Annotated in this window: 42 protein-coding genes; 16 read left to right on the plus strand and 26 right to left on the minus strand. The window is 67.6% G+C overall.

All coding sequences use genetic code 11. The features are described from left to right. The 12 genes from AX709_RS13340 to AX709_RS13395 form a co-directional block, all read right to left on the minus strand. Positions 1 to 896, minus strand: an 896-nt coding sequence (locus tag AX709_RS13340; RefSeq protein ID WP_156454273.1) for an FHA domain-containing protein, incomplete at its 3' end; no start/stop codon positions are given. Between the two features lie 9 nt (positions 897 to 905). After that, on the minus strand, positions 906 to 1,514 hold the full coding sequence (locus tag AX709_RS13345; RefSeq protein ID WP_066550007.1) for a DUF6931 family protein: 609 nt from the start codon (positions 1,512 to 1,514) through the stop codon (positions 906 to 908). 1 nt (position 1,515) lies between these two features. Beyond that, complete coding sequence (locus tag AX709_RS13350) at positions 1,516 to 3,399, minus strand: type VI secretion system Vgr family protein (RefSeq protein WP_066550010.1); 1,884 nt, start codon at positions 3,397 to 3,399, stop codon at positions 1,516 to 1,518. 83 nt (positions 3,400 to 3,482) lie between these two features. Then, a complete protein-coding gene (locus AX709_RS13355) occupies positions 3,483 to 3,953 on the minus strand; it encodes an Hcp family type VI secretion system effector (RefSeq protein WP_066477515.1) in 471 nt (156 codons plus the stop codon). A 98-nt stretch (positions 3,954 to 4,051) separates the two neighbouring features. After that, positions 4,052 to 6,706, minus strand: a complete 2,655-nt coding sequence (gene tssH / locus AX709_RS13360) for a type VI secretion system ATPase TssH (RefSeq protein WP_066550015.1) — start codon at positions 6,704 to 6,706, stop codon at positions 4,052 to 4,054. Positions 6,707 to 6,890: 184 nt separating this feature from the next. After that, on the minus strand, positions 6,891 to 8,033 hold the full coding sequence (gene tssG, locus AX709_RS13365) for a type VI secretion system baseplate subunit TssG (protein ID WP_066550023.1): 1,143 nt from the start codon (positions 8,031 to 8,033) through the stop codon (positions 6,891 to 6,893). Continuing rightward, complete coding sequence (gene tssF, locus AX709_RS13370; protein WP_066477520.1) at positions 8,030 to 9,844, minus strand: type VI secretion system baseplate subunit TssF; 1,815 nt, start codon at positions 9,842 to 9,844, stop codon at positions 8,030 to 8,032. Before tssF ends, tssG begins: the two co-directional genes overlap by 4 nt. 5 nt (positions 9,845 to 9,849) lie before the next feature. After that, positions 9,850 to 10,320, minus strand: coding sequence for a type VI secretion system baseplate subunit TssE (gene tssE / locus AX709_RS13375; RefSeq protein WP_066477522.1), 471 nt, complete (start codon positions 10,318 to 10,320; stop codon positions 9,850 to 9,852). Next, the gene (tssC, locus tag AX709_RS13380) at positions 10,320 to 11,822 is read right to left on the minus strand and encodes a type VI secretion system contractile sheath large subunit (RefSeq protein WP_066550025.1); all 1,503 of its coding nucleotides are present in this window, start codon (positions 11,820 to 11,822) and stop codon (positions 10,320 to 10,322) included. Before tssC (AX709_RS13380) ends, tssE begins: the two co-directional genes overlap by 1 nt. Positions 11,823 to 11,845: 23 nt before the next feature. After that, positions 11,846 to 13,342 (minus strand): type VI secretion system contractile sheath large subunit, encoded by a 1,497-nt coding sequence (gene tssC / locus AX709_RS13385; RefSeq protein WP_066477524.1) that lies wholly within the window; start codon positions 13,340 to 13,342, stop codon positions 11,846 to 11,848. Positions 13,343 to 13,349: 7 nt separating this feature from the next. Continuing rightward, entirely contained in the window at positions 13,350 to 13,862 is a 513-nt protein-coding gene (tssB, locus tag AX709_RS13390) for a type VI secretion system contractile sheath small subunit (RefSeq protein WP_066477528.1), read from the minus strand. A 77-nt stretch (positions 13,863 to 13,939) separates the two neighbouring features. Next, complete coding sequence (locus tag AX709_RS13395; protein ID WP_066550027.1) at positions 13,940 to 15,076, minus strand: type VI secretion system protein TssA; 1,137 nt, start codon at positions 15,074 to 15,076, stop codon at positions 13,940 to 13,942. 133 nt (positions 15,077 to 15,209) lie between these two features. Here AX709_RS13395 and AX709_RS13400 point away from each other — a divergent pair, with 133 nt between their 5' ends. Next, positions 15,210 to 15,503 (plus strand): PAAR domain-containing protein, encoded by a 294-nt coding sequence (locus tag AX709_RS13400; protein ID WP_066550029.1) that lies wholly within the window; start codon positions 15,210 to 15,212, stop codon positions 15,501 to 15,503. A 42-nt stretch (positions 15,504 to 15,545) separates the two neighbouring features. Here the strand turns inward: AX709_RS13400 and AX709_RS13405 are convergent, their stop codons facing one another. After that, positions 15,546 to 18,071, minus strand: coding sequence for an ABC transporter permease (locus AX709_RS13405; protein WP_066550031.1), 2,526 nt, complete (start codon positions 18,069 to 18,071; stop codon positions 15,546 to 15,548). Then, on the minus strand, positions 18,068 to 18,769 hold the full coding sequence (locus AX709_RS13410; protein ID WP_066550033.1) for an ABC transporter ATP-binding protein: 702 nt from the start codon (positions 18,767 to 18,769) through the stop codon (positions 18,068 to 18,070). Before AX709_RS13410 ends, AX709_RS13405 begins: the two co-directional genes overlap by 4 nt. Before the next feature lie 18 nt (positions 18,770 to 18,787). Between AX709_RS13410 and AX709_RS13415 the strand changes: the two genes are divergently transcribed. From AX709_RS13415 to AX709_RS13425, 3 genes are all read left to right on the plus strand, one after another. Continuing rightward, positions 18,788 to 19,498, plus strand: a complete 711-nt coding sequence (locus AX709_RS13415; protein WP_066550035.1) for an arylesterase — start codon at positions 18,788 to 18,790, stop codon at positions 19,496 to 19,498. Positions 19,499 to 19,751: 253 nt separating this feature from the next. Then, positions 19,752 to 20,654: an ABC transporter ATP-binding protein gene (locus tag AX709_RS13420; RefSeq protein WP_066550038.1), complete on the plus strand. Its 903-nt coding sequence runs from the start codon at positions 19,752 to 19,754 to the stop codon at positions 20,652 to 20,654. Between the two features lie 21 nt (positions 20,655 to 20,675). After that, a complete protein-coding gene (locus AX709_RS13425) occupies positions 20,676 to 24,263 on the plus strand; it encodes an ABC transporter permease/M1 family aminopeptidase (protein WP_066550044.1) in 3,588 nt (1,195 codons plus the stop codon). A 346-nt stretch (positions 24,264 to 24,609) separates the two neighbouring features. On the opposite strand, the gene AX709_RS13430 is transcribed toward AX709_RS13425, so the two are convergent. Next, a complete protein-coding gene (locus AX709_RS13430; protein ID WP_066550047.1) occupies positions 24,610 to 27,216 on the minus strand; it encodes a TonB-dependent receptor in 2,607 nt (868 codons plus the stop codon). Positions 27,217 to 27,435: 219 nt separating this feature from the next. Here AX709_RS13430 and folE point away from each other — a divergent pair, with 219 nt between their 5' ends. Then, positions 27,436 to 28,062, plus strand: a complete 627-nt coding sequence (gene folE / locus AX709_RS13435) for a GTP cyclohydrolase I FolE (protein ID WP_066550050.1) — start codon at positions 27,436 to 27,438, stop codon at positions 28,060 to 28,062. Between the two features lie 185 nt (positions 28,063 to 28,247). On the opposite strand, the gene leuA is transcribed toward folE, so the two are convergent. From leuA to miaA, 6 genes are all read right to left on the minus strand, one after another. Further along, positions 28,248 to 29,915 carry a 2-isopropylmalate synthase gene (gene leuA, locus AX709_RS13440; RefSeq protein WP_066550053.1) on the minus strand — a complete coding sequence of 556 codons (1,668 nt, stop codon included), beginning with the start codon at positions 29,913 to 29,915 and terminating at the stop codon, positions 28,248 to 28,250. A gap of 432 nt (positions 29,916 to 30,347) precedes the next feature. Further along, positions 30,348 to 30,977 (minus strand): YceI family protein, encoded by a 630-nt coding sequence (locus AX709_RS13445; protein ID WP_066550056.1) that lies wholly within the window; start codon positions 30,975 to 30,977, stop codon positions 30,348 to 30,350. Between the two features lie 688 nt (positions 30,978 to 31,665). Next, entirely contained in the window at positions 31,666 to 32,685 is a 1,020-nt protein-coding gene (gene ilvC / locus AX709_RS13450) for a ketol-acid reductoisomerase (protein ID WP_066550059.1), read from the minus strand. Positions 32,686 to 32,805: 120 nt separating this feature from the next. Continuing rightward, the gene (gene ilvN, locus AX709_RS13455) at positions 32,806 to 33,321 is read right to left on the minus strand and encodes an acetolactate synthase small subunit (protein ID WP_066477563.1); all 516 of its coding nucleotides are present in this window, start codon (positions 33,319 to 33,321) and stop codon (positions 32,806 to 32,808) included. Positions 33,322 to 33,489: 168 nt separating this feature from the next. Continuing rightward, a complete protein-coding gene (locus tag AX709_RS13460) occupies positions 33,490 to 35,235 on the minus strand; it encodes an acetolactate synthase 3 large subunit (protein WP_066550061.1) in 1,746 nt (581 codons plus the stop codon). Between the two features lie 96 nt (positions 35,236 to 35,331). Next, complete coding sequence (gene miaA / locus AX709_RS13465) at positions 35,332 to 36,270, minus strand: tRNA (adenosine(37)-N6)-dimethylallyltransferase MiaA (RefSeq protein WP_066550062.1); 939 nt, start codon at positions 36,268 to 36,270, stop codon at positions 35,332 to 35,334. On the opposite strand from miaA, the gene serB reads away from it, so the two are divergent. Continuing rightward, positions 36,263 to 37,141 (plus strand): phosphoserine phosphatase SerB, encoded by an 879-nt coding sequence (serB, locus tag AX709_RS13470; protein ID WP_066477573.1) that lies wholly within the window; start codon positions 36,263 to 36,265, stop codon positions 37,139 to 37,141. The two genes, miaA and serB, sit on opposite strands and share 8 nt — an antisense overlap. Positions 37,142 to 37,148: 7 nt before the next feature. Here serB and AX709_RS13475 read toward each other — a convergent pair whose 3' ends face one another. Then, the gene (locus AX709_RS13475) at positions 37,149 to 38,108 is read right to left on the minus strand and encodes an SPOR domain-containing protein (protein ID WP_066550063.1); all 960 of its coding nucleotides are present in this window, start codon (positions 38,106 to 38,108) and stop codon (positions 37,149 to 37,151) included. Between the two features lie 122 nt (positions 38,109 to 38,230). On the opposite strand from AX709_RS13475, the gene AX709_RS13480 reads away from it, so the two are divergent. Genes AX709_RS13480 through AX709_RS13490 form a run of 3 tightly spaced genes read left to right on the plus strand, consistent with a single transcriptional unit; the run spans position 38,231 to position 40,986 of the window. Beyond that, positions 38,231 to 38,947: a ParA family protein gene (locus AX709_RS13480; RefSeq protein WP_066477579.1), complete on the plus strand. Its 717-nt coding sequence runs from the start codon at positions 38,231 to 38,233 to the stop codon at positions 38,945 to 38,947. A 12-nt stretch (positions 38,948 to 38,959) separates the two neighbouring features. Then, positions 38,960 to 39,619, plus strand: coding sequence for a hypothetical protein (locus AX709_RS13485; protein ID WP_066477614.1), 660 nt, complete (start codon positions 38,960 to 38,962; stop codon positions 39,617 to 39,619). Then, positions 39,616 to 40,986, plus strand: a complete 1,371-nt coding sequence (locus AX709_RS13490) for an SPOR domain-containing protein (protein ID WP_066550065.1) — start codon at positions 39,616 to 39,618, stop codon at positions 40,984 to 40,986. The genes AX709_RS13485 and AX709_RS13490 overlap by 4 nt, the downstream gene beginning before the upstream one ends. 57 nt (positions 40,987 to 41,043) lie before the next feature. Here AX709_RS13490 and AX709_RS13495 read toward each other — a convergent pair whose 3' ends face one another. From AX709_RS13495 to AX709_RS13510, 4 genes are all read right to left on the minus strand, one after another. Then, complete coding sequence (locus AX709_RS13495; RefSeq protein ID WP_082731783.1) at positions 41,044 to 42,216, minus strand: dihydroorotase; 1,173 nt, start codon at positions 42,214 to 42,216, stop codon at positions 41,044 to 41,046. Positions 42,217 to 42,392: 176 nt separating this feature from the next. Next, positions 42,393 to 43,382: an aspartate carbamoyltransferase catalytic subunit gene (locus AX709_RS13500; RefSeq protein ID WP_066477615.1), complete on the minus strand. Its 990-nt coding sequence runs from the start codon at positions 43,380 to 43,382 to the stop codon at positions 42,393 to 42,395. Positions 43,383 to 43,556: 174 nt separating this feature from the next. Then, complete coding sequence (ruvX, locus tag AX709_RS13505; RefSeq protein ID WP_066477585.1) at positions 43,557 to 44,033, minus strand: Holliday junction resolvase RuvX; 477 nt, start codon at positions 44,031 to 44,033, stop codon at positions 43,557 to 43,559. Beyond that, positions 44,030 to 45,133 (minus strand): DUF3089 domain-containing protein, encoded by a 1,104-nt coding sequence (locus AX709_RS13510; protein ID WP_066477619.1) that lies wholly within the window; start codon positions 45,131 to 45,133, stop codon positions 44,030 to 44,032. The genes ruvX and AX709_RS13510 overlap by 4 nt, the downstream gene beginning before the upstream one ends. A gap of 136 nt (positions 45,134 to 45,269) precedes the next feature. Between AX709_RS13510 and AX709_RS13515 the strand changes: the two genes are divergently transcribed. The 7 genes from AX709_RS13515 (at position 45,270) to AX709_RS13545 (ending at position 51,972) form a co-directional block, all read left to right on the plus strand. After that, positions 45,270 to 47,006, plus strand: a complete 1,737-nt coding sequence (locus tag AX709_RS13515; RefSeq protein ID WP_066550071.1) for a DUF4153 domain-containing protein — start codon at positions 45,270 to 45,272, stop codon at positions 47,004 to 47,006. A 48-nt stretch (positions 47,007 to 47,054) separates the two neighbouring features. Beyond that, complete coding sequence (gene gatC / locus AX709_RS13520; protein ID WP_066550074.1) at positions 47,055 to 47,342, plus strand: Asp-tRNA(Asn)/Glu-tRNA(Gln) amidotransferase subunit GatC; 288 nt, start codon at positions 47,055 to 47,057, stop codon at positions 47,340 to 47,342. Further along, positions 47,339 to 48,823 (plus strand): Asp-tRNA(Asn)/Glu-tRNA(Gln) amidotransferase subunit GatA, encoded by a 1,485-nt coding sequence (gatA, locus tag AX709_RS13525; RefSeq protein ID WP_066550076.1) that lies wholly within the window; start codon positions 47,339 to 47,341, stop codon positions 48,821 to 48,823. The genes gatC and gatA overlap by 4 nt, the downstream gene beginning before the upstream one ends. A 33-nt stretch (positions 48,824 to 48,856) precedes the next feature. Next, positions 48,857 to 49,141 (plus strand): AbrB/MazE/SpoVT family DNA-binding domain-containing protein, encoded by a 285-nt coding sequence (locus AX709_RS19210; RefSeq protein WP_066550078.1) that lies wholly within the window; start codon positions 48,857 to 48,859, stop codon positions 49,139 to 49,141. Then, positions 49,138 to 49,542, plus strand: coding sequence for a type II toxin-antitoxin system VapC family toxin (locus AX709_RS13535; RefSeq protein WP_066550079.1), 405 nt, complete (start codon positions 49,138 to 49,140; stop codon positions 49,540 to 49,542). The genes AX709_RS19210 and AX709_RS13535 overlap by 4 nt, the downstream gene beginning before the upstream one ends. Next, positions 49,539 to 51,032, plus strand: coding sequence for an Asp-tRNA(Asn)/Glu-tRNA(Gln) amidotransferase subunit GatB (gene gatB / locus AX709_RS13540; protein ID WP_066550085.1), 1,494 nt, complete (start codon positions 49,539 to 49,541; stop codon positions 51,030 to 51,032). The genes AX709_RS13535 and gatB overlap by 4 nt, the downstream gene beginning before the upstream one ends. Before the next feature lie 259 nt (positions 51,033 to 51,291). After that, positions 51,292 to 51,972, plus strand: a complete 681-nt coding sequence (locus AX709_RS13545; RefSeq protein ID WP_082731785.1) for a peptidylprolyl isomerase — start codon at positions 51,292 to 51,294, stop codon at positions 51,970 to 51,972. Positions 51,973 to 52,054: the final 82 nt, after the last annotated feature.

Here is a 52,054-nt window from a genome sequence, read left to right on the forward strand (position 1 = left end):
GCACGGCGAAGCCGACGACCCCTTTGCGCTGCCCGCCCCGGATCGGGCGCGGGCAGCGCAAAGGGGTCGTCGGCTTCGCCGTGCAGCGGCGCGGGGGTGAACGGCTCGGCCGGGAAAGGCGCCTCGGCAAAGACATCGCTCTCGGGCGGCGGCAGCGGGGCGGGCGCGAACGGGTCGCCCGCGGGCAGCGGCATCGGCGCGAACGGGTCCGCGCCGCTTGCAGCAGCTCCGCCGGGCGGCGCGATCGCCCAGTCCTCCGGAATGCCGAAATCGGTCGGCGGCGGAAGCGGATCGGCCATGATCGGCCGGGCGAAGGCGTTGCCGAGCGGACCGGCAAAGCCGAAATCCTCGGGCGGCGGCGCGGACTGCGCCGCGCCGGCCAGCGGCGTGGGCGAAAAGCCCAGGAAATCGTCCATCGCGTTGCCGAGGAACTCGTGCACCTCTGCCTGGCGCTGCGCACTGCCCCACACCGGATCGACCGGGGTGTCGAACCACGCGTCGGGCTGGCCCAGGCCCGACGGACTCGCGGGCAGCGGCGGGGGTGGAGCGGGCATCAATGCCATGCCGGCACCGGCGGCTTCGGTCGCGACGGTGATGACGAAATCGCCGATCAGTAGGCGGTCGTTGGCGCGGATCGCCACGGGCAGTTGCGGCGCGATCCGTCCGTCGGGGCGGTTGAGCGCGACGCCATTGGTGCTGGTGTCGATGACGAACAGGTCGAGGCCGAGCGCCGAGATCGTGCAATGTTCGCGCGAGATATGACCGTGTTCGTCGGGCAGCACCCAGTCGCACGTCTTCGCGCTGCGCCCGACCTTGATCTGGCCGGCGTCGAGCTGGCGCCGGTCGATAAAGGTTCCGGGCGGGTCGGTCGCCCTGGCAAGCAACAACGTCCACATGATGACGGATCAGCCCCCCGCCAGCCGCGCGCGGACCGACGCCTGGGCGGTTCGACCAACGTCCCCCTTCATCAACGCCAGCCCGATTTCGAGGAAATCGCCCAGCGACACGCGGCCGCTGAGCGCCGGCTCGAGCGTCAGCAGCAGCAGCGCGGTCCGCGTCGCGACTCCGGGCAGATGCGGTGCAGGCGGTACCGGTTGCTGCCCGCGCGGCGCGATCGATGCGCCGCTCCAATAGGCCGCCATCGCGGCCCAGCCGGGCGCGAGGTCGAGGTTGCAGCGATCGGCCGCCTCGCCCGCGCGCTCGGCATCGACCGGCGCGGTGCTCTGGACCCAGTGTTCGGCGACCTCGACCGCAGCGAGATCCTCCGCACGCGCCGCCAGATCGGGCAGCAGCCGGACCGCGAGGCATGCCCACCACGCCGCCTGGCGATGCGGCAGGATCATGGTGAGCGCATAGACCGCGTCGCGGTAATTGCCCGTGGCGGCGAGCGCCGCGATCAGTCGTTCAGGTCCCGTCGCCCCGGCCAGCACCGCACGGCCAGCGGGGGACAGATTGGCCTTCTGCTCCAGCTCCACACGCTGATAGCGCAACGCGATGACGGGCGTGCTCGCCATGTCAGTTGATCATCACTATGCCGCCCTTGAGCGTCAGCATCGCATCGGCGGTGACGTCGGTCTTGGGCGCTTTCAGGGCGGCGGTCGCGCCCCCGGACATATCGAGCTGGGCCTCGGCCTTGATCGTGATCTTCACCGCCTTGATCTCGATTCCCGTGGGCGTCATCGTGATCGTCGAGCTGCCGACCTTGAGCTCGATTTCCTGCTTCGATTCCAGCAGGCTCTTCTGCTGCACGGTGACGGTGCGGGTCTTGGCGATGTCGGTCGTCTGCTTGCCGTCGATCTTGACCGTGCGATCGCGCGTCACGGTGAGCGACTGGTCGCGCTCCACCGCCAGCGTCTGGTCGCGCTTGACTGTGCCCCAGTCGTCATTGTCGATCAGCCGGCGATAGTCGCGGCCGGTGTAGAGATAGATCTCCTCGGCACCGTCCTTGTCCTCGAACCGGAATTCCTGGGTGATCCCGCCGTTTTTCTCCGTGACCGAGCGCCAGCCGCTCTGTGTCTTGGCCGAAGCGGGATCGAACGGATAGGGCTGGGACGGCGTGTAGACCGTGCCGGAGATGAACGGCAGATCGGGATTGCCGTAGAGAAAGTCGATGATCACCCGCGTGCCGATGCGCGGAAAGAATTGCGCGCCGTGCGTCGAATGGGCCCATTGCTGCTGGACGGGCAACCAGACGAATTTGGGGAGCGCACCGCCATAATCCCGCGCGGTCGCGATTTCGACGGGAACGCGGCTCTGGTCGTCGATGACGATCTCGCCCTTGGCCGAGCTTTCGTCCGCGACCGTGCCGAGCAGGGGGCCGGGCGCGTTGCGCTGGGGCGCGCCGACCGGCGGGCGGAACACCCGGGTCGCGTCGATCGCAGTGAACTGGTTCGAATAGCTGCCCTTGCCGCCATCCTGCAGCATCCACGGATCGCGCGCGGAATGGGTGACCGAGGTGAATGCCAGCCGGTCTGGCAGCGCACCGTCGCTTTGCGTGACCTTCACGCGTCCCCCGGCCATGAAGTCGCAGCGCGACGACATGCCGGTCACCTGGTCCGCGCTCTGCCCGACGCCATCGATGTGATAGGCGGAGCGGGCGTTCACGCCGGCCTGCGCCACCGATTCGAACCCGATCGAATGCAGCCCGTGCGGATAGACCGCGCCCCATGACGGGGCGGCGCTGCCCGCCTTGGTAAAGGGTTCGTCGAGCTTGTTGACGTTGACGCCGTGATGCTTGTGCTTGCGCGGCCCCGCGCGATATTCGCGCGCGACGGCGGGCATCGCCTTTAGCGACTGTTCGTGATCCATCGACACGTCGCCGCCCGCCACGTCGACATAGTCGGCGGACTTGTTGGCCAGCACCATCTTGTGCCGGAAGGTGCCCGCGCCGCTGTCGTGCACGAAGAAATACATGATGCCGTCCTGCGCCAGCAGGCGGTCGAGGAAATCGAGCTCGCTCTCGTCATAGCGTACCGCATAGCCGCGCGCCGGCGGGTCCGGACTGACGCCCACCGACTTGGTCAGCCCGACGACATCGGCGGTCATCGCGGTGAAGATGTCGAGGCTGGTCTTGTCCTGGATGAAATGCGTTGCGCGCGCATAGCTGAGCGCGAAATAGGCCGGGCGCGCGGTCAGCAGGACCCGCATCCCCTCGGCACCCAGCGCCAGCCGCGCGGCATAGATGCGCCCGGCAAAGACGCGCGGCGGAAAGTCGCCGATCGAGATGTCGAACTCGACCAGCTTGCCGATCCACTGGGTCAGGTCGGGCCGCACTCCGGCGACCAGCTCCAGGCGATACTCGAACGGCTCGCTGATCGCCTCGCGTCCTTCAAAACCCAGCAGCTCGTAATTGGCCAGGTCGTCGGGAAGCGCGCGCAGATTGAGAAGATGGTCACCCATGCCAGGAGCCTTGCCCGCCCGTCAGACGCGGAAGCCGGCGGCCCCGGTGCGGGGCCGCCGATCCTCCGCGCAAGCCAGGGCGATCAGCCGACCTTGTTCTCGGCCAGCGAGTAGATCAGGTGGGTCGGGCTGCCGGTGTTGGTCGCATCGCGGCCGGTGAAGCACCAGTCGAACTTGGTGAAGTTCAGCGACAGCGACTCGCTCGGAAAATCGCCGCCCGACGACATGCTGAAGCCCGAGATGATGACTTCCTCGAGGCTGAGCGTCGCGTACGCGACCGATTCGCCCTTCGACGCGGCGGTGAACGAGATCTTGCCCTTCTTGATCACCTCACCCATCAGCAACTGCTTGAACAGCAGCTCGGACGACTTGTCGGTGACCTTGGTCGTCGTGATTTCGGACACGCTCGGCTCCGACGCGGTGCGGTCGCCGCCGCGCGGCGAGCTGACGCCGATGCCGGCACCCCATTGAAAGCTGTTCAGCTCGATCATTTCCTTGAACTTGTCGTCGGTCGAGCTGCCCTTGATGCCATCGAGTTCGAGATAGATTGCCACGTGCTGTTCCCTTCTTCATCCTCGGCGACACCGTGTCGCCTTGCCCTAAATTGCGGATCGGCGGCATGAATCATGGCGCGGCCCCGCGGTGATTGCGTTCACACCAGCGTGATCGAATAATCCTGCGTCTCGCTCGCGCTGACCCGGACCTCGGTCACTTCCTTGCCCTCGGCGCGCAGCTCCAGCAGCTGTCCGGCCAGATCGGCGAGCAGCCCGCGCTTCAGGATATTCTCGATATTGCGGGCACCGCTTTCGGTTTCGGTGCAGCGCTCGACCAGCTTGTCGAGCAGCGCGTCGTCCCAGCTGAAGCTGGCCCCGTAGCTGCCGATCACGCGCTTCTCGATCCGCTTCAGGCTGATCACCACGATCTCGCGAAGGATTTCGGGCCGCAGCGGGAAGAAGGGGACGGTGACGACACGTCCCAGAAACGCGGGCTTGAAATAATCGAGCAGGTCGGGGCGCAGCTGGGTCGCCAGCGCCTCGGGCTCGGGCAGCACCTCGACATTGCGGCACAGTTCCTCGATCGTATCGGTGCCGGCGTTGGACGTCATGATGATCAGCGTGTTCTTGAAATCGATGTCACGGCCTTGGCCGTCCTTCAGCATCCCCTTGTCGAACACCTGATAGAACACGTCCTGAACGCCGGGATGCGCCTTTTCCATCTCGTCGAGCAGGATGACCGAATAGGGCTTGCGCCGGACGGCTTCGGTCAGCACGCCGCCTTCGCCATAGCCGACATAGCCGGGCGCCGCGCCGACGAGCGTGGAGACCTTATGCTCCTCCTTGAACTCGCTCATGTTGATTGTCGTGACGTTCTGCTCGCCACCATAAAGCAGCTCGGCGAGCGCCAGCGCGGTTTCGGTCTTGCCGACGCCTGACGTGCCGCAGAACAGGAAGACGCCGATCGGCTTGCGCGGATCGGCCAGGCCCGCGCGCGCGGTGCGCACGGTCTGCGCGATCACGTCGAGCGCATAGTCCTGGCCCTTGATCCGGTTGGCGAGCTGGTCCTTGACGGTCAGCACCGAACGGATTTCGTCGCCGCCCATCCGGCCGACCGGAATGCCGGTCCACCCGGCCAGCACTTCGGCGACGACCTGGCGATCGACGACGTCATAGACCACCGGATGCTCGCCCTGCAGCGCGCGCAGCTTCGCCTGCGCCTCGCGCAGCTCGCCGACCTTGGCGTCATAATCGGCTGCGTCGGCCGCCATGCCGTCCAGCGCGACGCGTAGGTCGCCGACCGCCTTCACCGCCGCCAGTTCTTCCTGCCAGCGCGCCGATGCGGTCTCCTTTGCCGCCTCCAGCTCGCCCTTGCGCGCGGCGGCGGCCTCCAGCTTCTTGGCGACATCCACGCCCGAACGGCCCTCGCGCTCGAGCATCCGCACTTCGGACGCGAGCAGGCCAAGCTGGCGTTCCAGATCCTCGACCGACGGCGGCGTCGCCGCCTGGCTGATGCCGACCCGCGCGCACGCCGTGTCGAGCAGCGAAATCGCCTTGTCGGGCAATTGCCGCCCGGCGATGTAGCGGTGCGACAGGCCCGAAGCCGCCTCCAGCGCTTCGCCGAGAATGCGGACATTGTGGTGTTTTTCGAGCACCGGCACGAGCCCGCGCAGCATGGCGACGGCCAGGTCCTCCGACGGCTCCTCGACCTTCACCACCTGGAAACGGCGGGTGAGCGCGGGGTCCTTCTCGAAATATTTCTTGTATTCGGCCCAGGTCGTCGCCGCGATGGTGCGCATCTCGCCGCGGGCGAGCGCGGGCTTGAGCAGGTTGGCGGCGTCGTTCTGGCCCTCCGCGCCGCCCGCACCGATCAGCGTGTGTGCCTCGTCGATGAACATGATGATCGGGGTGGGGGAGCCCTTCACCTCGTCGATCACCGATTTCAGCCGGTTCTCGAACTCGCCCTTGATGCCCGCGCCGGCCTGGAGCAGGCCAAGATCGAGCGACAGCAGGCGCACATTCTTGAGCGCGTCGGGAACGTCGCCCTGCGCGATGCGCAGCGCGAAACCCTCGACCACGGCGGTCTTGCCCACGCCCGCCTCGCCGGTCAGGATCGGGTTGTTCTGACGCCGCCGGGTCAGGATGTCGACGATCTGGCGGATTTCGGGGTCGCGGCCGAAGATCGGGTCGATCTTGCCCGCCTTCGCCTGCGCGGTCAGGTCGATACAGAACTTGTCGAGCGACGCGGTGCCGCGCGATGCCGGGGCACCGCCCGCACCCGTCGCCGCCCCGCCGTCGCCCGCAGGGGCGGAGGACAGGTCGGCCGCCATCTTCGCTTCTTCGGACGCCGACGCGATCTGCGTCATCGTCGTGCGCAGCGTTTCCGAGGGCAGCTTGGCGAAATGCGTGCTCATCTGGCGCGCGATCACCGCCAGGTCGTCCGCATCCAGCAGCGCCATCAGCAGATGGCCCGAGCGAATCACCCCCGAGCCATGATCGAGCGACGCGAGCAGCCAAGCTTCGCGGATCAGCTTGATGATGTTGGGGGCAAGGCCGGGCGCGCGGCCATTGCCGGTCTTGAACCCGTCGATCGCGCGGTTGATGTCCTGGGTCAGCCGGCCGGCATCGACCTGGAAATGATTGAGAATGACGGCGACGTCGGAGGTTTGCCGGTCGATGAGGCGCAGCAGCCAATGCTCGATCTCGACATCGTAATTGGTCCGAGACAGCGCAAGTCCGGCGGCGCCCTCCAATGTGGAGCGACAGGTGTCGTCCAGCTTGCCGACCAGGCTTTTCAGATTGACCTGCGCCACATGCCCCCCTCTGCAACATGCCGAAATCAATGTATTTTCGCGCGGGCTGCGGCGATGCCGCCCGACCGGATCCCGGGGATGGAAGCGATGCGAATCGAGCCCGCATTTTTCGATGCCGCCCCGCCCGCGCCACCGTCCCCTCGGCGCGCCGTCGGTCTAGCCCAGCGCGCCGGGCCCCACAACGTTAATTTAGCGCAACCATGCGTTCGCCCGTCTCGCCGGCGACGGTTGCCGGCGGCGTGCGGCCCGGACCGTCGCGGCCAATCGCGGTGCGGTCGACCGGAATGACGCAATCGGCCAGAATGCCGGCGTCCGGACCCGGCGAGCCGAGCCAGCCGGTCCAGCCGAGCAGCGCGGGCGTCGCCGCGTCGCCCAGCCGCAGGGGCGGGATGTCGGCGGCATCGATCAGCATGCGGATCACCGGCTGGTGTTCCATGCCGGCGGCGAGCATGCAGGCTTCCCCGACGATCGCGCGCTGGCCCGACTCCGCGCAGAAGCGGATCAGCGTCGCGTGATCGACCGGGCCGATCTCGACCGCATAATGATGCTGTACGTCGAGCACTGCCGCACCGATGATCGCGGCATCGTCGCTGCCCATCCCGGTTTGCGGGTCGATGCCGCCCAGCCGCGCGAACTGGCCGCCGCCGCCGGCACTGGTGCCGCCCAGCCGGCTTTGCTCCGTGGGCGGCAGCGCCAGCCAGGCCGGTTCCGCCTCGGCAATCCGCAGCGGCAGTCCGGTCAGCTGGCGCAGCACCGTCTCGACGCTCGCCGCGCTGCGCCGCGCATCGCCCAGATGCCCGGCCAGCGGCACCAGCGCCGCGTCCTCGACCACCAGCCGGGTCATGCTGCCGGGCGTCGCGAGGCCCGCCAGCGCGAGCACCGCGCGCGACGCGGGATCGTCGCCGGGCCGAGCCTCGCGCTCGAAGCTCACCAGCCAGTGATGCTTGCGGAAGACCCGATAGAAGAAGGACAGTGCGCGGTGATCGAACAGGTTCAGGAAGGCGGCGAACGCGACGTCGCGCATCCGCCGGCGTTGAAGCTGCAGCTCGCTATAGACCGGGGGCAGGGCGGGGGCCGCGCCCGCCAGGCCCAGGACGTTGGCGGTGACGTGCGGCTGGCCGTCGACCTCGCCGATCGCGGCGATGTCGCTGGCGGTCAGCGCCATCCGGTCGGACGCAACGAAGCGCAGCGGTTCCTCGCCCGGGGGCGTGTCGCTGCCGATTTCGACCGTGCGTCCGCCGCGCCGTGCCGCCAGTTCGATGACACGCGCGGCCTGGGCAAGCACCAGCGCCGCGGTCCGGCGCGACAATAGCTCGACGACGGTCATATCAGTGGACGGTCGCCGACCCGCGTCGGCCAGGTCTTCCACAACGCCGCCTCGCGCCGCAGCTTGGCGGAGACGCGCACGAAGCTGTTGAGCGCACATGCGCTCGCCAGGAAGCGTTCGATGATGCTGCACAGCAAAAAGCTGCCCGATCCCGAGAGCCGGTCGTCCTCGACCTCGATCGTGACGTCGACCCCCGCGCACATGGCGGTATGCCCCTTCAGCCGCATGCGTGCGACGCCGGGCGCGGCCGTCACCCCGACCAGCCGTTCGCGCAGGTGCACCGTTTCGGGCGTGTCGCCGATGTCGTAGAGCGCCAGCACCTCGCGCAGCGCCAGCGCGCCCGCGCTGCCGCCGACCAGGCTAAGATGATTGAGCGACAGCTGGCCGACCAGTTTCCAGATCGCGGCGCGCCGGCGGGCCGGTCGTCGTGTCGGCGTCGGCTTGGTCAGCGCCTCGACCCCCGCCAGCCCCGCGATCGTGCCGTCGATCTCCAGCTCCGGTCGCCCGCCGCCGAAGGGCAGCCGCGCCGGCAGGTCGCGGTTGGTGGCCAGGATGCGCGGGTGCAGCACGGTCGCATCATCGCGCAGCAAGCGCCCCTCCAGATCGGCGACCGCGACGAACACATCGTCGCCGCCACCCGGCCCGAAGCTCGACCGGCGCGCCAGCGCGTGGAACATCCGGCCCAGCCGTGGCGATCCGCGATCGACCGAATGGAGCGGCGGTGCCGAGAACCGCTCGCCGCTCTGGTCCTGCAGCACCATGTCGACGACCGAATGCACCTCGATCGCGTCCTCGCGCCGGGCGTCGGGCACGATGCGATATTCGATGCTGCTGTGGTCGAGCTGGATGGGCTCGGCATCCATCTCGAACAAATTGATCGCGGGGCAGGCGAACAGATCGAAATCGTCGGCGCGCACCACGCGCTCGAGCTCGGACGACAGCTTGTCGAAGTAGAAGAACAGCTCGAGCCGGTCGCCCGCGATGTCGAGCGTGCGCGCGGCCAGCCCGCTCACCTCGACGAACAGATGCTTTTGCGGATAGGCGAAGAATTCCTGCAGCACCGCATAGGCACCCCGCGCAACCTGGGTCTGGGGCAGCAGCAGCTCGTCGTCGCCAAAGCCGCGAAGCCTGAGCGCGTCCGGCGGGAGCAGCACCGCGCGCGGATCCTGTGGACTGGTGCCCACCCCGATGCCGACCAGGTTCGATCCGAACTGTTCGATCAGGATCTGCGCGCGCCGCGCATCGCTCTTGATGAACAGGCGCAGCGTGTCGATGCCCAGCCCGGCCAGATCGACCTCCGGCTTGGTCGTCGCCAGGGTCAGGCGCAGCACGCCCTTGGCAGCATGGAGCCCCAGCGCGGGCGCGTCGAGCGGCGGACCGCCCATCGCGGCGGCATGGACGCGGATGGGCAGCAGCTGGGTGTCGTGGCACAAGCGATAGCGGCACCGCTGGCCGTCGACCGGTTCGGCCGACACCATCGTGCCCGCCGGGACCGTCACCGGCTTGTCCAGCCCGTCCTCCGCGATCAGCCGCGCCACCATGAACGATGGCACCGGCTGGATCAGATGCGGATAGAGCGTCATCAGCATCGCGTCGGACAGCTCGGGAAACTCGTCGTCGATCTTGTGGCGCAGCCGTGCGTTCATGAACGCGACCGCCTCGATCAGACGGCCGATATGCGGGTCCTCGATCGCGTCGCGGGTCAGGCGCAGCCGCGATGCGATCTTCGGATGCGCCTCGGCAAACGCGCCGGCATTGCTGCGCAGGAAGGTCAGCTCGCGCTGATAATATTCGATCAGGTCGTCGATCATCTGGGTCAGTCCGGCATTTCGACCGCGATCGAGCGGTCGCTCGGCCGCACGCTGGCGTCATAGACCACCGCCTCGCGTGCGCGGGCGAGGTTGAGGATCGCGGTGATGCGAAAGCGGATGCCGCGCGAGGTCGGCGCGCCGTCGACCTCGACCTCGACCTCGCTCAGCCGCGGTTCGTGGGTGCGGATGGTCTGCGCGATCATGCGCCGCACGCGCTCGCGCACCCCGGCGGCGGCGAAATCCTCGGTGCTGATGTCGGGCAGGCCGAAGCCGATGATCGTCGCGAGCAGCGTCTCGTCGCCGTTCACCGCGGCGATATGCGGACGGCGGCTGTTGAGCAGCCCTTCCAGGTCGCGACGCAGCCCCAGCCGATAGCGTTCGAGCAGCTGGTCGTCGCCCAGCATCGGTTCCTGGCGCAGTTCGGGCTCGTCGTCGATCAGGCGGTCGATCAGCGACAGGGGAATTTCGCCCGCCATCACGCGGCCGCCTCGCGCCCGATGATCGTGGTCAGGCGAAACTCCGATGCAATCTGGTCCAGCTGGTAATGCGGCCGGATCGCGATCTCGCAGCCATAGCTTCCCGGCTTCTCGGGCATCTCGCTGACGATCACGCGCGCCTCGCGCAGCGGGTAGCGCACGCGCATCTCCGGGCTCGCATCGTCGTTGCCGGTGACATAGGTGTTGAGCCAGCTCTGCAGCAGGCGCTGGCATTCCTGGGCATCGGTATATTTGCCGACCCAGTCGCGCGCCATCACCTTCACATAATGGGCGAAACGGCACACGCACAGGATGTAGTTGAGCATCGCGCTCATCTTCGCGTTCATCCGCGCGGCTTCGCTGTCATAGTCGGTCGGGCGGTGCAGGCTCGGCAGGTTGAGGAAAGCGGTCAGGCCGGTCAGGTGGATCTGGCGCAGCGCGATGACGCCCAGTTCGTTGAGCGCGACCTCCTGGTCCTCCGACACCGCATTCTCGACCGCGAAGCGCGCGACCACGCCGGCACGGTCGCTGGGCAGCAGCTGGCGGATCGGGCCGGCGACCGTGCCACCTTCGCCGACCGGCACGGTGCCGCGGATCGCGGCGGGCCAGCGGTGCTGCGCCATCGCGCGGCACGCGACATGCGCGAGCGCGAACGCCCCGTTCATCCACAACAGGTCGCGTGGCCCGTCGGCGCGCTCGTCATAGACGAAGCCCAGCCGGGGGAAGTCGCGGCCGCGATAGAGTCGCCGGGCGAGCAGGCGCGGCGCGACCGCCGCCAGGAAGCGGCTGTCGGAACGCGCGCGCAGCCGCTCCCAGCGCGCATATTCGGGGTTGGCGAAGGTCGCGGACAATTCCTGGCGCAGGTCGAGATCCGCAAACGCGTCGATGCCCATCATGCGCGGATCGACCCCGACAACCGTGGGGCAGAAGGCGGCGGCCGCCACCTCCGCCAGGCCCGACAGCGTTGCGACATCATCGGTGCGGTCGCGCTGGCCCAGCCGGTGCGACACCTGATGATCGACGATCATCATGCCATAGGGTTCGCCGCCCGGCGTGCCGAATTCGTTGCTGTAGATGCGGTCGAACAGCACGCTCTGGTCGAACGACATGGCGCGTTCCAGGTCGCGGGCCACCTCGCCCCAGCGGACGTCGAGGATGCGGACCTTGACCTGCGCGTCCGCGATGCCGTGGACCAGCCAGTGCGTCCCGCGCCACAGCGCCTCGATCCGCTGCAGCTCGGGGTGGTGCAGGATCGCGTCGAGCTGGCGCGACAGCAGTGCGTCGATGCCGGCCAGGATGCGTGCCCCGCGTGCGCGAAGCCCCGGCGCGGTTCGCGGCGCGCCGTCGGCCCGCCATGCCGCGCCGGTCGTGGCTGCGGCGGGCAGGCCGAACAGCCCGGGCGCGGCGGACGACGCGACGGCATCGCCATCCGTCGTCCGCGCGCGCGCATCGGTTGCCGCGTCCATCGCCGATTGGCCCTCCGGTTCCAGCGGGATCGGCACGCGCGCGGCGTCCGAAGCGCCGATCAGCTCGCCTTCGGAATCCGCGCGACCAGCCGCATCGAGGTGGTGAGTTCCTCAAACTGCAGCCAGGGGCGCAGATGCGCGACGGCGGTGTAGGAACCCGGCGCGCCCTCGACTTCGCGCACCTCAACCCGGGCTTCGCGCAGCGGGTATTTCGCGCGCGATTCCTGGCCGGCACCCTCGGTCGCGTTGACGTAGTTCGAGATCCAGCGGTTGAGCCAGGTCTCGGTGTCCTTCGCTTCCATGAACGACCCGATCTTGTCGCGCGCCATCACCTTCAGATAATGGGCGAAGCGGCTCGTCGCCATGATGTAGGGCAGGCGGGCGGAGATCGCCGCGTTGGCAGTCGCCTCCGGCCGGTCGTACTTCTTGGGCCGCTGCGTCGTCTGCGCGCCGAAGAAGACCGAATAGTCGGTGTTCTTGTAGTGGCAGAGCGGCAGGAAGCCGAGGTCGGAAAGTTCCTTTTCGCGGCGGTCCGTGATGCCGATTTCGGTCGGGCACTTGGCGTCCAGGTCACCGTCGTCCGACTGGAAGACATGGGTCGGCAGGTTGGTGACCTTGCCGCCGCCCTCCGCGCCGCGGATCGCCGTCGTCCAGCCATATTCGGCATGCGCCGCGGTCATGCGCGCGGCCAGCGCATAGGCCGCGTTCATCCAGCAATAATCGTCGTGATCCATCGCCTTGGGATTGCCCGCATCGTCCTTGGGCGCTTCCTCGTACGCGAACGCCTCGACCGGCTTGGTGTCCTTGCCATAGGGCAGGCGGGCCAGCACCTTGGGCATGGTCAGCGTGACGAAGCGCGAATCCTCGGTGTTCCGGAAGCTGTTCCACTTCATGTAATCGGCGGTTTCGAACAGCTGCTTCATGTCCATCGGGTTCGACAGCTCGGTAAAGCTGTCCATGCCGAACAAGTTGGCGTTCGCCGCCGACACGAACGGACAGAAGCCTGCCGCCGCCACGCTGGAGATATTGGTCAGCAGCTCGATGTCGTCGGGATGCTTGCCGAAATAATAATCGCCGATCAGCGTGCTGAACGGCGTGCCGCCCGCGGTGCCGAACTGCTCCTCATAGACCTTCTTGTAGAACTGGCTCTGGTCGAAATCGGTCGCCTTGGCGAGGTCGGCGGCCAGCTCTTTCTTGGTCACGTTCAGCATCTGGACCTTCAGGCCCTCGCCGATCTCGCTGTTCTTGACCAGATAGTTGAGCCCGCGCCAGCTGCCTTCCAGCGACTTGAACTTCTCGGCATGCATGATCGCGGCGAGCTGTTCGGAAATCTGCGCGTCGATCTTGGCGATCGCGTCGCGCAGCGTCACGGTCATGTTCTTCTGGAACTGGACGGTGCCGCTCATCGCCTCCGATGCCAGCGTGCGCATCAGTTGTTCGACGCGCTCGGGCTCGGTCTGCTTGGTGACGCTGATCGCCTGGTCGAGCAGGCTGGCGGGCGCGTCGGTCGTGGTGGTCGCGGCGGCGCCTGCGGCCTGGGTTTCGGTCTCGGCCATGTTACCCTTACTCCTTGGTGCTGCTGTCGTCGCCGAGCTGGTCGCGCAGGCTGCTCAACTGCGATTCGTCGCGCAGGATCTGCTCGAGCAGGCTTTCGAGCTGCTCCGAACCGTCCGCCTTGGCCATCAGGTCGCGCAGCTGGTTGCGCGTCTCCATCAGCTTGCGGAGCGGTTCGACCTGCTCGACGATCTTGTCGGGCTCGAAATCGTCCATCGACCGGAACTTCAGGTTGACCTCGAATTCCTTGCCGTTCTTCTCGAGCGTGTTCTCGACCTTCAGCTTCACGGCGGGCTCGATCCGCGCCATGACCTGGTCGAACTTGTCCTTCTTCAGATCGACGAACTTGCGTTCCTTCAGGCTCTTCTTCGGCACCGCCGAGTCGCCCGAAAAGTCGCCCATGACGCCGACGACGAAGGGCAGTTCCTTGACTTCCTGCGCGCCCTCCGTCTCGACATCGTAGGTGATGTGGACGCGCGGCTTGCGCACGCGCTTCAGCTTGTCATGCACCGAGTCTGCCATAACGCTCTCCCCAAAGCCGCGCCGATGCGCGGAAGTTCAGACAAATTTCGTCGATGTGCCCCCGTCGTCGCCGTCGATCATCCCTCACCGGCGGGCGGCTTGATGCCGGAACGCCAGTAAAAGGTCTCGCGAACCGAGGCGTCGGGAATCAGCTCCGTCAACAACGCATCAAGACTTAAACGCGCGCGGCGGTCAACCTCGCGCAGCGAAGGCCCGAGCGGCGACAGCGGTTCGTACCGCTCGAAATAATCCGCAGCCGCGGCAATTGCGCGCAGCGCGTCGTCGCGCTGGGAAATGCGGCCGATCACCATCGGCCCGCCGGCGGTCGCCGTTGTGGCCGCCGCGCCGCCTTCGCCCGCCGCCTGTGCGTCATCCGCCGGCGCATCGACCGGATCGTCGGGCAGCTTGGCGATCAGCGACTGCAGCCAGTCGGCCATGCCGCGCAATTCGTCGCTGACCCGCGACGCGGCGGGAAAGCGGGGTTTCGTCCGCTCGGAGACATAGGCGACGCCGCGCCGCCACGCGGCTTCGGCGGCGGCGACCTCGTCGGCGGAGCGCTGCAGCACGCGGCGCGGGATGCGCCGGGCCAGCGCTTCGATGGCGTCATAGGCCGCCTGCGCCTCCTGCTGGCGCTGCGCCTTCTGCTCGGGCGTGCCGTTCTGCGACGCGGCGAGCAGCGCATCGGCGCTGACCTTGTCCAGAAAGCGCAGCTGGTCGCCCGCATCGACCGCCAGGACCAGCCGGCGCAGCGGCTGGACGAGCGTGCCGTCCTTGTCGCCGCTGCCCCCGCTCAGCCCCGACAGCGGCTGAAAGCGCGCCTCGACGCCATCTTCCTCGTCCTCGACCGGATAGAGGCCGTTATCCCAATATTGCTCGATCAGGTCGGCCATCACCGCCATGCCGGCGGACAGGCCGAGCAGGCCGTCGACGCGCGTCGACGCCTCGACCAGCACGGCCATGGTTTCCAGGTCCTTGCTGTGCTCGGTCAGGTAATCGCGCGCGCTTTCCGCCAGCATGTCCCACGACCACGCGTCGCCGCCGTCGGCGTCCTCGCCCATGGCGGCGCGCTGTTCCTGGCGAAAGATCGTCTTGCGCTGAAAGCGGATCTCGCGAAACAGCTCGCCGGCCGCGCCCTCGTCCTCGCGGCCGTCGATGCCGACGCCGTCGCCGATCGGGGCGAGCAACGCCGCACGGCTTTCCTCGTCGATGACCAATTTCGCTCTCCCCCCGTCCCGCGACCGAGCCTACAACGTGGTGCGGGCCGCTGCACCCCCTTTTTTGTTGGCGCGCGGCCCGGATTGCGCGATGTTGCGTCGTCGAAACCGACGCGGAGGGGCGGGGACACCGATGGGACAGCCGGCATCGCGACTGACCGACATGCACACCTGTCCGATGGTGACGGGGGTGGTGCCGCATGTCGGCGGCCCGATCGTCGCGCCGGGACTGCCGACCGTGCTGATCGGCAGCCTTCCCGCCGCGCGCGTCACCGATCAGTGCGTTTGCGTCGGCCCGCCCGACACGATCGTCAAGGGCAGCGCCACCGTGCTGACCGGTTCGCTGCCCCAGGCGCGGATCGGCGACCAGACCGCGCATGGCGGCGTCATAGTGCTCGGCTGCTTCACCGTGCTCGTCGGCGGCTGAGCACGCGTTCGCGCAAGGGTTCGGCGGTATGCCGGTCCCGGCCTATTGCCGCCTGAGCGCGGCGGCCGGGCGCACCGACAGCAGCGGGATCGATCCCGCCAGCCCGATGCCGAGCGTCAGGATCGCGCCCGCCGCCAGCGTGCCGAGCACGACCGGCCAGTCGGGCGCCCAGCCGAATTCGAACACCTGCGTCACGACATACCACGCCGCCGCCAGCCCGAGCGCCAGCGCGATCGCCGCGAGCAGGCCCGCGAGCAGCGCATATTCGATCGCCTGTGCGACCAGGATCTGGCGCCGCGTCGCGCCCAGCGTCTTCAGGATGACGCTGTCATAGGCGCGCGCCTGGCGCGACGCCGCGATCGCGCCGACCAGCACCGCGATGCCCGCCAGGATCGCGACCGACGCCGACAGCAGGATCGCCGCCGACATCTGCTCGAGGATCGCGCTGACCTGCTTGATGACATCCCCGACCGCGATGATCGAAACCGAGGGAAACGCGCTCAGCACCGCGCGCGCGATCGCGCTTTCGCGCGCCTTGTCGGTGCTGATCGTCGCGGCCAGCGTGTGCGGCGCGGCCGCCAGCGTGTTGGGCGAGAAGACGAGCACATAGTTGAAGCCCATCGTGTCCCATCTGATCTCGCGCAGCGACGCGATCCGCGCCTCGATCTCGCGGCCCAGCACGCTGACGGTCAGCGTGTCGCCGACGCGCAAGTTCAGGACGCGCGCGGCCTGGGCGTCGATCGACACGAGCGGCGGCCCGGCATAATCGGCCGGCCACCATTTGCCCGCGACCAGCGTGCTCCCCTCCGGCAGCACACTGCTATAGGTCACGCCGCGTTCGCCGCGCAGGAACCATGCGCCCTCGGGGAGTTCCTTCAGATCGGCGACGCGCGTGCCGGCATAGGCGGTGACGGTGCCGCGCAATGCCGGAACCAGGTTCAGCGTGGCATCGGGTGCGGCACGCGCCACCGTCTCGCGGAACGCCAGCTGGCGTGCGGACGGGATGTCGAGCACGAACTGGCTCGGCGCGCGGGCGGGCACGGTGTTGGCGATTTCGGCGCGCAGCGTCGTCTGGATCGCGGCCAGCGTGACGAACAGCGTGAGCGCGAGGCCGAGCGCAATCACCAGCGCGCCGGTCTGGGCACCGGGGCGGTGCAGGTTGGCGACGGCCAGCCGGATCAGCGGGCGCTTCGATCGCGGCAGTCGCGCCGCGACGAACCGTACGCCCCAGCCGATGCCGAGCAGCAGGGCGAGCACGGCTGCGACCGCCGCCAGCACCACGCCCGCAAACACCGGATCGCGCGCAGTGCCGATCGCCAGCGCCAGGATGATCGCGATGCCGCTCGCGACCAGCGCCACGGTCCGCCGGTCGATCCGCCGCGACGGGCTGATCCCCCCCCTGAACAGCGCGGCTGCGGGCAACAGCCGCGCGCGCGCCAGCGGGGGCAGCGCGAACACCCAGGCGACCAGGATACCGAACGCCGCGCTCGTCGCCAGCGGCAGCGGGTGGAGGGTGAAGCCCGGGCGGACCGGCAGCAGGTCGCCCGCCAGCGCGACGAGCAGCATCGGCAGCACCGCCCCGAACGCCAGCCCGGCGACGATCGCGATCGCCGCGACGGTGCCGATCTGCATCAGGTAGATGCGCGCGATGTCGCGCGATCCCGCGCCCAGCACCTTGAGCGTGGCGATGCTCGCGCGCTTGCCCGCAAGGTAGGAGCCGACGCCGTTCGACACGCCGATGCCCGCGATGACCAGCGCCGCCAGTCCGATCAGCCCGAGAAACTGGCCGAGCCGTTCGAAGAAGCGGCTGGCTCCCGGCGCGGCGCGGTCGCGGTCCTTGTATTCCCAGCCGGTGTCGGGAAAACGCGCCTTCAGCCGATCCACCACCGCGGTGGCCGAGGCGGTCCCGGGCAGGCGCAGGCGATATTTGCTTTCGTACAGCGCGCCCGGCAACAGCAGCTGCGCACGGCGCAGTCCGTCGAGCGAGACGATCGCGACCGGGCCGAGCGTGAAGCCCTCGCCGACGCGGTCGGGTTCGCTGGCGATGATCGCGCGCACGCGATAGTCCGCCTCGCTCCAGCGCAGCCGGTCGCCGACGCCGACGCCCAGCCGGTCGGCCAGCGCCCGGTCGATCAGCACTTCGTCGGCGCGGGGCAGGGGGGCGGCGCTGCCCCCCTGCACGGTCAGCGTGCCGTAGAGCGGATAGGCGCCGTCGACGCCCTTGAGTTCGGTCAGCACCGCCGCATCGCCGCGGGCGCTGCGCGCCATCGCACGGGTGCGGATCGTCTCGCTCAGCTGGCCCAGCCCGCGCAGCACGCGCCGTTCGGCCGCGCTCACTTCGCGCTGCGACATCGCGACCTCGACGTCGCCGCCCAGGATCACGCGACCGCGCGACGAGATTTCGCCGGTGATCGCCGCGGTCAGGCTGCCGATCGTCGCCAGTGTCGCGGTGCCCAGGAACAGGCAGATCAGCAGCAGCCTGAGCCCGCGAAAGCCGGCGTTCAGATCGCGTCGGGCGATGCGCCAGCCTTGCGTCCAGCCGAGCGCGGCGTCGCGCGCGTCGCTCATGCGCGACGGTCGGCGACGATCGCGCCGTCGCGCATCTCGATGATGCGGCCGCACCGCGCCGCCAGCCCCGGATCGTGGGTGATGATCACCAATGTCGCGCCCGCCGCCGCCTGGCGCGCGAACAGCAGCTCGATGATGTCGGCCCCCGTCGCGGCGTCGAGATTGCCGGTGGGTTCGTCGGCGAACAGGATTTCGGGCTGGGGGGCGACCGCGCGGGCGATGGCGACGCGCTGCTGCTCGCCGCCCGAAAGCTGGGCGGGATAGTGGGTCAGGCGATGGCCCAGCCCGACCGCGCGCAGCTCGTCCGCCGCCCGGTCGAACGGATCGGCCAGCCCCGCCAGCTCCAGCGGCACCGCGACATTTTCGAGCGCGGTCATCGTCGGCAGCAAATGAAACGCCTGGAGCACGATGCCGACCCGGCCCCGCCGGGCGCGGGCCAGCGCATCCTCGTCCAGCGGCCCGAAATCGAGGCCGGCGATATGGACGCTGCCGCCGGTCGCGCGCTCCAGTCCCGACAGGATCGCCATCAGCGACGACTTGCCCGATCCCGACGGACCCAGGATCGCCAGGCTCTCGCCAGCCGCGACTTCGAGGTCGATGCCCTTAAGGATCCGGGTCGCCGCCTCGCCGCCGCCGAGCGACAGGGTGACATTGCGCGCGCGAATGGCGATATCGGTCGTGACGGGGGGTGACAGCATGGGAAGAAAGGAAGCCCTTTGACGGCGAGAAACTGGCAATATGGCGTGGCGCTGCTCGCGCTCCAAGGGCTGGTCGCATGCTCGGGTGACGATGCGCCCGCTGATGCGCGCGTCAACGACACGGCAGCGGCATCGGCCGCGCCGTCGGCGGCCGCGCCGCTGCCCGCCGATGCGCCGCTGGTCGTGGCCTTCGGCGACAGCCTCTATGCCGGCTATGGCGTGGCGCAGAACGAGGCGTTTCCGGCCGAGCTGCAGCGCGCCCTGGCCGCTGCCGGCACCCCCGCCGATGTCCGAAATGCCGGCGTTTCGGGCGAAACCACCGCGGGCGGGCGCGAACGGCTCGCCTTCGTGCTCGACGGGCTGCCGCGCAAGCCCGACCTGGTCGTGCTGGGGCTGGGCGGCAACGACATGCTGCGCGGCCTGTCGCCCACCGAGACGCGCGCCAACCTGGCGGCGATGCTGGCAATGCTGCGCGAGCGCCAGATTCCGGTGCTGCTGACCGGCATGCTTGCCGCCCCCAATCTCGGCCGCGACTATGCCGATGCGTTCAACCCGATCTATCCCGAGCTGGCCAGGGAATATGACGCCGCGCTCTATCCGTTCTTCCTCGACGGTGTAGTGACCCGGCCCGAGCTGATGCAGGCGGATCGTTTGCATCCGACGCCGGAGGGCATCGACGCGATCGTCGGCAAGATCGCGCCGCTGGTCGCCAAGCAGCTGAACAATTAGCCTGCTTCTTCACCCCGGCCGCGTGCCGGGGTCCACCGTGACGCGAGCGCTGCACCGTGGCTCGATATGGGCCGCCTGCTGCAACGCAGGCCCATTGTCGGTGGCCACTCGATCTGACGTCCCAGTGGACCCCGGCACGAGGCCGGGGTGACGCGGGATGAAAGGACTTGAGGGCGGGGCAGGTGATTTAGTGCTTTATTCGGGCAACGCACCTCGTTAGCGTTTGCAGCGAATCGGGTCGGGGGAATGGTGAATGCTGCATCTGGCGAACGTCACGCACGTCTATGCGAACGGGACACGCGCACTCGACGATGTGACGCTCACGATCCCGAAGGGGATGTACGGGCTGCTCGGGCCCAACGGCGCGGGCAAGTCGACGCTGATGCGCACCGTCGCGACGCTGCAGACGCCGACGTCGGGCAGGATCACCTTTGGCGACATCGACGTGATCGGCGAGCCCGAGCGGCTGCGTCGCACGCTCGGCTATCTGCCCCAGGATTTCGGCGTCTATCCGCGCGTGTCGGCCTATGACATGCTCGACCACATGGCGGTGTTGAAGGGCATCGCGTCGAAGGGCGAGCGCAAGGCGACGGTCGAGACGCTGCTCAACCAGACCAATTTGTGGAACGTCCGCAAAAAGGCGATCGCGGGCTTTTCGGGCGGGATGCGCCAGCGGTTCGGCATCGCCCAGGCGCTGATCGGCAATCCCGAACTGATCATCGTCGACGAACCCACCGCCGGGCTGGACCCGGAGGAGCGCAATCGCTTCCTCAACCTGCTGGCCGAAATCGGCGAGAATGTCGTCGTCATCCTGTCCACCCATATCGTCGAGGACGTCGCCGATCTCTGCCCGCGCATGGCGGTGCTGGCGGCAGGGCAGATCCAGCTGGAGGGCGCGCCGCTCGACCTGATCGCACAGGCCCGGGGCACGGTATGGGCGCGTGCGATCGGCCGCGATGAGCTTCCCGACTATTCCGAGCGCTACGAGGTGATCGCGACGCGCCTGTTCGCGGGGCGCACCATCATCCACATCCTGTCGCCGACCGATCCCGGCGACGGGTTTGAAAGCGTCCCCGGCGGCCTCGAGGACGTCTATTTCGCGACGCTCGCCCGTACCCGTCGCCCGGCGGCGGCACCCGCCGCGCACGCGGCCTGAGCCGGGGAGGGGGGAGCCAGCATGTTCGCCAAGATCGCTCGGTTCGAGCTCAGTTATCAGATGCGCGGCCCGGTCTTCTGGGTCGTCGCGATCCTGTTCTTCCTGCTGACCTATGGGTCGATGGCGATCGAAGAGATCCAGATCGGCAGCGGCGGCAACGTCCACGCCAATTCGCCGTTGGCGATTGCGCAGATCAACCAGATCCTGTCGCTGTTCTACATGTTCGTGACCACCGCCTTTGTCGCCAACGTGATCGTGCGCGACGACGAAAGCGGCTTCGGACCGATGGTGCGATCGACCCGGGTCAGCAAGTTCGATTATCTGATCGGGCGCTTCACCGGGGCGTTCATCGCGGCGGCGGTCGCGTTCCTGGCGATCCCGCTGGCGATCTGGATCGGATCGCTGATGCCGTGGCTGGACCCGGAAACGCTGGGGCCGAACCGGCTGCGCGACTATGCCTTTGCCTATTTCGTGCTGGCGCTGCCCAATTTGTTCCTGACCGCCGCGATCTTCTTTGCGGTCGCCACGCTGACGCGCTCGATGATGTACAGCTATCTGGGCGTTGTCGTGTTCCTGGTCTTGTGGACGGTGTTCAGCGCGGTCGCCAGCAACAACCCGGAATGGCGCGATACCGTCAGCCTGGTCGAACCCTTTGGCCTGGCGGCGCTAGCCAACATCACGCGCTATTGGACGGCGGCGGAAAGCAACGCCAACGTGCCCGAAATCGCCGGCTTGCTGCTCAACAATCGTCTGCTGGTCATCGCCCTGGGCGTTGCCGCGGTCGCCTTTGCCTATTCGCGGTTCAGCTTTGCCGAGCGCGGCGCATCGAAACGCGCGCTGCGCCGCCAGGAGAAGCGCGCTGCCCGGCTGGCCGCGACCGCACCGGCGGTGGTCGACCGCCTGCCCGCCGCGCATCCCGAACGCGCAGGCTGGACCCAGCTCTGGTCGCGCTGCCGCTTTGAAATGGCGCAGGTCTTCCGCAGCCCGGCCTTTTTCGTGCTGCTGCTGGTCGGCCTGTTCAACGCCGTCGGCGGGTTGCTGTTCGCCAACGAAATCTACGGCACGCCCGCGCGCCCGATCACCGTCACGGTGATCCAGACGCTGGCGGGCACCTTCACGATCATCCCGGTCATCATTGCGATCTACTATGCCGGCGAGCTGGTCTGGCGCGACCGCGACCGCAAGATGCACGAGATCATCGACGCGACCGCGCTGCCCAACTGGGCTTATGTCGTGCCCAAGACGCTGGCGGTGACCGGCGTGCTGTTCGCGACGCTGGCGGTATCGGCGATCGCCGGCATCATCGTCCAGCTGGCGCGCGGTGGTGCGGCGATCGAACTGGGCAGCTATTTCGCCTTCTACCTGCTCCCCTACACGATCGACATGCTGCTGATCGCGATCCTGGCGGTGTTCGTCCAGGCGGTCAGCCCGAACAAATATATCGGCTGGGGCATCATGGTCGTCTATCTGGTCGCGTCGATCACCCTGTCATCGATCGGCTTCGAACACCCGCTCTATCAATATGGCGGCAGCGGCGCGGCGCGGTTGTCCGACATGAACGGCGACCAGGTTGGCGGTCCGGGCGGCTGGTGGCTGCGGCTCTACTGGGCGGGGTTTGCGATCATCCTGGCGACGCTGGCGCACCTGTTGTGGCGGCGCGGGGCGGAGACCCGGCTGGCACCGCGCCTGGGCCGCGTACCGGCGCGGCTCAGGGGCCCGGCGGGCGGCATCATCGCGGCTGCCGGTGCCCTGTTCGTGGCCAGCGGCGTGTGGGCCTATCACAACACCAACCAGCTCAACACCTATCGCACCCGCGACGATCGCGAGGCCTTGCAGGCCAAATATGAGAAGAAGTATCTGCAATATGAGAAGCTGAAACAGCCCTCGATCACCGCGATCAAGCTGGACGTCGCGCTCTATCCGTCGCAGCGACGGATGACCGCGGCCGGCGCCTATGACCTGGTCAACGATACCGGCGCGCCGGTTCAGACATTGCATGTCCGGCTGCCGGACCCGGATACCAAGCTGGCCGCCGTCGACCTGCCCGGCGCGACGCTGGTGCAGGACGATACCGAGTTCCAGCATCGAATCTATCGCTTTGCCCAGCCGCTGGCGCCGGGCGCGCGCACCCGCATGACGTTTCGCACCACCCGCGAACAGCGCGGATTTCGGGCGAGCGGCGACGACACCCGGCTGGTCGCCAATGGCACGTTCCTGAACAATTCGGAGTTCGCGCCGCAGATCGGCATGAATCGCGGCGAATTTTTGAGCGAGCGGACCAAGCGCCGCAAATACGGTCTGCCGCCCGAATTGCGCCTGCCCAAGCTGGAGGACGTGTCGGCGACCGAGCGCAACTATGTCGGCAACGCCGATTGGGTGCTGTCCGACATCACCGTCACCACCGATGCCGACCAGACACCGATCGCGCCGGGCAGCAAGGTGTCGGACGTGACGACCGGCGACCGGCGCACCGCGCGCTTCGTGTCGAAGGCACCGATCCTGGCTTTCTTCTCGGTCCAGTCGGCGCGCTATGCCGAAAAGACCGCGACGGCGGGGCCGGTCAAGCTCTCGGTCTTCTATCACCCCGAACATGACTTCAACGTGGACCGGATGCTGAAGGCGATGCAGCTGTCGCTCGGCTATTACGAGCCGGCGTTCGGCCCCTATCAGTTCGATTACGCCCGGATCATCGAATTTCCCGCCTATGCGAGCTTCGCGCAGGCTTTTGCGGGCACGATTCCCTATTCGGAGGCGATCGGCTTTGTCGCGGACACCCGCAATCCCGACGAAATCGACTATGTCACCTACATCACCGCGCATGAGCTGGGCCACCAATATTGGGCGCATCAGCTGATCAGCGCGGAAATGCAGGGCGGCACCGTGATGGTCGAGACGCTGGCGCAATATTCCGCGCTGATGGTGATGAAGAAGCTGTATGGCGAGGACAAGATCCGCCGGTTCCTGAAATATGAACTGGACAATTATCTGCGCTCGCGCGGCAGCGAGGCGATCGAGGAACTGCCGCTCAACCGGGTCGAGAACCAGCCCTATATCCACTACCGCAAGGGCTCGGTGGTGATGTACCTCCTCCAGGACCGGCTCGGCGAGGACCGGATGAACGCGATGCTGCGCGGGCTGCTCGACCGCTATCGCTTCAAGGGCGCGCCCTATGCACGGTCGACCGATCTGGTCGATGGTCTAAAGTCGCTCGCCCGCAATGACGAGGAACGCCAGCTGGTCAGCGACCTGATGGAGCGGATCACCGTCTATGACCTCAAGGTCAAGCAGGCGAAGACGCGCGCGCTGGCGGGCGGTCAATATGAGACCGTGCTGACGGTGGAAGGCGGCAAGTTCGACGTCGACGGCAAGGGCGTCGAGCGCGCGGTGCCGCTCGAAAATCAGATCGACGTGGGCGTGTTCATGAAGCGTCCGGGACTGGCCGCGTTCAGCCGCGCCGACGTGCTCGCGATGGAGCTTCGGCCGATCCGCACGGGCGTTCAGCAGGTGCGCGTGGTGACGCGCGGCAAGCCGGCCTTTGCCGGGGTCGATCCCTACAACAAATATGTCGATCGCAACTCGGACGACAATGTGGTGCCGGTGACGAGCTGACCGACTGACGCGCAGCGTACTTCCTCAAGATTGAACCTGACGCAATAAAGCCCCTCTCCTTTAGGGGAGGGGTTGGGGTGGGGGCTGTCCATTGAGAGGCTCATCGGAAATCAACGGCGCCGCGAAATTCAATCAAGTTTGCCCGTCACCCCGGACTTGATCCAGGGTGACGGAGAAATCTGGGATGCGCTGCGACCAGATGCGCATTCCGGGCCAGGCTTCGAGGATCGCGGCCGGGCAAGCTCCCCACCCATCCCTCCGTCGAAGGGCCAAGCCGACCTAAACAAAGCGGCGCGCTCCCCCGGGGGAACGCGCCGCTGCTGTTCCGGTCGATGCCGCGGTCGGATCAGAAGCCGATGCGGGTCCGCACCCCATAGAAGCGCGGCAGGCCCGGATAGCCGGCCGTGGTGCCGGTCTGTTCGGGCACCGGGAAGCCGGTGATGTTGTAATACTGGTCGAAGACATTCTCGACGAAGAACTCGACGCTGCGTTGCCGGTCCTCGCTCTGAATGCCGATGCGGGCATTGACCAGCGGATAGCCCGGGTTGCGCACCAGGGTGCGGCCGTTCACGTCGGGCGGCGTACCGGCGATGTTGACGGCGCTGTTATAGCGCATGTCGGCGTGGAGCAGCGCCTGATAGCCGCTGCTGCCCAGTGCCGGCGTCCAGGTCGTCGCCACCGTGACGACATTCCGCGGCTGGTTCAGGAACTGTTCGCCTTCCAGGCCCTGCAGCGGCGTGCCCGTGAAGTTGTTGCTCTCATCGAAGCTTGCGTCGAGATAGGTGTAGCCGGTGCGGATGATCAGCTCGCGGACGGGCTGGAAAATCGCCTCGGCCTCGACACCGCGTCCCGAGCCATCGGGCACGTTCAGGACGACGAAGTTGTTGCCGCTGAAGATGAGCGTCTGCAGGTCCTGGAACTTCTGGTAGAAGGCGGCGACGTTCAGCGTGAACTTGCGCGTGAAGCTCGCCTTGAACCCGACTTCGAAGCTGTCGACGACTTCCTTGCCGAACTCCAGATCCTCGGCCTGCGGGCCGTTGCCGCCCAGCAGCACGCTGTCGAACGTCGCCTGGTCGAGATTATAGCCGCCCGACTTGAAGCCGCGATCATAGCTGGCATAGCCCAGGATGTCGGGCGTGAACTTGTACGCGAGCTTGGCGGTGCCGGTGATCTGGCTGTCCGAGCGGCGGTCGTTGTAGACACCGTTGAACTCGTTGTTCACCGCCGGGTTGCAGCTGAGCAGGAACAGGTTGTTGAACAGCCCGGCACCGCGCAGGATGTTGGCATAGACGTTGGCCGCGGGGTTGCCCGCGCGCACCTGGTCAAAGAAGCCGCAGCTGCCGGTGTTGTTGTTGATCGATGCGTCCAGCGTCTTGCGCTCGTAATTGTAGCGCGCACCCAGCGTGATCGACAAATCGTCGGTCACGTTGATGATGTTATGGGTGAAGATCGCGAAGGCATCGGTCTTTACGCGGAAATCGTCATTGTTGTTGCCCTGGCCTGCTGCGGCGCGCGGCAGCGGTGCAAGCGACAGCGCGGCAAGCCCCGGCACCGTCGCCAGCGCGCCACGATAGGCGGTCACCAGCGGCGCCAGCGCACCATAGGCGGCCGGCGGTGCGGCCGGATTCGCGAGCACCTGGCCAAAGGTCGGAACCGTCGGGCCAAGCGAGCCGTAGAAGCTGACCGGCGTGCCGAACAGCGGGCGCAGCGCCGCGTTGAAGATGCTGTCGACATATTGGTTGGCATCGGTGCCGAAGCGCACCGTGTCGCGCAGCGTGTTGGTTTCGTTGAGGTAGAAGCCGCCGACCAGGAAGTCGAGCACGCCGCCGAAGGCCGAACCCTGGAACCGGATTTCCTGGGTGAAGTCCTTCAGCTCGTTGCGATAATCCTCGCGATACGCGCGATCGAGCCCGGAGAAGTCGATGTCCTGATCGCGCAGCACGCGCCAGTTGCGATAGGCGGTGATCGACGTCAGCTTGTTGTCGCCGATATCGATGTTGAATTCGCCTGAGAAACCCCAGTCCTTGACCGCCTCGCCATAGCCGCGCTCGGGCGAGATCGCCTGGGTGCGGTCCGACGGCGGGCCGGTGTAGAGGCCGTCGCGCCCGCGCGCGCCGGCAAGTCCCTCGACGATCGGCGCGAACTGGCCGGGCGTGATGTTCACCGCGCCACAGCATTCCTCATCGGTTTCGTAATAGTCGCCGATCAGGCGGAACGAGAAGGTCGAGGTGTCGTACAGCGCCTGGCCACGGACATAATAACGGTCGATATTGTTGATCGCGCGGTCCGAATTTGAATCTTCGATATAGCCGTCGCGCTTGCGATAGCCGGCGTCGACGCGCAGCGCGAGCGCCTCAGCCACCGGGCCGGTGATCGCGCCCTTGACGATGTACTGGTCGTAATTGCCGTAGGTGCCTTCGATATAGCCGCCCAGCTCGAACTTGGGCTGCGCGGTGAAGATCGACAGCGCGCCGGCCGAGGTGTTGCGGCCGAACAGCGTGCCCTGCGGCCCGCGCAGCACTTCGACGCGCTCGAGCTCGGGCAGCTCGGCGAGCGCGACGCCTGCGCGCGCGCGGAACACGCCGTCGATGAACACGCCGACCGCCGGTTCGAAACCGGGATTGTCGCCCGCGGTGCCGACGCCGCGGATGAAGATCGACGAACCGGTCGCCGACGACTGGCCAGTCGTGGTCTGAAGGCTGGGCGCAAGCTGTTCGAGGCCGCGAATGTCCTGGACGCCGGCGTTTTCCAGCAGCTCGGTGCCGACGGCGGTGATCGCGATCGGGACTTCCTGGACCGTCTCGTTGCGTCGGGTTGCCGTGACGACGATGTCGTTGGCGGAATCATAGTCTTCCTGGACGGCGGGCGCGTCGGGCGCACTGTCCTGGGCAAAGGCCGGCGTGGCGATCAGCAGCGACAGCGCGGTCGCCGACAGGAAGTCGGTGCGTTTCATTCTTGCGTTCCCCTCCAGGGCACCGACCCTAGTCCAAGGGTACGGTTGCTTTTCTTGTGTCGCGCCAGCTAACGCTCACCTTCCGGGTGCGTCAACGGGATTTGGCGCGTTCGGCCACGTCGTCGGGCAGCAGTGCAAGAACGACACAGTTGCAAAGTGGAACCGATCGGGTTCTTCGCGGGGTTGCCGTAACGTCAAGCCCGACAAGGGAAATTGAGCATGGACCTGGATGACGACGACGCGATGAGCAACGGCGACCTGGTCGCCCCGCTGCCGAAGATTCCCGTGCCCGACGAGGTGGCCGACGCGGTGCGGACGCTGATTCGCTGGGCGGGCGACGATCCGGCGCGCGAAGGGTTGCTCGACACGCCCAAGCGGGTGGCGCGCGCCTGGCGGGAATATTGCTCGGGCTATGACGAGGATCCGGCGCATCACCTGGAGCGCGTGTTCGAGGAAGTCGGCGGCTATGACGACATCGTCCTGCTGCGCGACATCCCGTTCCAGTCGCATTGCGAGCACCATATGGCGCCGATCATCGGCAAGGCGCACATCGCCTATCTGCCGACCAACTGGGTGGTGGGCATCTCGAAGCTCGCTCGCGTGCTGCACGGCTATGCGCGCCGGTTGCAGGTGCAGGAGCGCCTGACCGCCGAAGTCGCCGACTGTATCTGGACGCACCTGAAGCCCCGCGGCGTCGCGGTGGTGATCGAGGCGAGCCACGCCTGCATGACCGCGCGCGGCGTCCGCACCCCCGGCGTGTCGATGACCACCAGCCGCATGATGGGCGTGTTCCGGGACGATGAACGCTCGCGCCGCGAGGTGCTGGCGCTGATGGGGCAGAAATAGAGGGCGGGGTTCTGCGGCTTGGGGCTGCGTTGTGTCCTTCGATACGGGTCTTCGGCTTCGCTCAGCCCCTACTCAGGATGAGCGGTTCTTTTTGGTTTCAATCTGACATCACACCCGCTCATCCTGAGTAGCGACTGAGCTTGGCGAAGGCGCGTATCGAAGGACGCGCACGACCCCAGCTCCCATCACCCCCGCGCCGCATTTGCCGCGCTGATGACCGCGCGCACGCTGGCGGTGGCGACATCCTCGTCGATGCCGACGCCCCAGTGGGTGCGGCCGTCGCCATCGATGCACTCGACATAGGCGGCGGCGCGCACGTCCGATCCCTTGCCGATCGCGTGCTCGCTATAGTCGGCGACATCCAGCTCGATCCCGCACGCCTCGCGCAGCGCCGCGACGACGCTGGAGATCAGGCCGTTGCCGCGCCCGCTGACCGACCGGCGCTCGCCCGCCACGACGATGCAGCCGGCAAAGATGCGGTCGCCGTCGGGTGCGCGCGTTTCCTCATAAGCTTCCAGCGTGATCGGCTGTGCGCCGTCCAGCCGATAGGCGCGCTCGAACGCGCCCCAGATGTCGTCGGCATTGAGCTCGCGGCTGGTCGCGTCGGCCAGCGCCTGGACGTGGCGGCTGAAATCGGCCTGGAGCCTCTTGGGCAGCTTCAGCCCCTTGTCCTGTTCCAGCACCCAGGCGACGCCGCCCTTGCCCGATTGCGAATTGACGCGGATCACCGCCTCGTAACTGCGGCCGAGATCGGCGGGGTCGATCGGCAGATAGGGCACGTCCCAGACCTGGTCGTTGCGCGCCGCCTGCGCGGCAAACCCCTTCTTGATCGCGTCCTGGTGGCTGCCCGAAAAAGCGGTGAACACCAGTTCGCCGGCATAGGGGTGGCGCGGATGGACGGGCAGCTGGTTGCAATATTCGACTGTGCCGATCACCGCGTCGATGTCGGAGAAATCCAGGCCCGGGTCGATCCCCTGGGTGTACATGTTGAGCGCCAGCGTCACGAGGTCGCAGTTTCCCGTGCGCTCGCCATTGCCGAACAGGCACCCCTCGACCCGGTCGGCCCCCGCCATCAGCCCCAGCTCCGCCGCGGCGATGCCGGTGCCGCGATCGTTGTGAGGGTGCAGGCTCAGCACCACGCTTTCCCGATTGCGGATATGGCGGCCGAACCATTCGATCTGGTCGGCATAAATGTTGGGGGTGGCGCACTCGACCGTAGCGGGCAGGTTGAGGATCAGCGGGTGATCGGGCGTCGGGCGGAGCACCTCCATCACCGCCTCGCACACCTCCAGGCTGAAATCGAGTTCGGCGGTGGAGAAGGTTTCGGGCGAATATTCGAAATGCCAGTCGGTATCGGGCTGGGCGGCGGCGCAATCGCGCAGGATCTTTGCGCCCGTCACCGCGATCTCGCGCACTTCGTCGCGGCTCATCCCGAACACGATCCGCCGCCACGCCGGGCTGACCGCGTTATAGAGGTGAACGATCGCCTTGGACGCACCGCGCAGGCTTTCGAAGCTGGTCTCGATCAGGTCGCGGCGCGACTGGGTCAGCACCTGCACCGTCACGTCGTCGGGAATGCGCCCGTCGCGGACCAGGCCGGAGATGAAGTCGAACTCGGTCGCGCCGGCCGAAGGGAACCCGACCTCGATCTCCTTGATGCCGATGCGGACGAGCAGGTCGAAGAAGCGCGTCTTCTTCTCCGCATCCATCGGGTCGATCAGCGCCTGGTTGCCATCGCGCATGTCGGTCGACAGCCAGCGCGGCGGCGCGGTGATGGTGCGCGACGGCCATTGCCGGTCGGGCAGGTCGACCTGTGGGAAGGGGCGATATTTGACGGACGGGTCGCGGAGCATGGTCGGCGGCTCTTTTCGCTGGCGTTGGGTTCGGTCGGCGGCGTTTCACCCTCAAGGGGGACGCGCAACCGCGCTACCCCCTCAAGGGCAGGTAAGCAGCAGGGCGAACAGCTTCGGCGCAACGATCATGCGCGGGTGATGGCGCAGGCGACGGATGATGTCCAGTGGAGAGTGGGGCACTGGAGAACGAAGCGCCGCTCGCTTGGACCTGGCCGACACACCAAAAAACCGCTCATCCTGAGTAGGGACTGAGCTTGGCGAAGGCCCGTATCGAAGGACGCGCGCTTGCTCTCGTCCTTCGATACGCCGGTTCGACAAGCTCAGCGGCTACTCAGGATGAGCGGTTCAAACGATTTTGAACCATGTTGTTGCCGGGCAGGGGTTGGGGTGGGGCCTGTCCGCGCGATCTCCGTCCGCCAGGCCCCCGCCACCTCACTGCTTTTCGAACGCGACGCTGATGTCCAGTTCGACCTCATCGCCGACCAGGGGAATGCCATAGCTGACGCCGAAATCGGAACGCTTGATCGTCGTCTCGGCCTCGAAGCCGACGGTTTCCTTCTTGTTGTAGGGGTTGGTGCCCGCGCCGACGAACTCGGCCTCCAGCGTCACCGGCTTGGTCACGCCGTTGAGCGTCAGGTTGCCGGTGATCTCGGCTTCCATGCCGTTGACCTTGACCGCGGTGGAGACGAAGCGGGCAGGGGCCGGGCTGGGGCCGAAGAAATCGGGCTTGCCGCCGTCCTTGCCGGCACGCAGCAGATGCTCGGTCAGCCCCTTGCTGGCGGTGGTGACGCCCGCGACGGGGATGGTCACGTCGACCTTGGCCGCCGCCGGGTTCTTGGGATCGAGCACCAGCGTGCCCGCGACGTCGCCGAAGATGCCGTAATAATCGTTGAAGCCGAAGTGGTTGACCTCAAAGCCGATCAGCGAATGCGACGGGTCGGTCGCATAGGTGCCGCCGGTGATGCGGCTGGCATCCTGTGCCCCCGGCACCTGCGGCGTGGACTGGCCAACCAGCGGCGTGGCGACGGCAAGGGCGATGACGGCAGTCAGGATCGGACGCATGGAGGATTCCCCGTATGGTGAAAGACGTAAGGGAAATAGGGGCTTGTGGGGGCGATGTGAACCGTGCGGCGCGGAAACCGATCGTTTCGGAGGGGACTCGCAGCTAACTGCAAAGTCATTCTACTGAGATACTTTGTGCTCAGGCTCAAACGGGATCGCGGAGGAGAGCGCCGCCGCTCCAAACCAACGTGGCGTAAACATTTTGGCCGGGCGACTGTTTCGGTACCGACTAACGACTCCAGCCAGATCGGTAAGCGTCGAAGCAACCTCTAAATATAAAGCATCGCCAATCGGGAGTGGTGCACTATCTAAGCGTTCTAGCGCCCGACCGGCTCGTACAAAATGATCTCGCAACTCGGGAGCTGTGTGCATCGCAGTTGAGAACAGCCGATACATAGGGGAGCGCCCCGCAACAGTCTTTCTTAGTTCATGCACTTCAACTACATGGGATAACAGCCAATAATCGCGTGCAAATGAGATAGCATCATAACATATGTCGATTACGCCTGCCATTTGGTGGTCAAATTCGGCTCGCTGTCTGGCGGTTTCCGCGAGTCTCCACTGTAAGACACTGCCATATAATCCGATTGTACCGCCGATTAGAACACCCACGAGTCCGGAAATTATTTCGGGCGTCACATTTTCCCCATGTTTTATCCAAGGCTATGCCGGCTAGCAGTTAAGCTCCTCAATTCCGCTCGCGATCCACCAGCTTGTTCGCGCCGATCCACGGCATCATCGCGCGCAGTTCGCTGCCGACCTTCTCGATCGGGTGGGCGGCGGCGGCCTTGCGGGCGGCCTTCAGCTCCGGCTGGCCGGCGCGGTTGTCGAGGACGAAGTTCTTGACGAAGCGCCCCGACTGGATGTCGGCGAGCACGCGCTTCATCTCGGCCTTGGTCTCCGGCGTGATGATCCGCGGGCCGGTGGTGATGTCGCCATATTCGGCGGTGTTGCTGATCGAATAGCGCATGTTGGCGATGCCGCCTTCATAGAGCAGGTCGACGATCAGCTTGGTCTCATGCAGGCACTCGAAATAGGCCATTTCGGGCGCATATCCCGCCTCGACCAGCGTCTCGAACCCGGCCTGGATCAAGTGGGTGATCCCACCGCACAGCACGGCTTGTTCGCCGAACAGGTCGGTTTCGCACTCTTCCTTGAAATTGGTCTCGATGATGCCCGAACGCCCGCCGCCGACGCCGCTGGCATAGGCGAGCGCGACGTCGTGCGCGTTGCCGCTCGCGTCCTGATGGATCGCGATCAGGCAGGGGACACCGCCGCCACGGACATATTCGGAGCGGACGGTGTGGCCCGGGCCCTTGGGCGCGATCATGATGACGTCGATATCGGCGGGCGGCTCGATCAGCCCGAAATGGACGTTGAGGCCATGGGCAAAGGCGATCGCGCTGCCCGGCTTCATCCGCCCCTTGATGTCGTGCTCATAGATCGCCGCCTGATGCTCGTCGGGGGCGAGGATCATCAGGATGTCCGCCCAGGCGGCGGCATCGGCGGTCGACATGACCTTGAACCCTGCATCGGTCGCCTTGCGCGCGGTCGCCGAGCCTTCGCGAAGGGCGACCGCGACATTTGCCACGCCCGAATCGCGCAGATTCTGGGCATGGGCATGGCCCTGGCTGCCATAGCCGACGATCGCGATGTTCTTGCCCGTGATCAGGTTCAGGTCGGCGTCACGATCATAATAGACACGCATGGTAGGTCTGCTCCCTGTGGCACGTCCCTCGACTTCGCTCGGGACGAACGGTGATGGTATTGAGACTTCGTTCGTTTCGAGCGAAGTCGAGAAACGTGAGATGGCTGCGACGGATCGGGCTCAGGCGGCTTCGTTCCCCCGCGAAATCGCGACGATGCCGGTGCGGGCGATCTCGATCAGGCCGACTTCGCGCATCAACTCGACGAACTTGTCGATCTTTTCGGTGCCGCCGGTCACTTCAAACACGAAGCTGGAGATGGTCGCGTCGACCACGCGGGCGCGGTAGACTTCGGCCAGCCTCAGCGCCTCGATCCGCATGTCGCCGGTGCCGCGTACCTTGACCAGCGCCAGCTCGCGCTCGACATGCGGGCCCATCACGGTCAGGTCGCTGACCTTGTGCACCGGCACCAGCCGCTCGAGCTGGGCGACGATCTGTTCGAGCACCGACGCGCTGGCCGAGGTGACGATGGTGATGCGGCTGACCGAATCGTCGTCGCTGATCTCGCTGACCGTCAGGCTTTCGATGTTGTAGCCCCGCGCGGTGAACATGCCGGCGATCCGCGCCAGGATCCCGGGCTCGTTGTCGACGAGGACGGCGAGGGTGTGCCGCTCGCGCAGTTCTTCCTTGATGTGCATGTTACTCTCCAGCTCCTCCCCGAGCTTGCTCGGGGAGGTGGCAGCACGAAGCGCTGACGGAGGGGCGCTGGCGTAGCCGGCGAGCTGCGCTCGCGGCCCCTCCACCGCTCTGCGAGCGGTCCCCCTCCCCGAGCAAGCTCGGGGAGGACCTGTCCATCCAATCCATCATTACACCAGCGCCTTGGCTTCGTCGTCCATTTCGCCCGAGACTTGGGCGGCACCCAGCAGCATGTCGGTGTGCGCCGCGCCGCTGGGAATCATCGGGAAGCAGTTGGCGAGCTTCGCCACCCGGCAATCGACGATCACCGGGCCGTCATGCGCCAGCATGTCGGCGATCCCCGCGTCAAGCTGGTCGCGTCGTTCGATCAGGATGCCCTTCCAGCCATAAGCCTCGCCCAGCTTCACGAAATCGGGCAGGCTGTCCGAATAGCTCTCGGCATAGCGCGACTGATAGGTCAGCTCCTGCCACTGGCGGACCATCCCCATATATTCGTTGTTGAGGATGAAGATCTTGACGGGCAGGCGATATTGCGTCGCCGTCGCCAGTTCCTGGATGTTCATCTGGATCGACGCTTCGCCGGCGATGTCGATGACCAGCGCATTCGGGTTGCCCAGCTGCGCGCCGATCGCGGCGGGCAGGCCATAGCCCATCGTGCCCAGGCCGCCGCTGGTCAGCCATTTGTTGGGCTGTTCGAAATGGAAATGCTGTGCCGCCCACATCTGGTGCTGGCCGACTTCGGTAGTGATGATCGGGTCGCGGTGGCGGGTCGCTTCCCACAGCGCCCGGATCGCGCGCTGCGGCATGATATCGGTCCCGCGCTCATCGAATTCCAGGCAGCGTTTGGCGCGCCAGCCGTCGATCCGCGCCCACCATTCGGCCAGATCGGGCTTGGGCAACTGCCGCGTTTTCCAGATGCGGACCATGTCCTCCAGCGCGTGGCCGACATCGGCGACGACGGCCAGGTCGACGCGCACCACCTTGTTGATCGACGAGCGGTCGATATCGATGTGGATCTTGCGGCTGTGCGGGCTGAACGCATCCAGCCGCCCGGTAACGCGATCGTCGAAGCGGCTGCCGAGCGCGACGATCAGGTCAGCCTTGTTCATCGCCATATTGGCTTCATAGGTGCCGTGCATCCCCAGCATCCCCAGCCATTGCGGCGAGGAAGCGGGGAGGGCACCCAGCCCCATCAGCGTGGAGGTGACCGGCGCGCCGGTGATCCGGGCGAGCTCGCGCAGCAGTTGCGACGCCCCCGGCCCGGAATTGATGATGCCGCCGCCGGTGTAGAGGATCGGGCGCTCGGCCGCCGCGATCATCTCCACCGCCGCCTCGATCGCGGCGCGGTCCGCCTTCACCTGCGGGCGATAGGTCTTGTGCTGGATCGGTCCGGGCTTGGCATAGCGCGCGGTCGCGACCTGGACGTCCTTGGGGATGTCGACCACCACCGGGCCGGGACGGCCCGAGGTCGCGATGTGGAACGCCTCGTGGATCACGTCGCCCAGCCGCGCCGGATCCTTCACCAGGTAATTATGCTTGGTGCAGTGGCGGGTGATGCCGACCGTGTCGGCCTCCTGAAATGCATCGGTGCCGATCAGCGTCGTCGGGACCTGTCCCGTGATGACGACCATCGGGATCGAATCCATCAGCGCGTCGGTGATGCCGGTGACCGCATTGGTGGCGCCGGGGCCGGAGGTGACCAGCACGACGCCGGGCTTGCCGGTCGACCGCGCATAGCCCTCCGCGGCATGGGTCGCGGCCTGTTCGTGACGGACCAGGATGTGGCGGATCCGCTTCTGCTTGAACAGCGCATCGTAGATCGGGAGCACCGCGCCGCCGGGATAGCCGAACACGACCTCCACACCGAGGTCGCACAACGCCTCGATCAGGATGTCGGCTCCGCTCTTCTCCGCCACGTCGGGTCTCCAATAACCGGGCAAAACCGCCTTGCCGGCGCGTTTAGCACAAAAGTGAGCGGCGCTGCTAACCGCATTAAAAATGCGCGTCAACCGTTAAATTTGTAATCTTCTTTCAAATTCGATCCGCGACATTGTCGGATCTACGTGCGAGATGCGCGGCCACTCAGGCGGCGGCTGGTGGCGGAACCAGGTATATTGGCGCTTGGCATATTGGCGGGTCGCGGCCTGCGCGCGGGCGAGCGCGGTCGCGCGGTCGATGCGCCCCGCCAGCCATTCCGCGATTTCGGTCACGCCGATCGCGCGGCGCACCGGCGCGCTCGCGGCGACGTCGGGACGGGCGATCAGCGCGCGCACTTCGTCGACCGCGCCACCGTCGAACATCGCCGCCAGCCGCCGGTCGCAGCGTTCGGCGAGCCAGGCGCGCTCGGGCAGCAATATCGACGCGACGATCGCCACGCGTCCGCCGATGCCGCCCACCCGGTCCGCCTGCCATGCACGCAGCGGCCGTCCGGTCGCACGTACCACCTCCAGCGCGCGGGCGACGCGGGTCGTGTCGGTCGCGCGCAGCAGTGCCGCGCCCGCCGGGTCGAGCCGTGCCAGTTCGGCATGCGCCGCCGCGACGGGCAGCGCGCGGACCTCGGCGCGCAGCTCGGGCGGAATGTCGGGCACCGGCGCAATGCCGTCGATCAGGGTGCGTAGATACATGCCCGTTCCGCCGACCAGGATCGGCAACGACCCGGCGGCGATCGCCGCGTCGATCGCGGCGGCGGCTTCCGCGGCCCACTGCGCCGCCGAATAGGGCTGCGCACCGTCGACATGCCCGAACAGCCGGTGCGGGGCCTGTGCCTCCTCCGCGACGGTGGGGCGCGCCGACAGGACGCGCAGGTCGCGATAGACCTGGGCGGAATCGGCGTTGATGATCGTGCCGCCGGTGCATTTCGCCAGTTCGAGCGCAAGCGCGGACTTGCCGCTGGCCGTCGGCCCTGCAATGAGCGCGACTTTCGGGGGTTCAAGGGAAGGTGCGATGTTCATCGCGACCGTGATAGCAGCGGCCGGCGTTCATGCGGGCGATATTTCGGAACTGCGCGACCGGCTGCACGACGCCGGCTGCGGGCCGGTCGACTGGGGCTGGATCGACGACGGGATCGCCGCCGACATCGCGTTCGGGCTGGCCCCCGATGCGGCGCGCGTCGCGCTGGAGGGAGCGATCGCGCGGTCGGACATCGTCGTTCAGCCCGCGCATGGCCGGCGCAAGCATTTGCTGGTCGCCGATATGGATTCGACGATGATCACCGTCGAATGCATCGACGAGCTGGCCGACTATGCGGGGCTGAAGGCGGAGATTTCCGCCGTTACCGAGCGCGCGATGCGCGGCGAACTCGATTTCGAGGCCGCGCTCGATTCACGCGTCGCGCTGCTCGCCGGGCTCGAGGAGGGGACGATCGACGAATGCCTCGCCGACCGGGTGGAGGTCATGCCCGGCGCGGTCGAACTGGTGCGCACGATGCGCGGCTGGGGCGCGGTGACGGTGCTGGTCTCCGGCGGCTTCACGCGGTTTGCCGAACCGGTCGGGGCGACGATCGGCTTCGACCGCGTGATCGCCAACCGGCTGGAGATCGCGGACGCAAAGCTGACGGGCCGGGTGCTTCGCCCGATCGTCGATGCGCGCGTGAAGGAACAGGTGCTGCTCGACACCGCCGCCGCCGAACGGCTCGATCGCCCGGCCACGCTTGCGGTCGGCGACGGGGCGAACGACCTGCCGATGCTGCGCGCGGCGGGGCTGGGGATCGCCTATCACGCCAAGCCGGTGGTCGCCGCCGAAGCGGATGCGCGGATCGGTCACCACGACCTGACCGCCTTGCTCTACGCGCAGGGCGTGCCCCGCGCGCAATGGGTGGAATGAAGCGGGTTCAGGGCCTGACGGGCAGGCAGGGGGTGCCGGTCGCCTTCACCGCTGTGCACGCGGCCCCGGCCTCGCTCGCTCCGGCGAACGGGCCGACCTGAAGCCGGGTCACGCCGCCCGATGCGACATAGCTGGGCGTTCGGCCGGCAAATGGCGCGACCTGCCCCGACAGCCGGCCCCACAACGCGCGCGCGTTGGCGGCGTCCTTGAACGCGCCGAGCTGGACCCGCCACGCACCCTGCGCCGATGGCGGCGCGGCCGATGCTGTGGTCGCGGGGACCTTTCCCGGTGGCTTTGGCGCGGCCGCCAGTCCGATCGCCGGCGTACCGATCGCGCGTGCCTTGCGCGGCCCGCGGCCGGGCAATGTCGCGGCGAGCTTGAGCGCGCGCTGGCGCTCCTGCACCGACAGATACAGGTCCATCTGATCCAGCGTCGTCGCGGCCTGTGGCAGGTTGGTGTCGCCCGCGCGCAGCACCAGGGCATAGGCGCGGACCCAGTCCTTCGCCACGCCCTCGCCGTTGAAATACATGGTGCCCAGCACGAACTGCGCGCGCGGCTCGCCCCGGCTGGCGGCGCGGTCGAGCCAGGTCACCGCGTCGGCGAAGCGGTCGCGCTGATGCAGCGCCAGGCCGTACATCTCCTCGGCCTTCTGATGCCCCTGCAGCGCGGCGCGGCGATAATAGTCCTCCGCCTGGTTCAGGTCCGCGGGCACGCCGCGGCCGAGCTTATACGCCTGGGCCAGATTGAACTGCGCGTCCGCGTCGCCGGCGTCGGCCAGGGGGCGCCACGCCTGGACGGCTGCGGAATAATCGCCACGCTCCCACGCATCGACGCCCGCCTTGACGGCCTCGGGACCGCCTGCCTGGGCGCGTCCGGCGACCGGCACCATGGCCGATATGACCAGCGCCGTCGCCAGCATCGCCGTCCGCCCGTGCTTCATCGCTGCCGCTCCCGTGCCGTCGCGCATCCTTTATTCCGGATAAACCGGCATTGGCAAAGAATTGGTAAGCGGCATGCAAACGCCATTAACGGCTTTTTATCATCCCGCATGGCAAGCGAGCATCTGGATAGCCAATATCAGGGGTTCCGATGCGAGTTTTGGCGATGGCGTCGCAAAAGGGGGGATCGGGCAAGACCACCCTTTCCGGGCATCTAGCCGTTCAGGCCCAGCTGGCCGGGGCGGGGCCCGTCGTTCTGATCGACATCGATCCGCAGGGTTCGCTGTCCGATTGGTGGAACGAGCGCGAGACCGAATTTCCGGCCTTTGCCCAGACCACGGTCGCGCGGCTGGCCGCCGACCTCGAGGTGCTGCGCCAACAGGGCTTTCGCCTGGCGGTGATCGACACGCCGCCCGCCATCACCATGGCGATCCAGAGCGTGATCCAGGTCGCCGAACTCATCGTCATCCCGACGCGTCCCAGCCCGCACGACCTGCGCGCCGTCGGCGCGACCGTCGATCTGTGCGAGCGCGCCGGCAAGCCGCTGATCTTCGTGGTCAATGCCGCCACGCCCAAGGCCAAGATCACCTCGGAAGCCGCCGTCGCGCTGTCGCAGCACGGTACCGTCGCCCCGGTCACCATTCATCACCGCACCGATTTCGCCGCGTCGATGATCGACGGGCGCACCGTCATGGAAATCGACCCCAATGGCCGGTCGTCGCAGGAAGTGATCGCGCTGTGGAGCTACATCTCCGACCGGCTCGAAAAGAATTTCCGCCGTACCGTGTTCGCCGCGCCCGTCGCGCATGGCGCGGGCTTCGGCAATGTCCGTCAGGCCGCCGGCTTCGGCCGGCGCGTGGTCAGCTAAAGGGTCAGGATGATGTTCGGTAGTTCCAAACCCGCTGCTTCGCTGTCCTCCGGGCTGCTCGCCCGCAAGGGCCAGGCGCGCCCGGCCATGCGTCCCCAGGGCTTTGTCGGCTTTCCTGCCAACGGCACGCTCGAAGATCTGGGCTGGAACGACATGGGCGGCGAACCCGCCCCGGTCGCGCAGCCCTTCGCCCCCGACATGCTGCCGCCGGTCGATCCGGAAGCCGCGCCGCTGCCCCAGGTGCTGCGCCAGCGCGCGTCGCTGAAGGCCGAATTCGACGCCGCCGCAGCCGATGAAGCCGGCGAAGACGACGTCGTCGCCGACACCGCATTCGCCTCGCTCGACCGCGCGCTCGCGCCCCGCCCGGTGCCGGTGGAAATGCCCGCCGAAGTTGCCGCGGTGCCGACGCCGGAACTGCGGCCGGTCTCGCTCAACACCGCCGCGCGCATCAAGCGCGAGACGGTGACGAAGCAGGCGAAGGCGGCGTTCACGCTGCGCCTCGATGCCGAACGGCACCTGCGCCTGCGGCTCGCCTCCGCCGTGCGCGGCGCGTCGGCGCAGAAGCTGGTGACCGAGGCGCTGGACCAATTCCTGGCGGCACTGCCCGAAGTGGACGCGCTGCTCGACCAACTGCCCACCGGCAAGGATCGCAAATCGAGGGGGAAGGCATGAAGTCCCGTACGCTGTTCTCCAGTGCCCTGACGGCGCTGGTCCTGGTTGCGCCGGTCGGCGTGATGACCGGCATCGGCGTCATCGCCCAGGCGAGCGACCAGAGTGCCGAGGCCCGGATGAAGATGGCCGCCGTCGCGGTGGAAAAGGCCGAAAAGGCGCTGGCCAAGGGCCGGACCGACCTGGCCATCCGCCATGCGGAAAGCGCGGTCGCCTATGTGCCGACCAACCCGGCCTATCGCATGCTGCTCGGCCAGTCCTATCTGTCGGGCGGGCGCTTTGCCTCGGCGGCGCAGACCTTCAACGACGTGGTCCAGCTTGATCCCGCCAACGGGCGCGCCGCGCTGCACCTCGCGCTTGCGCAGACCGCGCTCGGCGACTGGGTCGCGGCGCGGTCGACGCTGGAAACGCACGCGACGCTGATCTCGCCGACCGACCGGGGCCTCGCGCTCGCGCTCGCCGGCGATCCCGGCACCGCCATCGCCATTCTGGGCGAAGCCGCGCGCGCGCCCGACGCCGATGCGAAGGTGCGCCAGAATCTCGCGCTGTCGCTCGCGCTCGCCGGCCGCTGGGCCGAGGCCCGCGCGGTCGCGGCGTTCGATGTGCTGCCCGGCGAACTCGACAAGCGCATGCTCGAATGGGCCAGCTTCGCGCGTCCCCAGACCGCGGCGGACCAGGTCGCGACGCTGCTCGGCGTCACCCCCGCGGCGGACCAGGGCCAGCCGGTCCAGCTTGCGCTGGTGACGAGCGGACCCGCACTGGCCGTCACCATGCCGGCCGACGAAGTCGCTGCCGAAGCGCCGGCGCCGGTCGATGCCGCGCCCGTCGACATCGCACCGGTCGCGGTTGCGGTCGCGCCGGTCGCGCCGGTCGCGGAGCCTGCGCCGGTCGAAACCGGCACTGCGGCTGCGGTCTCGGACCAGCCCGCGATCGTCTTCGCGCCGCGTCAGGAGGTCGTCCAGACGATCAAGCCCGTCGCCAATGTCCGCCCCGCGCGCGTCGCTGCTCCGGCCAAGCCAGTGCTGTCGGTCGGCGCGATGGCCGCCAAGCCGGCCGCGCCGCGCAGCTTCGCCTCGGGCACTTTCTATGTTCAGCTCGGCGCGTTCGACAACGCCGCGGTCGCGCAGGATGCGTGGCGGCGGATGAACCGGCGCCACGCCGCGCTGGGCAAGCTGACCCCGCATGAACATCAGGTCGAACTGAACGGCACCAGCTTCTATCGCCTGTCGGTCGGCGGCTTCACGCGCGGCGATGCCGACGCGCTGTGCCGGACGATCCGGGCGCGGGGCGACCGCTGCTTCGTGCGCGGCACCACCGGCGAAAAGGTCGCGAGCTGGCACAAGGGCTTCGCGCTCGCCAGGCGGGGATGACGAATCGGCGGGCCGGCCAGCCGCCGGCTCGTCGCGATCTTGCGCGCTGGCTTTTCGCTAGCCGCGCGCGTCGAACGCGCCGCCCTTCATTACCCTGAGCACGCGACCCTGGACGGGCAGGCCGTCGAAGGGCGTGTTGCCTGCCTTGGCGACCATCTGGTCGGCGTCGATCAGCCACGGCGCGTCGGGATCGACCAGAATGAGGTCCGCGGGCTGGCCGGGGGCGAGCGTGCCGGTGTCGAGCCCCAGGATGCGCGCGGGATTGCGCGCCAGCAGCGCGAACAGCCGCTCCATCGTGATCACGCCGTCGCGCACGAAGCCCAGGCCCAGCGCGAGTAGCGTTTCCGCCCCCGCCGCACCTTCGGCCGAATCCGCGAATGGCAGCCGCTTCTGCTCCGGCCCGCGCGGGTCGTGGCCTGATGTCAGCACGTCGATCGTCCCGTCGGCCAGCGCGGCAATCGCCGCCTGCCGGTCGTTCTCGTCGCGCAGCGGCGGCGACAGATGCGTGAAGGTGCGGAAATCGCTCATCGCGATGTCGGACAGCAGCAGGTGCGCGGGCGTGATGCCACAGGTGACCGCGATGCCGCGCGCCCGTGCCGCGCGGATCAGATCGAACCCGCGCGCGGTCGTGACCTGGCGGAAATGGATGCGCGCCCCGGTTTCCTCCGCCAGCATCAGGTCGCGGGCGATCGCCAGCGCCTCGGCGATCGCGGGCGCGGCGGGCAGGCCCAGACGGGTCGCCGTCTCGCCCGCCGTCGCCACGGCTGCACCGGCCAGCCCGCCATCCTCGGCATGCGCGATCACGGTCAGCCCGACGTCGCGGGCATAGCCGAGCACGCGGCGCATGACGCCCGCATCCGCGATCCAGCGCCGCCCGGTCGCGACCGCGCGCGCGCCCGCATCTGCATTGATCGCAATTTCGGCGAGGTCGGTGCCGTTCAGTCCACGCGTCGCCGCCGCGATCGGGTGAACCCAGATCTCCGGCTTGCCCATCGCCGCGCCGCGCTGGATGATGCCGGGATCGTCGAGCACCGGCGACTGGTCGGGCATCAAGCCGACGCGCACGATCCCGCCGGCGCGGAACGCCGCCTTGTCGATCGCGAACACGCCCAGATCGACGATCGCGGGCGCGAGCAGCTTGCCCCGGCAGTCGATGGTTTCGGCTTCAGCCTTTCCAGCCTCAAAAGAGCCGTTGGTTTCGAGCGAAGTCGAGAAACCTGAGCCGGGCATACGTTTTTCGACTTCCGCCTCCGGCGGAAGTTTATCCTGAGCGCCCGCCCTGCGGGCAGTCGAAGGGCTCGAAACGAACGGGGTCTTCAGGATCATGTCTTCCTGGACTACCAGCTCACCCGCGTGCACCCCGCCGTCGGGACAAACCAGTGTGGCATTCGTAAAGCGAACCGCGCTCATGCCCAGCCCTCCACGCCGCGCGCGCGGCGGGTCAGCACGTCCAGGCACGCCATGCGCACCGCCACCCCCATTTCGACCTGCTGGGTGATCGCCGATCGCGACGCGTCGTCGGCGACGCTCGAATCGATCTCGACCCCGCGGTTCATCGGACCCGGATGCATGACCAGCGCATCGGGCCGCGCGCGCGCCAGCCGTGCCGGGGTCAGGCCGTAGCGGAAATGGAACTCGCGCGTCGACGGCACGAACCCGCCGTTCATCCGCTCGTTCTGCAGGCGCAGCATCATCACCACGTCCGCCCCGTCGAGCGCGGCGTCGAAATCATGGTGCGCCGTCACTCCCATGCGCGCCACTCCCTCAGGCATCAGCGTCGACGGCGCGACGACATGGACGTCGGCGGCGAGCGCGGTCAGCGCCAGGATGTTGGAGCGCGCGACGCGGCTGTGGCGGATATCGCCGCAGATCACGACGCGCTGTCCCGCGATCGATCCCTTGCGCCGCCGGATGGTCAGGGCATCGAGCAGCGCCTGGGTTGGGTGCTCGTGCCAGCCGTCGCCTGCGTTGAGCACGGGGCAGTCGACCTTGTCCGCGATCAGCTGCACCGCGCCCGAACTGCCGTGGCGGATGACGATCACGTCGGCGCGCATCGCGTTGAGCGTGACCGCGGTGTCGATCAGCGTTTCGCCCTTCTTCACGCTCGACTGCGCGGCGTGCATGTTGACGACGTCGGCGCCCAGCCGCTTGCCCGCGATCTCGAAGGACAGGAGCGTGCGCGTCGAGTTTTCGAAGAACGCGTTGATCTGGGTGATGCCGTCGAGCCGCCGGTCGGATGCCGCGCGCGCGCGGTTCGCCTCGACCCATTGTTCGGCCTCGTCGAGCAGGAACATGATCTCGTGCGGCTGCAGACCCTGGATGCCCGTCAGATGCCGGTGCGGGAACGCCGCGCTGCCGTTCAGGACCGTGCCGGGGCGATGATCGGAATGCTGCATCAGGGCGGTCATCTAGCCGATGGCACCCGCAAGTAAAGCGGCCGCGGCCGCCCCACGCGTGATGTCACCCCGGGGTCGACCCGGGTTCCCACTGTTCGTTGCGCCGGATCAGGCAGCGGGACCCCGGCGCAAGGCCGGGGTGACGAGCTTTGATTCCGACGATGGCCCCATGCCTCAGCGGTCAAGCGAGCCGCTGGCCAGCCCGTCGATCGCACCCTGCAGGATATAGGCGGCGGCGTGGTTGTCGACGCGCTCGGCGCGCTTGGCGCGGCTCATGTCCTGTTCGATCATCGCGCGCTCGACCGCGACCGTCGACCAGCGTTCGTCGCACAGCAGGATGGGAAGGCCAAGCGCGGCGAGGTTGCGCGCGAACGCCCGTGTCGACTGGCTGCGCGGCGATTCGCTGCCGTCGAGGTTGAGCGGCAGGCCGATGACGATGCCCTTGACCGACTGTGCGGCGATGATCCGCGCAATCGCCGCCTGGTCGGCGGTGTACTTGGTCCGGCGGATCAGCTCGGCGGGGCTGGCGAAGCTCCAGCCCGCGTCGCACAGCGCCGTCCCGATCGTCCGGCTGCCCACGTCCAGCCCGATCAGCCGGCCCCCGTCGGGCAGCGCCGCCAGGAACGCGGCGCGATCGGTCGTCGGTGTCATCGCGCAAACACCTTCAGCCGCCGGTCGGCATCGGCGCGGACATTCGCCCAGAACAGGCTGTAGTCGAACACATGATAATTGTTGCCGGGCAGCACATAGGGGCCCAGTTCCGGCGGCTCCCCGATCAGCAGGACGCCGCGCTCGGCGCAGCGCGCGGGCACGCGCCCCGGCGCGATCGTCGCACTCTTCAGGTCGTCGGAGGCGAACAGCGTGCCCAGATTGGCGTTGGCGGGCGCGGCATCCCCGGCATTTCCCGTGATCGGGTTGGTGCAGATCATCGGCGTGCCCCGGCGCGGCTGGCCGTCAAAGCCCGTCGTCGCATCGAAGGTGTCGAGGATCAGCGACGGATCGGCCGGTTCGCCGAAGCTTTGCCATGACAGGATGCAGTTGGCCTGTTCGGCGCGGCGGCATTCGGCAAGCCCCAGCGCCGGCAGGTCGGTCGTGCGCGACACCGGCCAGCCGACGACATAGGCCGCGACCACGCGGCGCGCGAGCGGCGTGCCCGCCACCCGGTCCTTGAGCAGGCGGGTCAGGTGCAGCGCCCCCTGACTATGCCCGGCCAGGATGATCGGGCGGTCGGGACCGGCTTCGCGCACGAACTGGCTGAACGCCGCGTCGATGTCGCCATAGGCCAGGTCGAGCGCCGCCTGCGCGTCCGCCGCGCTGGTCAGGAATGCGCCGAACGTCGCCTGGCGATAGCGCGGCGCCCAGATCGCACCGGCGGCATTGAACGCGCTCGCCTGGCCGCGCAGGAACGTCGCTGCCAGATCGTTGGCGCGCGCGTCGTCGAGCGGCGCGTTCCAGCGGCTGCGGTCGAGATAGGAGGTCGGGTGGATGAAGAAGACCGCGGCCGGCGCATCGGTCGCGGGCCGATAGCCCTCGGGCGTCCACAGGGCCGGATTGCCCGGCTGGTCCGGTCGCGCGATCCACAGGCGGGCATCGGCATAGGCGTTGGTCTCGACGCGCGGCAGCGCCTCGAACCGGGCCGAGGGAACCAGCGCGAAACGCGTCAGCTGGACCCCGAACAGGCGATAGGCAAAGGCGGCGGCGAGCGTCAGCACGATCAGGATGGCGACCACGTAGAGGAATTTGCGAGCCAAGCCGGCTTCTCCATTGTGCAATGCAGCATCGGTGCTGCCGGGGCAATTGCGGTTGCGCGACTGATGGTTGCTGGTCATGCAACTGTCCAGACCGACTTTGGTCGCCGGCACATCGGGTAAGGAGGGAGCGGAGGGGATGAACGAAGCCGATCGATCCGCGCAATCGACGCCGGCATGGCCGGCGCGCACGCCGTTGCTTGCCGGGCTGGGGCTGGCGACCGGCCTGACCGCGCATCGCATCGTTGAGGCCTCAGGCCAAAACCCCGGTGCCGTCGCGATCGGCTGGGTCAGCTTTGTTGTGGTTGCTGCCGCTGTCATCGGCTTCACGATCGATCGACCGAGCGGCGTTGCGTCATTGCTGTTCGGCCTGGGGTGCGGCGTCATCGCCGGCCTGATCGCCGCATTGAACGGCCCGACCGAGAGCTGGAGCGCGAGCGAAGGCTGGCGGATGGTCAGCGGGGCGCTGGCGATCGGCATCGCCGCGCCGCTGTTTCAGGCAAGCACGCGGCAGGGGCGCGGGTGGCCGTCGATTGCCGTCCAGTCGGTCCACGATCACGCCTGGACCAACGCGGTGCTGTTCGCCGGCAGCTGGGTGTTTGTCGGCATCGCATTCCTGCTGTTGCTGGTGGTCAGCGAGCTGTTCCACCTGATCGGCATCGATCTGCTGCGCGATTGGCTGCGCGACAACGCGGTCGTGGCTGCGCTGGTCGGCGGCGCGTTCGGCGCGGGGCTGGGGCTGTTGCGCGACCAGGATCGGGTGGTGCGCCTGCTCCAGGCGGTGGTGCGCAACGTGCTGGCGGTGCTGGCCCCAGCGTTGGGCGCGGCGTTGCTCATTTTCCTGGGCGCGCTGCCCTTCACGGGCGTCGATGCGTTGTGGGAAGCCTGGGGATCGGCGGCAACCTTGCTGCTTGCCTGTGCCGTCGCGGCGCTGATGCTGGTCAATGCGGTGATCGGCAACGCGCCGGAGGAGCAAGCGCGCAACCGCGCGCTGCGGTTCGGCGCGATTGCGCTCGGCATCGTCATGCTGCCGCTGGCGCTGCTCGCCGCCTTCGCGATCGGCCTGCGCGTCCATCAATATGGCATCACGCCCGACCGGCTGTGGGCGATCAGCTTCGCCGCGCTCGCCAGTGCGTACGGCCTGGCCTATCTCGTCACGCTGGTCCGGCGGCGCGCGGCATGGATTGCGGCGTTGCGCCACGCCAATCTGCGCCTGGCGATCGGCACTGCGCTGTTCGCGCTGCTGCTCGCGACCCCGCTGGCCGGCTTCAACGCGATCGCGACGCGCGACCAGATCGCCCGGCTGGAATCGGGCAGGGTGCGCGCGGACCAGTTCGACTGGACGGCGCTGCGCTTCGATTTCGGCGCGCCGGGCCGTCATGCGCTCGAACGGCTGGCCAGGGGACCCGACAAGGCGCTGGCGGCGCGGGCCGCGGCCGCGCTGGGCCAGAGCAGCCGCTACGCGGCGGCTCAGGACGCGCAGCGTCGCGCGAGCACCGCGTCGATGGCTCGCCGGGTGCGAGTCCTGCCCGCCGGGACTGCGCTGCCCGACGGGTTGCGCGATCGCCTGGCCGATATCGGCGACTGCGGCTTCGACACCGCGCGCTGCACCGTGCTGTTCGTCTCACCGCGCGAGGCGCTGGTCCTCCCCGACGGCTGCATCTCGGGGCCCGCGACCATTGCGGCGTGCGACGCGACGCGGCTGGAACGCACTCCCGGCGGCTGGGCGGTCGCGCCGATCCGCCCCGTCGCCGGCGCCGGTGCCGCGCCCGGCAGCCTCGCCCGCGACTATCGCGCCGGGCGGCTGGAAGTCCGCCGGGTCGAGCGTCGCCAGCTCTTCATCGGCGACCAGCCGGTCGGTGCCGCGTTCGAGTGACGCTTTGGCGTTGCGCCGCCCCCGCGGCCGGTGCTAGCCGCTCGGGCCATGTCCGTAGATATCTCCACCGTCAAACGGGTCGCCGGGCTCGCCCGCATCGCGATCAGCGACGACGAAGCCGCGCGCCTCGCGCCCGAACTCGCCAACATCCTGGGCTGGATCGAGCAGCTGAGCGAAGTCGACTGCACCGGCATCGAACCGATGACCGCGGTCATCCCCAACACGCTGCGCCTGCGCGACGATGTCGTCACCGACGGTGATTGCCGCGACGCGGTGCTCGCCAACGCGCCTCAGGCCGAACACGGCTTCTTCGCAGTGCCGAAGGTGATCGAATGACCGACCTCACCGATCTCGGCATCGCGGCGCTGCGCGACGGCATCCGCCTGGGCAATTTCAGCGCGCGCGAAGTCGCCGACCAGTTCATCGTCAAGGTCAGCAAGGCCAAGCCGCTCAACGCCTTCCTCGTCGAAACCCCCGACCATGCGCTTGCCGCCGCCCGCGAAGCCGATACCGCGCGCGCAGCCGGTGAAGTGCTGAAGCCGCTGGCCGGCGTGCCGATCGGGATGAAGGACCTGTTCTGCACCAGGGGCGTGACCTCGACCGCGGCCAGCCACATCCTCGAAGGCTTCAGGCCGACCTATGAATCGACGGTCAGCCAGAAATTGTGGGATGCCGGCGCGGGCATGCTGGGCAAGCTCAACATGGACCAGTTCGCGATGGGTTCGTCCAACGAAACCAGCGCGTTCGGCAATGTGGTCAGCCCCTGGCGACGCAAGGACGGCGGCAATGCCCCGCTGACCCCCGGCGGATCGTCGGGCGGCAGCTCGGCGGCGATTGCGGCGCGGCTGTGCCCCGGCGCCACCGGCACCGACACCGGCGGCTCGATCCGCCAGCCGGCCGCGTTCACCGGCATTGCGGGGATCAAGCCGACCTATGGCCGCTGCTCGCGCTTCGGCATCATCGCCTTTGCCTCCTCGCTCGACCAGGCGGGACCGATGGCGCGCGATGTCCGCGACTGCGCGATCCTGCTCAGGGAAATGGCAGGGTTCGATCCGCGCGACGCGACTTCGCTCGACGTCGCCGTGCCCGACTGGGAGGCCGCGCTGTCGCCCAGCCTGGCGGGCAAGCGCATCGGCATCCCGAAGGAGTATCGCGTCGACGGCATGCCCGCCGCGATCGACGCCTTGTGGCAGCAGGGCATCGCCTATGCCCGCGATGCCGGAGCCGAGATCGTCGAGGTTTCGCTGCCCCACACCCGCTACGCGCTGCCGGCTTACTACATCATCGCGCCGGCGGAGGCGTCGTCCAACCTCGCCCGTTATGACGGGGTGCGCTATGGCCAGCGCGACCTGCCCGATGGCGCGGGGTTGCAGGACATGTATGCCGCCACCCGCGCCGCCGGCTTCGGCGATGAGGTCAAGCGGCGCATCATGATCGGCACCTATGTGCTCTCGGCCGGCTTCTACGACGCCTATTACACCCAGGCGCAAAAGGTCCGCGCGCTGATCGCCCGCGATTTCGAGCGCGTGTGGGACCAGTGCGACCTGCTGCTCACCCCGACTGCGCCGTCATCGGCCTTTGCGTTGGGGGAAAAGTCCGCCGATCCGATCGCCATGTATCTGAACGACGTCTTCACTGTCCCGTCCTCGCTCGCCGGCCTGCCGGCGATGAGCGTGCCGGCCGGGCTGGACGAGGCCGGGCTCCCGCTGGGCCTGCAGATCATCGGCAAGCCGCTTGACGAACAGGGGGTGCTCAACGCCGGTCTTGCGATCGAACAACGCGCGGGCTTCGTCGCGCGGCCGGACGCGTGGTGGTAGACGGGTATTACCGGATAAGGTATTACTTTCCGCATGACCAAGCACAGTCGCCTGACCGTCAAGGGGCAAGTCACGATCCCTAAAGACGTGCGTGACAAGCTTGGCCTGAAGCCTGGTGACCCTGTCGCATTCGTGAACGAAGGCGATTACATCGCCGTGCGCAAGGGCGAGGAGAGCCATGTGGATCGCGCATCGCGACGCGACGATATGCTGAAGCGGATCGACCAAGCGCGGCGTTATGCGCTGCCAATGGATATGACGACCGATGCGTATATGGCGCTGATTCGCGAACCCGTGCCGATCCCGGGCGGAAAATGATTTTCGTCGACAGCAACATTTTCATCGACCTGATTGATCCGCAAAGCGACTGGTACGAGTGGTCGCAGGAGAAAATTGTCGATCCCGCGGACGATCTAGTCATCAACCACGTCGTGCTAGCCGAGGTTGCTCGACAATTTGCATCATTGGCCGAGCAGCAAAACTACTTCGCCACCCTGGGCGTCCTTGTCGAGTTGCTGGATGAAAAAGCAGCCTTTCGCGCCGGGCAGGCACACAACGCCTATCATCGGGCCGGCGGTGTGCGCGAAGGCATCCTTGCGGATTTCCTGATCGGCGCCCACGCTGCCACGCTTGGCGCGACATTATTGACCCGCGACAGACAGCGGTTCGCCGCCTATTTCCCTGAATTGACCCTCATCACCCCCGAGACCCACCCATGACCGACGCCGCCACCGCCACCACCTCCAACTACCGCATCCCCGGCGCGACCGGCGACTGGGAAGTCGTGATCGGGCTGGAGGTCCACGCCCAGGTCACGTCGAAGGCCAAGCTGTTTTCCGGCGCGGCGACCGAATTCGGGGCGGAGCCGAACACCCAGGTGTCGCTGATCGACGCGGCGATGCCTGGCATGCTGCCCGTGCCCAATCGCGAATGCATCCGCCAGGCGGTGCGCACCGGCCTCGCCATCGATGCGCAGATCAACATATGGTCGCGTTTCGACCGCAAGAATTATTTCTACGCCGATCTGCCCCAGGGATATCAGATCAGCCAGCTCTATCACCCGCTGGTCGGCGAGGGTGCGCTGACCATCGACGCGGATGAAAAGGCCGGGATCGCCGCGCCCAAGCGCATCGGCATCGAGCGCATCCATGTCGAGCAGGATGCCGGCAAGCTGATGCACGATCAGCATCCGACCCGCTCCTATGTCGACTTGAACCGCTCGGGCGTCGCGCTGATGGAAATCGTCAGCCGCCCCGACATGGCGTCGCCGGCGGAGGCGGGCGCCTATCTTTCCAAGCTCCGCTCGATCCTGCGCTATGTCGGCTCGTGCGACGGCAATATGGACCAGGGGTCGATGCGCGCCGACGTCAATGTCAGCGTGCGCAAGCCCGGCGATCCGTTGGGCACGCGCACCGAGACCAAGAACGTCAACTCGGTCCGTTTCGTCATGCAGGCGATCGAGCATGAGGCGCGCCGCCAGGTCGACGTGCTCGAATCGGGCGGCACGATCGTCCAGGAAACCCGGCTGTTCGATCCCGACAAGGGAACGACCCGGTCGATGCGGTCGAAGGAGGACGCGCACGACTATCGCTATTTCCCCGATCCCGACCTGCTGCCGCTCGAACTCGACGATGCGTTCATCGCGGAATGCCGCGCGTCGCTTCCCGAACTGCCCGATGCCAAGCGTGCGCGCTACGAAGGGCTGGGCATCACGCCCTACAACGCCGCGGTGCTGACCGCCGATGTCGAGACCGCCCGCTGGTTCGACGCGCTGCTCGATGCCGGGGCCAAGCCGGTTCAGGCCGCGAACTGGGTGGGCGCCGAGCTGTTCGGTGCCCTCAACCGGCTTGGCAAGGATATTGAGGAAAGTCCGGTAAGTCCATCACAAGCCGCCGAATTGCTCGCGCTGATTGCTGATGGCACGCTCTCCAACACGCTCGGCAAACAGGTGTTCGAGCTCATGCTCGAAACCGGGCAGGGGGCGGGTGCGCTCGTCGAGGAGCGTGGCCTCAAGCAGACCAGCGACACGGGCGCGATCGAGGCGGAAATCGCCAAGGTGATGGCCGCCAATGCCGACAAGGTCGCCGAATATCGCGGCGGCAAGGACAAATTGTTCGGCTTCTTCGTCGGCCAGACGATGAAGGCGATGGCGGGCAAGGCCAATCCCGCGGTGGTGAATGAGTTACTGAAGAAGGCGCTGGACGGCTGAGCGTGAGCCCCGGCCCCTCGGGTCGCTTGCGAAGGTTGAAGGGTTGGGCGTGCTGCCCGGTGGATGCCGGAACAAGTCCGGCGTGACGGACGAGCTTTGGTAACCTCCCTTCACCGTCACCCCGGCCTTGTGCCGGGGTCCACTGCGCCGACTGCGCGGTGGGCTGATGTTTTGCACTGTCCTTCAAGCCGGTGACGTGGCTAGGCTTGGGACCGCGATTTGCATGACATTCTGCCTAACCCGATCCCGGAGCCCGGAAATGACTCGCCACAGCCCGCAACTTCCGCAACTTCGCCGCCGCGCCCTCGTCGCTTTCGCCACGTTCGCGTCGCTTTTCGGCTGTGCCTTCGCGCTCGCACAGGACGCGCCGACGCCCCCGGCGGCGCCCTTGCCCCGCGTCCTCATCGAAACCAGCGTCGGCACGATGACCGTCGAGGCGGACGTGGTGCACGCGCCGATCACGGCGGGCGATTTCCTGAAATATGTCGCGCAGAAGCGGCTGGACGGCGTTGTCTTCTATCGCGTCGTCAAGGTGCAGGACCAGTTCGGCTTCGTCCAGTTCGGGCCGCAGGGTGACCCAAAACGCGTGCTGCCGCCGATCAAACATGAGCCGACGACGCAGACGGGCCTCAGCCACACCGACGGCGTGCTGTCGGTCGCGCGGCTGGAGCCGGGCACGGCGCGGGGCGAGTTCACGATCATGGTCGGCGACCAGCGACGCGGGCTCGACGCCGGCAATGGCGCGCCCGCCGACAATCTCGGCTATGCCGCCTTCGGCCGCGTGGTCGAGGGGCGCGAGGTGCTGGTCCGCATCCTCGACACCCCGGTCGATCCCGAAAAGAACAGCCGCGGCGCGTTCAAGGGCGAGATGCCCGGCGATCCGGTGCGGATCATCCGCGCGGTCCGCCTTGCAACGCCGGTCAGCGCGCCCGCGCGCTAGGCGATCGGCTGGCCCGGTGCCGGGCCTGGAATCGTCGGCGCGGGGTCGGGCACATCGATGTCGGGGCTGGGCGGACGAATCT

Origin of the sequence: Sphingomonas sp. CCH15-F11 (assembly GCF_001557005.1) — a bacterium.
GTDB lineage: Bacteria > Pseudomonadota > Alphaproteobacteria > Sphingomonadales > Sphingomonadaceae > Sphingomonas.

Bases quoted from the DNA above. Each gene is read 5' to 3' on its own strand.
- miaA (WP_066550062.1), bottom strand. From the start codon at position 36,270: ATGAACATCGCACCTTCCCTTGAACCCCCGAAAGTCGCGCTCATTGCA.
- AX709_RS13410 (WP_066550033.1), bottom strand. From the start codon at position 18,769: ATGCTGTCACCCCCCGTCACGACCGATATCGCCATTCGCGCGCGCAAT.
- folE (WP_066550050.1), top strand. From the start codon at position 27,436: ATGGACCTGGATGACGACGACGCGATGAGCAACGGCGACCTGGTCGCC.
- AX709_RS13430 (WP_066550047.1), bottom strand. From the start codon at position 27,216: ATGAAACGCACCGACTTCCTGTCGGCGACCGCGCTGTCGCTGCTGATC.
- ilvC (WP_066550059.1), bottom strand. From the start codon at position 32,685: ATGCGTGTCTATTATGATCGTGACGCCGACCTGAACCTGATCACGGGC.
- tssC (WP_066477524.1), bottom strand. From the start codon at position 13,342: ATGGCCGAGACCGAAACCCAGGCCGCAGGCGCCGCCGCGACCACCACG.
- gatB (WP_066550085.1), top strand. From the start codon at position 49,539: ATGACCGACGCCGCCACCGCCACCACCTCCAACTACCGCATCCCCGGC.
- gatC (WP_066550074.1), top strand. From the start codon at position 47,055: ATGTCCGTAGATATCTCCACCGTCAAACGGGTCGCCGGGCTCGCCCGC.
- AX709_RS13405 (WP_066550031.1), bottom strand. From the start codon at position 18,071: ATGAGCGACGCGCGCGACGCCGCGCTCGGCTGGACGCAAGGCTGGCGC.
- leuA (WP_066550053.1), bottom strand. From the start codon at position 29,915: ATGCTCCGCGACCCGTCCGTCAAATATCGCCCCTTCCCACAGGTCGAC.
- AX709_RS13495 (WP_082731783.1), bottom strand. From the start codon at position 42,216: ATGCCCGGCTCAGGTTTCTCGACTTCGCTCGAAACCAACGGCTCTTTT.
- AX709_RS13485 (WP_066477614.1), top strand. From the start codon at position 38,960: ATGTTCGGTAGTTCCAAACCCGCTGCTTCGCTGTCCTCCGGGCTGCTC.
- AX709_RS13420 (WP_066550038.1), top strand. From the start codon at position 19,752: ATGCTGCATCTGGCGAACGTCACGCACGTCTATGCGAACGGGACACGC.
- AX709_RS19210 (WP_066550078.1), top strand. From the start codon at position 48,857: ATGACCAAGCACAGTCGCCTGACCGTCAAGGGGCAAGTCACGATCCCT.
- AX709_RS13345 (WP_066550007.1), bottom strand. From the start codon at position 1,514: ATGGCGAGCACGCCCGTCATCGCGTTGCGCTATCAGCGTGTGGAGCTG.
- AX709_RS13545 (WP_082731785.1), top strand. From the start codon at position 51,292: ATGACTCGCCACAGCCCGCAACTTCCGCAACTTCGCCGCCGCGCCCTC.
- tssE (WP_066477522.1), bottom strand. From the start codon at position 10,320: ATGGCGGGCGAAATTCCCCTGTCGCTGATCGACCGCCTGATCGACGAC.
- AX709_RS13490 (WP_066550065.1), top strand. From the start codon at position 39,616: ATGAAGTCCCGTACGCTGTTCTCCAGTGCCCTGACGGCGCTGGTCCTG.
- AX709_RS13445 (WP_066550056.1), bottom strand. From the start codon at position 30,977: ATGCGTCCGATCCTGACTGCCGTCATCGCCCTTGCCGTCGCCACGCCG.
- tssG (WP_066550023.1), bottom strand. From the start codon at position 8,033: ATGACCGTCGTCGAGCTATTGTCGCGCCGGACCGCGGCGCTGGTGCTT.
- AX709_RS13425 (WP_066550044.1), top strand. From the start codon at position 20,676: ATGTTCGCCAAGATCGCTCGGTTCGAGCTCAGTTATCAGATGCGCGGC.
- gatA (WP_066550076.1), top strand. From the start codon at position 47,339: ATGACCGACCTCACCGATCTCGGCATCGCGGCGCTGCGCGACGGCATC.
- ilvN (WP_066477563.1), bottom strand. From the start codon at position 33,321: ATGCACATCAAGGAAGAACTGCGCGAGCGGCACACCCTCGCCGTCCTC.
- AX709_RS13350 (WP_066550010.1), bottom strand. From the start codon at position 3,399: ATGGGTGACCATCTTCTCAATCTGCGCGCGCTTCCCGACGACCTGGCC.
- AX709_RS13515 (WP_066550071.1), top strand. From the start codon at position 45,270: ATGAACGAAGCCGATCGATCCGCGCAATCGACGCCGGCATGGCCGGCG.
- tssF (WP_066477520.1), bottom strand. From the start codon at position 9,844: ATGATCGACGACCTGATCGAATATTATCAGCGCGAGCTGACCTTCCTG.
- ruvX (WP_066477585.1), bottom strand. From the start codon at position 44,033: ATGACACCGACGACCGATCGCGCCGCGTTCCTGGCGGCGCTGCCCGAC.
- AX709_RS13400 (WP_066550029.1), top strand. From the start codon at position 15,210: ATGGGACAGCCGGCATCGCGACTGACCGACATGCACACCTGTCCGATG.
- AX709_RS13480 (WP_066477579.1), top strand. From the start codon at position 38,231: ATGCGAGTTTTGGCGATGGCGTCGCAAAAGGGGGGATCGGGCAAGACC.
- AX709_RS13535 (WP_066550079.1), top strand. From the start codon at position 49,138: ATGATTTTCGTCGACAGCAACATTTTCATCGACCTGATTGATCCGCAA.
- AX709_RS13500 (WP_066477615.1), bottom strand. From the start codon at position 43,382: ATGCAGCATTCCGATCATCGCCCCGGCACGGTCCTGAACGGCAGCGCG.
- AX709_RS13475 (WP_066550063.1), bottom strand. From the start codon at position 38,108: ATGCGCGACGGCACGGGAGCGGCAGCGATGAAGCACGGGCGGACGGCG.
- serB (WP_066477573.1), top strand. From the start codon at position 36,263: ATGTTCATCGCGACCGTGATAGCAGCGGCCGGCGTTCATGCGGGCGAT.
- tssB (WP_066477528.1), bottom strand. From the start codon at position 13,862: ATGGCAGACTCGGTGCATGACAAGCTGAAGCGCGTGCGCAAGCCGCGC.